47 protein-coding genes (1 of these 47 running past the window's edge) are annotated in these 57,671 nt (G+C 72.8%); 28 read left to right on the top strand and 19 right to left on the bottom strand.

Going from position 1 to position 57,671, the window contains the following annotated elements; translation table 11 throughout:
- The 6 genes from ABZS51_RS24380 to ABZS51_RS24355 all read right to left on the bottom strand — a co-directional run.
- A protein-coding gene (locus ABZS51_RS24380; protein WP_310714059.1) for an ABC transporter ATP-binding protein crosses the window boundary here: on the bottom strand, window positions 1-925 show its 5' portion. 116 nt of this gene lie to the left of the window's left edge; only the first 925 of its 1,041 coding nucleotides appear in the window; it begins with the start codon at window positions 923-925; its stop codon lies off the left edge, out of view.
- A gap of 2 nt (window positions 926-927) precedes the next feature.
- Window positions 928-1,866, bottom strand: a complete 939-nt coding sequence (locus ABZS51_RS24375; RefSeq protein WP_355445105.1) for an ABC transporter permease — start codon at window positions 1,864-1,866, stop codon at window positions 928-930.
- Window positions 1,863-2,870 (bottom strand): ABC transporter permease, encoded by a 1,008-nt coding sequence (locus ABZS51_RS24370; protein WP_355445102.1) that lies wholly within the window; start codon window positions 2,868-2,870, stop codon window positions 1,863-1,865. Before ABZS51_RS24370 ends, ABZS51_RS24375 begins: the two co-directional genes overlap by 4 nt.
- 7 nt (window positions 2,871-2,877) lie before the next feature.
- Entirely contained in the window at window positions 2,878-4,704 is a 1,827-nt protein-coding gene (locus tag ABZS51_RS24365; protein WP_355445099.1) for an ABC transporter substrate-binding protein, read from the bottom strand.
- Between the two features lie 186 nt (window positions 4,705-4,890).
- A complete protein-coding gene (locus tag ABZS51_RS24360) occupies window positions 4,891-5,694 on the bottom strand; it encodes an aminotransferase class IV (RefSeq protein WP_355445096.1) in 804 nt (267 codons plus the stop codon).
- A 42-nt stretch (window positions 5,695-5,736) separates the two neighbouring features.
- Window positions 5,737-6,960, bottom strand: a complete 1,224-nt coding sequence (locus ABZS51_RS24355; RefSeq protein ID WP_355445093.1) for a M20 family metallopeptidase — start codon at window positions 6,958-6,960, stop codon at window positions 5,737-5,739.
- 110 nt (window positions 6,961-7,070) lie between these two features.
- On the opposite strand from ABZS51_RS24355, the gene ABZS51_RS24350 reads away from it, so the two are divergent.
- Window positions 7,071-7,811, top strand: coding sequence for an HAD-IIA family hydrolase (locus tag ABZS51_RS24350; RefSeq protein ID WP_355445117.1), 741 nt, complete (start codon window positions 7,071-7,073; stop codon window positions 7,809-7,811).
- Between the two features lie 50 nt (window positions 7,812-7,861).
- A complete protein-coding gene (locus tag ABZS51_RS24345; RefSeq protein WP_355445089.1) occupies window positions 7,862-8,491 on the top strand; it encodes a hypothetical protein in 630 nt (209 codons plus the stop codon).
- Here ABZS51_RS24345 and ABZS51_RS24340 read toward each other — a convergent pair.
- Complete coding sequence (locus tag ABZS51_RS24340; protein WP_355445086.1) at window positions 8,448-8,921, bottom strand: NUDIX hydrolase; 474 nt, start codon at window positions 8,919-8,921, stop codon at window positions 8,448-8,450. The genes ABZS51_RS24345 and ABZS51_RS24340 overlap by 44 nt on opposite strands.
- Window positions 8,922-8,995: 74 nt before the next feature.
- On the opposite strand from ABZS51_RS24340, the gene ABZS51_RS24335 reads away from it, so the two are divergent.
- From ABZS51_RS24335 to ABZS51_RS24300, 8 genes are all read left to right on the top strand, one after another.
- Entirely contained in the window at window positions 8,996-9,925 is a 930-nt protein-coding gene (locus ABZS51_RS24335) for an acyl-ACP desaturase (protein ID WP_355445083.1), read from the top strand.
- Window positions 9,926-10,053: 128 nt separating this feature from the next.
- Window positions 10,054-12,054, top strand: a complete 2,001-nt coding sequence (locus ABZS51_RS24330; RefSeq protein WP_355445080.1) for an AarF/UbiB family protein — start codon at window positions 10,054-10,056, stop codon at window positions 12,052-12,054.
- An 84-nt stretch (window positions 12,055-12,138) separates the two neighbouring features.
- Window positions 12,139-12,870, top strand: a complete 732-nt coding sequence (locus ABZS51_RS24325; protein WP_355445077.1) for an NAD(P)H-dependent oxidoreductase — start codon at window positions 12,139-12,141, stop codon at window positions 12,868-12,870.
- Between the two features lie 170 nt (window positions 12,871-13,040).
- Window positions 13,041-13,448, top strand: coding sequence for an alternative ribosome rescue aminoacyl-tRNA hydrolase ArfB (arfB, locus tag ABZS51_RS24320; RefSeq protein WP_310714082.1), 408 nt, complete (start codon window positions 13,041-13,043; stop codon window positions 13,446-13,448).
- 59 nt (window positions 13,449-13,507) lie between these two features.
- On the top strand, window positions 13,508-13,891 hold the full coding sequence (locus ABZS51_RS24315) for an ArsC/Spx/MgsR family protein (protein WP_355445074.1): 384 nt from the start codon (window positions 13,508-13,510) through the stop codon (window positions 13,889-13,891).
- A 96-nt stretch (window positions 13,892-13,987) separates the two neighbouring features.
- Window positions 13,988-14,806 carry a hypothetical protein gene (locus tag ABZS51_RS24310; protein ID WP_355445071.1) on the top strand — a complete coding sequence of 273 codons (819 nt, stop codon included), beginning with the start codon at window positions 13,988-13,990 and terminating at the stop codon, window positions 14,804-14,806.
- Window positions 14,803-15,396, top strand: a complete 594-nt coding sequence (locus ABZS51_RS24305; protein ID WP_355445068.1) for an HAD family phosphatase — start codon at window positions 14,803-14,805, stop codon at window positions 15,394-15,396. Before ABZS51_RS24310 ends, ABZS51_RS24305 begins: the two co-directional genes overlap by 4 nt.
- Before the next feature lie 115 nt (window positions 15,397-15,511).
- Window positions 15,512-17,068 (top strand): alkaline phosphatase D family protein, encoded by a 1,557-nt coding sequence (locus ABZS51_RS24300; protein ID WP_355445065.1) that lies wholly within the window; start codon window positions 15,512-15,514, stop codon window positions 17,066-17,068.
- A 30-nt stretch (window positions 17,069-17,098) separates the two neighbouring features.
- Here the strand turns inward: ABZS51_RS24300 and ABZS51_RS24295 are convergent, their stop codons facing one another.
- Window positions 17,099-18,823 carry an efflux RND transporter periplasmic adaptor subunit gene (locus ABZS51_RS24295; protein WP_355445062.1) on the bottom strand — a complete coding sequence of 575 codons (1,725 nt, stop codon included), beginning with the start codon at window positions 18,821-18,823 and terminating at the stop codon, window positions 17,099-17,101.
- A gap of 203 nt (window positions 18,824-19,026) precedes the next feature.
- Here ABZS51_RS24295 and ABZS51_RS24290 point away from each other — a divergent pair, with 203 nt between their 5' ends.
- The 6 genes from ABZS51_RS24290 to ABZS51_RS24265 are packed head-to-tail and all read left to right on the top strand — an operon-like array spanning window position 19,027 to window position 24,938.
- A complete protein-coding gene (locus ABZS51_RS24290; protein ID WP_310714095.1) occupies window positions 19,027-20,157 on the top strand; it encodes an efflux RND transporter periplasmic adaptor subunit in 1,131 nt (376 codons plus the stop codon).
- On the top strand, window positions 20,154-20,885 hold the full coding sequence (locus tag ABZS51_RS24285) for an ABC transporter ATP-binding protein (RefSeq protein ID WP_310714097.1): 732 nt from the start codon (window positions 20,154-20,156) through the stop codon (window positions 20,883-20,885). The genes ABZS51_RS24290 and ABZS51_RS24285 overlap by 4 nt, the downstream gene beginning before the upstream one ends.
- A complete protein-coding gene (locus ABZS51_RS24280) occupies window positions 20,882-22,138 on the top strand; it encodes an ABC transporter permease (protein WP_355445059.1) in 1,257 nt (418 codons plus the stop codon). The genes ABZS51_RS24285 and ABZS51_RS24280 overlap by 4 nt, the downstream gene beginning before the upstream one ends.
- Window positions 22,139-22,175: 37 nt before the next feature.
- A complete protein-coding gene (locus tag ABZS51_RS24275) occupies window positions 22,176-22,730 on the top strand; it encodes a hypothetical protein (protein WP_355445056.1) in 555 nt (184 codons plus the stop codon).
- Complete coding sequence (locus tag ABZS51_RS24270) at window positions 22,727-23,419, top strand: response regulator transcription factor (RefSeq protein WP_310714105.1); 693 nt, start codon at window positions 22,727-22,729, stop codon at window positions 23,417-23,419. The genes ABZS51_RS24275 and ABZS51_RS24270 overlap by 4 nt, the downstream gene beginning before the upstream one ends.
- A 16-nt stretch (window positions 23,420-23,435) precedes the next feature.
- Complete coding sequence (locus tag ABZS51_RS24265) at window positions 23,436-24,938, top strand: HAMP domain-containing sensor histidine kinase (RefSeq protein WP_355445053.1); 1,503 nt, start codon at window positions 23,436-23,438, stop codon at window positions 24,936-24,938.
- Here ABZS51_RS24265 and ABZS51_RS24260 read toward each other — a convergent pair.
- Window positions 24,923-26,374, bottom strand: a complete 1,452-nt coding sequence (locus tag ABZS51_RS24260) for an FG-GAP-like repeat-containing protein (RefSeq protein WP_355445050.1) — start codon at window positions 26,372-26,374, stop codon at window positions 24,923-24,925. The genes ABZS51_RS24265 and ABZS51_RS24260 overlap by 16 nt on opposite strands.
- 153 nt (window positions 26,375-26,527) lie before the next feature.
- On the opposite strand from ABZS51_RS24260, the gene ABZS51_RS24255 reads away from it, so the two are divergent.
- Window positions 26,528-27,772, top strand: a complete 1,245-nt coding sequence (locus ABZS51_RS24255) for a cytochrome P450 (protein WP_355445047.1) — start codon at window positions 26,528-26,530, stop codon at window positions 27,770-27,772.
- A gap of 14 nt (window positions 27,773-27,786) precedes the next feature.
- Here the strand turns inward: ABZS51_RS24255 and ABZS51_RS24250 are convergent, their stop codons facing one another.
- From ABZS51_RS24250 to ABZS51_RS24230, 5 genes are all read right to left on the bottom strand, one after another.
- Entirely contained in the window at window positions 27,787-29,184 is a 1,398-nt protein-coding gene (locus ABZS51_RS24250) for an MFS transporter (protein WP_355445044.1), read from the bottom strand.
- A gap of 57 nt (window positions 29,185-29,241) precedes the next feature.
- Window positions 29,242-29,847, bottom strand: a complete 606-nt coding sequence (locus tag ABZS51_RS24245) for a TetR/AcrR family transcriptional regulator (protein WP_355445041.1) — start codon at window positions 29,845-29,847, stop codon at window positions 29,242-29,244.
- 67 nt (window positions 29,848-29,914) lie between these two features.
- Complete coding sequence (locus tag ABZS51_RS24240; RefSeq protein WP_355445038.1) at window positions 29,915-30,568, bottom strand: biliverdin-producing heme oxygenase; 654 nt, start codon at window positions 30,566-30,568, stop codon at window positions 29,915-29,917.
- Window positions 30,569-31,323: 755 nt separating this feature from the next.
- The gene (locus tag ABZS51_RS24235) at window positions 31,324-32,436 is read right to left on the bottom strand and encodes a hypothetical protein (RefSeq protein ID WP_355445035.1); all 1,113 of its coding nucleotides are present in this window, start codon (window positions 32,434-32,436) and stop codon (window positions 31,324-31,326) included.
- Window positions 32,420-32,995 carry a TetR/AcrR family transcriptional regulator gene (locus ABZS51_RS24230; RefSeq protein WP_355445032.1) on the bottom strand — a complete coding sequence of 192 codons (576 nt, stop codon included), beginning with the start codon at window positions 32,993-32,995 and terminating at the stop codon, window positions 32,420-32,422. Before ABZS51_RS24230 ends, ABZS51_RS24235 begins: the two co-directional genes overlap by 17 nt.
- 161 nt (window positions 32,996-33,156) lie before the next feature.
- Between ABZS51_RS24230 and lon the strand changes: the two genes are divergently transcribed.
- Both lon and ABZS51_RS24220 read left to right on the top strand, forming a co-directional pair.
- Window positions 33,157-35,529, top strand: a complete 2,373-nt coding sequence (gene lon / locus ABZS51_RS24225) for an endopeptidase La (protein WP_310714126.1) — start codon at window positions 33,157-33,159, stop codon at window positions 35,527-35,529.
- A gap of 172 nt (window positions 35,530-35,701) precedes the next feature.
- Window positions 35,702-36,541: an alpha/beta hydrolase gene (locus ABZS51_RS24220; protein ID WP_355445028.1), complete on the top strand. Its 840-nt coding sequence runs from the start codon at window positions 35,702-35,704 to the stop codon at window positions 36,539-36,541.
- Between the two features lie 132 nt (window positions 36,542-36,673).
- On the opposite strand, the gene ABZS51_RS24215 is transcribed toward ABZS51_RS24220, so the two are convergent.
- Window positions 36,674-37,138, bottom strand: coding sequence for a MarR family transcriptional regulator (locus ABZS51_RS24215; protein WP_355445025.1), 465 nt, complete (start codon window positions 37,136-37,138; stop codon window positions 36,674-36,676).
- A 73-nt stretch (window positions 37,139-37,211) separates the two neighbouring features.
- Here ABZS51_RS24215 and ABZS51_RS24210 point away from each other — a divergent pair, with 73 nt between their 5' ends.
- The 7 genes from ABZS51_RS24210 (at window position 37,212) to ABZS51_RS24180 (ending at window position 46,080) form a co-directional block, all read left to right on the top strand.
- On the top strand, window positions 37,212-38,729 hold the full coding sequence (locus tag ABZS51_RS24210) for an FUSC family protein (RefSeq protein WP_355445022.1): 1,518 nt from the start codon (window positions 37,212-37,214) through the stop codon (window positions 38,727-38,729).
- A complete protein-coding gene (locus tag ABZS51_RS24205; RefSeq protein WP_355445019.1) occupies window positions 38,713-39,975 on the top strand; it encodes an alpha-amylase family protein in 1,263 nt (420 codons plus the stop codon). The genes ABZS51_RS24210 and ABZS51_RS24205 overlap by 17 nt, the downstream gene beginning before the upstream one ends.
- A 568-nt stretch (window positions 39,976-40,543) precedes the next feature.
- Window positions 40,544-41,494 carry an ATP-binding cassette domain-containing protein gene (locus ABZS51_RS24200; protein WP_355445016.1) on the top strand — a complete coding sequence of 317 codons (951 nt, stop codon included), beginning with the start codon at window positions 40,544-40,546 and terminating at the stop codon, window positions 41,492-41,494.
- Window positions 41,491-42,147 (top strand): methionine ABC transporter permease, encoded by a 657-nt coding sequence (locus ABZS51_RS24195; RefSeq protein WP_310714139.1) that lies wholly within the window; start codon window positions 41,491-41,493, stop codon window positions 42,145-42,147. The genes ABZS51_RS24200 and ABZS51_RS24195 overlap by 4 nt, the downstream gene beginning before the upstream one ends.
- 36 nt (window positions 42,148-42,183) lie before the next feature.
- Complete coding sequence (locus ABZS51_RS24190; protein ID WP_355445012.1) at window positions 42,184-43,011, top strand: MetQ/NlpA family ABC transporter substrate-binding protein; 828 nt, start codon at window positions 42,184-42,186, stop codon at window positions 43,009-43,011.
- Between the two features lie 116 nt (window positions 43,012-43,127).
- Window positions 43,128-44,678, top strand: a complete 1,551-nt coding sequence (locus ABZS51_RS24185; RefSeq protein ID WP_355445009.1) for an AMP-binding protein — start codon at window positions 43,128-43,130, stop codon at window positions 44,676-44,678.
- 157 nt (window positions 44,679-44,835) lie between these two features.
- On the top strand, window positions 44,836-46,080 hold the full coding sequence (locus ABZS51_RS24180) for a trypsin-like peptidase domain-containing protein (RefSeq protein WP_355445006.1): 1,245 nt from the start codon (window positions 44,836-44,838) through the stop codon (window positions 46,078-46,080).
- Between the two features lie 118 nt (window positions 46,081-46,198).
- On the opposite strand, the gene ABZS51_RS24175 is transcribed toward ABZS51_RS24180, so the two are convergent.
- From ABZS51_RS24175 to ABZS51_RS24160, 4 genes are read right to left on the bottom strand one after another with little or no spacing between them, the layout of a single operon-like run.
- Entirely contained in the window at window positions 46,199-46,939 is a 741-nt protein-coding gene (locus ABZS51_RS24175) for an ABC transporter permease (protein ID WP_355445003.1), read from the bottom strand.
- Window positions 46,932-47,813, bottom strand: a complete 882-nt coding sequence (locus ABZS51_RS24170; protein WP_355445000.1) for an ABC transporter ATP-binding protein — start codon at window positions 47,811-47,813, stop codon at window positions 46,932-46,934. Before ABZS51_RS24170 ends, ABZS51_RS24175 begins: the two co-directional genes overlap by 8 nt.
- Window positions 47,810-48,136, bottom strand: a complete 327-nt coding sequence (locus ABZS51_RS24165; RefSeq protein WP_355444997.1) for a transcriptional regulator — start codon at window positions 48,134-48,136, stop codon at window positions 47,810-47,812. The genes ABZS51_RS24170 and ABZS51_RS24165 overlap by 4 nt, the downstream gene beginning before the upstream one ends.
- On the bottom strand, window positions 48,133-48,756 hold the full coding sequence (locus tag ABZS51_RS24160; RefSeq protein WP_310714152.1) for a hypothetical protein: 624 nt from the start codon (window positions 48,754-48,756) through the stop codon (window positions 48,133-48,135). The genes ABZS51_RS24165 and ABZS51_RS24160 overlap by 4 nt, the downstream gene beginning before the upstream one ends.
- 207 nt (window positions 48,757-48,963) lie before the next feature.
- Between ABZS51_RS24160 and ABZS51_RS24155 the strand changes: the two genes are divergently transcribed.
- Entirely contained in the window at window positions 48,964-53,667 is a 4,704-nt protein-coding gene (locus ABZS51_RS24155) for an amino acid adenylation domain-containing protein (RefSeq protein WP_355444994.1), read from the top strand.
- On the top strand, window positions 53,664-57,671 hold a 4,008-nt coding region (locus ABZS51_RS24150; protein WP_355444991.1), incomplete at its 3' end, for a condensation domain-containing protein. The genes ABZS51_RS24155 and ABZS51_RS24150, both read left to right, overlap by 4 nt.

The raw sequence follows: 57,671 nt of genomic DNA, 5'->3' as shown, positions 1-57,671 counted from the left end.
ACACGCAGCCCTGCTTCGGCACGGTCGCCAGCGTCGGCGGCCGGCCGGGCAGCGCCCGCGCCTCGTCGATGTCGCCGACGAGCCGCGGGATGGCCTGGATGAGGCCCCGGGTGTACGGGTGGCTGGGCGCGCCCAGCACCTCGCGGGTCGGTCCCTGCTCGACGAGTCGCCCGCCGTACATGACCGCCAGCCGGTCGGCCACCTCCGCCACCACGCCGATGTCGTGCGTGATGACCAGCGTGGTCAGGCCGCGCTCGGCGTGGACCTCCCGGACGATCTTCAGGATGTTCGCCTGGGTGATCATGTCGAGGGCGGTGGTCGGCTCGTCGAGGACGACCAGGTGCGCGTTGAGCACCAGCGCCAGCATGATGCCGACCCGCTGGCGCATGCCGCCGGACAGCTCGTGCTGGTGCGAGTCGAGGACCCGGGCCCCGTCGAGGCCCATCCGGCCGAGCAGCTCCTTCGCCTCGCGGACCAGGCCGCGCAGGTCGTCCACGCCGTGGGAGCGGCCCAGGTCGAGGAGCTGCTTGCCGACCGTCTTGAGCGGGTTCAGGGAGTTCTGGGCCGCCTGGAAGACGTACCCGATGTGCGCGCCGCGCGCCTTGCGCAGCCGCTCGCCCGCGAGGCCGACGACGTCGCCGAGCCCGTCGATCTCGACGCTGCCCGCCGAGATCCGCCCCGGCGGCTGCACCGCGTTGAGCAGCGACAGCGCCAGCGTGGACTTGCCGGAGCCGGACTCGCCGACGATGCCGGTGATCGAGCCTGGCTCCAGGGTGAGGCTGACGTCGCGGACGGCCGGCAGCTCGCCGGCGGGGGTCTTGTAGACGACGGTCAGGCCGTCGATGCGCACCCCTGGGGCGGGCGTCGCCGGCGCCGTGACCGGCTCGGGCGCCGCCTGCGGGGCTGCCGTCTCTGGCTGGGCCACCGTTACTCCTCACGCAGCCGGGGGTTGAAGATCTCGTCCATGGCGTCGACCACGAGCACGATGCCGAGCGTCAGCAGCAGGATCGCGAGCAGCGGCGCCAGCAGGTAGCCGAGCGCGTAGGGGGTGATCATCGCGCCGGCCTGGAAGACGGCCAGGTTGAGCATCACGCCCCAGTTGTTCGACTCGTACGGCAGCACGCCCAGGAAGAACAGGCCGACCTGCGCGTAGACGGCGCCGGTGACCGCGATGAGCATGTTCATCGCGATGTACGGCGCCATGCTCGGCAGCAGCTCCTTGCCGATGATGTGGCGCGTGGACAGGCCGAGGCCGCGCGCCGCCTCGATGAAGCCGCGCTCGCGCAGCGACAGCGTCTGCGCCCGCACCGCGCGGGCCACGCCGCCCCAGCCGAGCAGGCCGAGCACCAGGCCCATCTGCAGCGGGTTGCCGAACTTCCAGACCGTCGCGAGGACGAGCAGCAGGGGCAGGCCGGGGATCGTCAGCTTCATGTCGGTGACCCGCATGAGCACGGTGTCCCAGCGGCCCCGCTTGAAGCCGGAGAACAGGCCGAGCCCGGTGCCGAAGACCACGGTGATGAGCGCGGTGACGGCGGCGCTGAGCAGCACGTACCGGGAGCCGGTGATGACCAGCGCCAGCACGTCGCGGCCCTGCGGGTCGGTGCCGAACCAGTGCTCCCAGCTCGGCGGCTGGGTGATCGCGTTGGCGTTGTCCGGCAGCTGGTCCGGGTAGAACATCGGCCCGAAGATCGCCATGAAGGCGAAGCCCACGAGGATGACCGCGCCGGCCAGCCGGCTGGGCTTGCGCCTCATCACCCGCCACACGCCGCGCCAGAAGTTGCGCCGCATGGTCGAGGCCGTGGACGGGGCCCCGGGCCCCGCGCCGGTCCCGCCGGACGACGCCTCGGGGATGAGCGTGGCGCTCATGACGCCTCCTCTCCGCTGCGCACCCGCGGGTCGATCGTGGTGTAGAACAGGTCGGCCACGATGTTCGCCACGATCACCGCCGTCGTGATGAGCAGGAAGGCCCCGCTCATCAGGGCGTAGTCGCGGTCGTTGACGCCGTTGATGAGCATCAGGCCGAGGCCCGGATAGTTGAAGATCTTCTCGATGAAGACGGCGCCGCCGAGCAGCAGCCCGAGCGACAGCGCCAGGATCGTGAACAGCGGCAGGATCGCGTTGCGCGCGATGTAGCGGAAGACGATCGAGCGCTTCATCCCGCGCAGCTCCGCGGCCAGGATGAAGTCGTCGCCCAGGACGGTCACCACACTCGACTTCATCGCCAGGACCCAGCCGCCGTACGCCGACAGGGCGTAGGTGACGACCGGCAGCACGGCGTGCTCGGCGAGCGAGCCGATGTAGCCGGCGTTGAACCCGGGCTCGAAGAGGATGTCCACCGGCCCTTCGGCGGGCAGGATCGGGATGAGCGTCGCGAAGATCACCACGAGCAGCATCGCCAGCACGTACTGCGGGATGCCGTGCAGCAGCGAGCCGGAGATCGCCAGGGCGTCGCCCAGCTTGCTCTTGCGCTTGATCGCCGCGAACACCCCGAGCATGACGCCGACGAGGAAGCTGAGCAGCGTGCCGGCCAGCACCGGCAGCACCGTCCACTTGGCCGCCTCGCCCAGCACGTCGAGGACGGGGGTGCCCGGCCTGCTGACGGAGACGCCGAGGTCCAGGTGGACCAGCCCGGCCATGTAGTCGGTGTACTGCTGCCACAGGGTGCCCGTCGGCTGGAAGCCGTAGAGCACCTTGACGGCCTGCGCGGCCGCCTCCGGGGACATGCCGCCCTCGATCAGCTTCTCGTAGCGGGCGGCCATGGGGTCGCCCGGGATGTTGTTCACGATGAAGAAGCTGACCGTGGCGACCACAAGGATCATGACGAGCCCGCGGGCCAGGTGGCCCGCGAGTCGCCGTGCGATGACCGTCATAAGTGCCTTACTGCTTCGCCTTGACCATGCCGAGCTGGATCCACACGCCGGCGGGGAGCACCCCGGTGCCGAGGCGGAGGATCTCGTCGTCGTGCGGCCAGCCGGTGAAGCGGCTGTTGTTGACGAACTGGTTGTTGACGTAGTCCCAGAGCTGGATGACCGGCAGGTCCTGGTTGGCGGCGGTGGCCAGCTGGGCCATGATCGGCTTGGCCTGGTCCTCGGTCGCCGTGTTCAGCTTGCCGGTCAGCTCACCCGGGTTGATCTTGGCGCCGTCGACTTCGATCTCCTCGGGGCCGCCCATCCAGTTGCCGCCCTTGCCGGGCGCGGCGTGCGTGACCTTGCCGGCGACGTTGGTCCAGCCGTTGGAGGCGCCGTAGAGGCGCTGGAAGATGTCGTACGGCGCGGGGCCGAGCGCCATCAGCCAGAAGCCGACGTCGTACTTGCCGGCCGCCAGCTCCTCAAGGTAGAGCGGGTAGTCGGTGGTGGTCACGACCTCGGCGTCGATGCCGTTCTTGACGAGCTGGCTCTTGATGTTCTCCTGGGCCGACAGCCAGTCGGAGAAGCCGGACGGCGCGTGCATGGAGACCTTCCACGGCGTGCCGTCGGCGAGGGTCCACTTGCCGTCCTTCTTGGACAGGCCGGCCTGCTTGAACTCGGCCTCCGCCTTGGCCGCGTCCACCTTGTACGGGTCGAGCTTGGGGAGCGTGTCCGGGATCCAGGCCGCGGCGGCCTTCTGGTGGATGCCGCTGGTGGTCACGGCCGGGGTGCCGCCCTCCGGCGAGGCGACCTTGGTGACCTGGTCGCGGTCGATGAGGTAGGCCAGGCCGCGGCGCACGTGCACGTTGTCGTACGGCTTCTTGGACTGGTTGAAGGCCATGCTCACGGCCACCGGCGAGTAGCCCTTGATGACCTCGTTGCCTGGCGCCTGCTTGATCCGGTTCATCACGTCCGTGGGGGCCGCGACGAAGCCGGACTGGTCGAGCTTGCCGGCGGTGAGGTAGTTCCAGATCTGCTCGTTGCCGGTGTAGTTGAGGAACTTCACCTGGGCCGGGGCCACGTTGGCGACGTTGTAGAAGTTCTTGTTCTTGACCAGCAGCGCCTCGCCGGGGTTGACCCGCTCCAGCACGAACGGGCCGGCCGAGACGTCCTTGGGCGGGGCGAAGGTGAGGACCTTCTGGCCGAACGCGGTGATGTCGGCGCGCGCCTTCTCGGCGTCGGCGCCGTCACCGCGGGCGGTCTTCAGCGTGTCCCAGAACGTCGCGGGCAGGACGTCCTTCCAGACGTGGGACGGCAGGATCGTGGTGTCCAGCACGCCGCGCACGAACTTGGGGCTCGGGTTGGCCATCTCCTGCGTGATCTTCAGGGTCTTGTCGTCCACCACGGTCACGTCCGCGGCGGCTCCCGCGGCGCCCGGGGTGACCGAGAAGGCGGTGCTGCCCTGGGTGTAGGCGATCCCGATGGACATCTTGACGTCCTCGGCGGTGACCGGCTGGCCGTCCGACCACTTCGCGTTCGGCTGCAGCTTCAGCGTGATGGCGGAGTTGTCGGGGGCGACCTCCCAGCTGGCCGCGATGCCGGGGAGCGCCTGGTTCGGGTCCGTCAGGTGGTTCTTGACCCAGCCCAGCTTCATGGAGTTGAACCCGGGGAACGAGTTCCCCTTCGGGTTGTACGGGTTGGCCGGCGCCGACGCGTCCAGACCGGGCCTGTTCACGTCGATCGTGGTGAAGAGCCCGCCACCTCCGCCCGAACCGGACTTGTTGGTGGAACCACCGCTGCTGCACGCTGTCACGGTGGCAAGGCCCAGCAACGCCACTACCGCTGCTAGTCGCTTCATGTTCCGCTCCGGGGGATGTCTCGCCTGTTCAGGATCTGCAGGATTGACCCGGACCCTACGGTCGGGGGAAAGACGCGTCAATAATCTCCAGGGGTTGTGAGGTTAATGTAACTTTCCTTCATCGGTGTCCGCAATGGCGCTCGGCGCCATCCCGCCCGGGGCCCGCCCGGAGCCCGGACCCGCCGGTCAGAGCACGTCCCAGGGCACTCCCTCGTAGGCCGCCGCCACCCGTGCCATGGCCGTCTCGTCCGTCTTCAACGGCAGGTCGCCCACCCGGCACACCGGCACGACGCCCCACGAGTTGGTCATGAAGACCGCCGGATGGGCCGGCAGATCCGCCACCGTGAGCGGGCGCCGCTCGGCGGGCAGCTCGCCCTCCAGCAGCGCCATCGTGATGCCGCGCAGCATCGGCGCCTCCGGCCAGACGATCCGCTCCCCGTCGGAGCAGCCCAGGTTGGCGATCGTCCCTTCGGAGATCAGGCCGTCCGGCCCGACGAGCAGCGCGTCGTCGAAGCCCTCGGCCCTGGCCCGCAGGCCCAGGTGGGCCTGCGGGAAGCCGCCGAGGTGCTTGATGTGCGGCAGGTAGCGCCGGTAGGGCACCGGGAGGAGGGCCTGCGGCCCGGCCGGCCACGCGTGCGCAGGGGCCGCCGTGGCGATCACCCGCAGGCCGTCGCGCTCGGCGACGATCACCCGCACGCTCGCGTCGGGCTCGCCCCGCAGGGCCAGGCGGGCGGTGGCCAGGACGAGCTCCTCGTCGAGGGCCGTGCCGAACAGCTCCCGGGTGGCCTCGCGGAGGCGGTCCAGGTGCAGAGCCAGGCCGCGCACCCGCCCCCCGCGCACCTGCATGGCGGTGAAGTGGCCGTAGCGGGCCGCCACGGCCGCCCCGAGGTCGGCGGCGCCGGCGGCCCGCCCGTCGATGGCGACATGATCGATCATGGCGCCCAGCGTACGGACCGCGGCCGAGCCGTCCAAGGTACGGACACCGGTCATGACGTCCAGCGTACGGACCCGCGCGGAGTGCTCCGGCGCAGGTCAGGAGGCCAGGGTCGCCGCCGCCGTCAGCCGGTCGCAGGCCAGCGTCGCCAGCAGCGCCGCGCCGTCCGGCACCACCGCGTCGTCGAACCGCGCCTCGGGCGAGTGGTTGTACGGCGCCGCCGCCGGGTCGAGGTCCGCCGGGCACGCGCCCAGGAACAGGAACGCGCCCGGCACCCGCTCCAGCACGTACGAGAAGTCCTCCGAGCCCATCACCGGCTGCGGCGTGACGAAGAACCGGCCGGGCCCGAACAGCTCACCGGCCGTCCGCTCGGCGAAGCCGGCCTCGTCCGCGTCGTTCACCGTCACCGGGTACCCCATGCCGAACGACGTCTCCACGCCCAGCGCGTGCGCCGCCGCGACGCCCTCCACCACCTCGACCAGCCGCCGCTTCACCACGGCCCGCGCGTCCGCGCTGAACGTCCGGACCGTCGCCTCGAACCACGCCTCGTCCGGGATCACGTTGTCGGCCGTCCCGCCGTGGAACTGCCCGACCGTGACCACCACCGGGTCGAACACGTCGAACGTGCGCGTGACCATCGTCTGCAGCTCCGTCACCATCGCGCAGCCCGCCTGCACCGGGTCCAGCGCCCGGTGCGGGCTGGAGCCATGGCCGCCGCGCCCCTTCACCTTCACCCGGAAGACGTCGGCCGCCGCCATGATGGGCCCCGGCCGCGAGGTGAACAGCCCCGGCGGCAGCATCGAGGAGATCACGTGCAGTCCGTACGCCGCGACCGGCCGGGGGCCGGCCGCCTCCAGCACGCCCTCGTCGATCATGACCTTGGCGCCCTCGAACCCCTCCTCGCCGGGCTGGAACATGAACACGACGTCGCCCGGCAGCTCCTCGCGCCGCTCGCTCAGCAGCCGCGCCGCCCCCGCCAGCATCGCGGTGTGCAGGTCGTGGCCGCACGCGTGCATCCGGCCCTCGATCTCCGAGCGGTACGGCAGGTCGTTCCGCTCCGTGACGGGCAGGCCGTCCATGTCGCCGCGCAGCAGCACGACCGGGGCCTCCCCGCCGGCCGGCCGCCGCCCGCCGCGCAGCACGGCGGTGACGGAGCTGAGCGCGGTGCCCGTCGTGATCTCCAGGGGCAGCCCGTCGAGCGCCGCCAGGACCTTCTCCTGGGTGCGCGGCAGCATGAGGCCCAACTCGGGGGTGGCGTGCAGGGAGCGGCGCAGCGCGACCAGCTCGTCCCGCAGGTCACGGGCGGATTCAGTGAACGGCATGTGCGACATAGGCACTATTCGCTCACATGCCGGTCGCGAAGTCGACAAGACTCCCTCGGTACGATGACCGGGTGACCGAGCGTAAACGGATTGATTACTGGCTCTCCGACATGGACGGCGTCCTCGTGCACGAGGGCCGCCCGGTGCCCGGTGCCGACACCTTCATCAAGCGGCTCAGCGAGTCGGGCAAGCCGTTCAGGGTGCTGACCAACAACTCGATCTACACCCCCCGCGACCTGTCCGTACGGCTGGCGGCGGCCGGGCTGGAGGTGCCGGAGGGGTCGATCTGGACCTCCGCGATGGCGACCGCCGAGTTCCTCGACGACCAACGGCCCGGCGGCTCGGCGTACGTGATCGGCGAGGCCGGGCTGACCACGGCCCTGCACGAGGTCGGCTACGTGCTCACCGACCTCGACCCGGACTACGTCGTGCTCGGCGAGACGCGCACCTACAGCTTCACCCAGATCACCCGCGCGATCCGGCTCATCGAGAACGGCGCCCGCTTCATCGCCACCAACCCCGACCCGATCGGCCCCTCCACCGAGGGCTCCCTGCCGGCCTGCGGCGCGGTCGCCGCGATGATCACCAAGGCGACGGGCGTGGACCCGTACTTCGTCGGCAAGCCCAACCCCCGGATGATGCGCAGCGCGCTCAACGCCATCGAGGGCCACAGCGAGACGACCGCGATGATCGGCGACCGCATGGACACCGACGTCGTGTGCGGCATGGAGGCCGGCCTCTACACGATCCTCGTCCTCACCGGCGTCACCCAGCCCCAGCAGATCGACCGCTTCCCCTACCGGCCCTCGCTCGTCGTCGGCTCGGTGGCCGAGCTCGTCGATCTCGTGTGAGCCGCCGTACCTGACAGCTTCTGACAGGTACGGCTGGCATGGTGGAGACCATGACCCGTGTCTATCTGGAGCTCGGCCCCAAGAAGGTCTTCGCCTGCTCGCTGGAGTGGCCCGGCTGGTGCCGGGTCGCCAAGGGCGAGGAGGCGGCGCTCGACCTGCTCGTGGAGTACGCCCCCCGCTACCGGGCGATCGCGGAGCGGGCCGGCCTGGCGTTCGAGCCGGGGGAGCCGGCCGTGGCCGCCCGGGTGCCCGGCGACATGACCACGGACTTCGGCGCGCCGTCCGCGACGCCGGACCTGGACCTGGAGCCCCTCGGGGCGGAGGAGGCCGCCCGGCAGGTGGCGCTGCTGCGGGCCGCCTGGGAGCTGTTCGACGAGACCGTGGCGGCCTCGCCGGAGGAGCTGCGCAAGGGTCCGCGCGGCGGCGGGCGCGACACGTCGAAGATCTACGACCACGTCGTGGAGGCGGAGCGCTCCTACGCCCGCAAGCTCGGCGTGCGGCACAAGCGGTACGCCTCGCGCGAGGACCGCGACGCGATGCGCGAGGAGCTCGCCGGGGTGCTCGCCCGGCCCTGGCAGCCGCCGGGCGACACCGGGTGGACGCCCCGCTACGCCCTGCGGCGCGTGGCCTGGCACGTCATCGACCACCTGTGGGAGATCGAGGACCGTCGCGGCGGATGAGCCGGGGCAGGGCCGCGATGTGCTCCGACAGGTAGCCCGCGACCGGCTCCGGCACCACGTGCCGCGAGGTGATCTCCGAGGGGAGCAGCGGCACCCGCTCCACCTCGTAGCGCCCGCGCGCCGGGTCGTCCACCTCGGGGCCGTGCCGCAGTGCCCAGTCCATGCCGGCCAGGCGGCAGCCGTACACGTGCTGCACCTTCACCCCGCCCCGCCACGGATAGCTCACCGTGGTCAGCGGCGTGACGCCCGACACCGTCGCGCCCAGCTCCTCCAGCAGCTCCCGGCGCAGGGTGTGCTCCAGCGTGGCGTCGTCGGGCTCCACATGGCCGCCGGGGACCGACCAGTAGACCTCGCGTCCCGGAACCGTGCGCCGGAACAGCATCAGCCGCTCGTCGCCGTCGAGCAGCAGGCCACGCACGCTGGGAAGCATGACGGCACCTTACGGGACGGGGACCACCTTCGGGTAACCTAACCTACGGTCCCGTAACAAAGGAGAACGTTCTTATGGCGATGACGCAGACGGAGCTTCTGCACGAGCTCGAACCCGTGGTCGCGGGAGAGCTCGACCGCCATCACACGATGGCCAAGGAGTGGTTCCCGCACGAGTACGTCCCGTGGAGCGAAGGCCGTGACTTCGACGGCGTCTACGGGGGCGAGGCGTGGCAGGACAGCGACTCCAAGATGCCCGAGGCGGCGCGCGTATCGCTCATCGTCAACCTGCTGACCGAGGACAACCTGCCCAGCTACCACCGCGAGATCGCCACCACCTTCGGCCGCGACGGCGCGTGGGGCACGTGGGTCCACCGCTGGACCGCCGAGGAGGACCGCCACGGCACCGCGATCCGCGACTACCTGACCGTCACCCGCGCGGTCGACCCGGTCGCGCTGGAGCGCGCCCGCATGACCCACATGGAGACCGGCTTCGCCAGCGAGTACGGGACCATGCTCCAGCAGCTCGCGTACGTCTCCTTCCAGGAGCTCGCGACCCGCATCGCGCACCGCAACACCGGCCGGGCGTCGGGCGACGAGGGCTGCGAGCGGCTGCTCGCCCGCATCGCCGCCGACGAGAACCTGCACATGCTCTTCTACCGCAACCTGCTCAAGGCGGCCTTCGAGCTCGAGCCCAACCAGACCATGCGGGCCGTGACGGACGTGGTGACCACCTTCCAGATGCCGGGATCGAGCATCGAGGGCTTCACCCGCAAGGCGATGATCATCGCTCACGAGGGCATCTACGACCTGCGCCTCCACCTCGACGACGTGCTCATGCCGGTGCTGCGCCAGTGGTCGGTCTTCGACAAGACCGGGCTCGACGCCGAGGGCGAGCAGGCGCGCGAGGAGCTGTCGGCGTTCCTGGCCAAGACGGAGGCCACGGCCGCGCGCTTCGTGGAGCGCCGCGAGGAGCGCCGCGCCCGCGCCGCCGCCGCTCGCTGACCGACCACAGCCCGGGCCTCCGGGAGCGCCCCGCGCCCCGCCAGGCCCGGCCCCCCGCCGCGCGGCTCTGTGCCGGGAGAGGCGGGAATGGTCCGTCTCGGGTGGTATGTCTGGGATGATCGGGGGCCATGGACTTCCCCGTGGCGCTGACCGTCTCCCTCGCCGCACTGGTGCTGATCATTCTGCTGGCCGGCGCCGCCCGGCGGCTCCTGGGGGTCAGGTTCGGGGCCGTCCGCACGTTCCTGGCCGCGCTGCTCGCCTTCACCATCGCCGCGCCGCTGCTCTCGCCGATCATGGGCTCGTTCCCCGCGGGACGGCAGGCCGATCCCGGCATCGGAGCCGTGTGGGTGGTCCTGCTCGTGACCATGTGCGTGGTGCTCATCCCCATGGTGATCCTCGTGCTGGCCGAGGCGCTGGTGCCGCCGGGCTCCATCCCGGGGCCGTTGGAGCTGGCCCGGTCGCTGCGCGGGCGGATCTCCAGGGCCAGGCGCTACTCCCAGATCACCCGGATCGCCGTCCGGCACGGCCTCGGCCCGTACCTGCGCGGGCGCGGCGACCGGGTCGAGGACCGGCCCGGCAGGCAGCGGCTCGCGGCGTCGCTGCGCCGGGCGCTCGACGACGGCGGCGTCACGTTCGTCAAGCTCGGCCAGGTGCTGTCCACGCGCCGCGACCTGCTGCCGCCGGAGTTCGTGGAGGAGCTGGGCCTGCTGCAGGACCAGGTCGCGCCCGCCCCGTGGGAGCAGGTCGAGCCGGTCCTGACCGCCGAGCTGGGCGGCCCGGCCGAGACCGTGTTCGCCGAGTTCGACCGTACGCCGCTGGCCGCCGCGTCCATCGCGCAGGTGCACGCCGCCCGGCTGCGCTCCGGTGAGAGCGTCGTGGTGAAGGTGCGCCGGCCGGACATCGACCAGATCGTGGCCAGGGACCTCGACATCGTGCGCCGCCTCGCCGCCACCCTGGAGAGCCGCACGCGCTGGGGCCGCTCGCTCGGAGTGCGCGACCTGGCCGAGGGGTTCGCGGCGGCGCTGCGCGAGGAGCTCGACTTCCGCGTCGAGGCGGCCAACATGGCCGCCGTCACCGCGTCCCGGCCGTCCGCCCCCACGGGGCCGTCCGGCGGGCTCGCGGACTCCGGCCGGATCGCGGTCACGTACCCGGCCCCCGTCACGGCGCTGTGCGGCGAGCGCGTCCTCGTCATGGAGCGGCTGACGGGCCGCCCGCTCGCCGCCGCCGGCGCGGAGAGCGGCCCTGAGCTCGCCCGCGCCCTGCTCGACTGCCTGCTCCGGCAGGTGCTGGTCGAGGGGGTCTTCCACGCCGACCCGCACCCCGGCAACCTCATGCTGCTCGACGACGGCACGCTCGGCCTGCTCGACTTCGGCTCGGTGGGCCGCCTGGACACCTCCATGCGCTCCGCCCTCCAGCGGTTCCTGCTCGCCATGAACCGGCAGGACCCCCTGGCCGTGACCGACGCGCTGCTGGAGGTGATGCCGAGGCCCGAGGACATCGACGAGCCCGCCCTGGAGCGCGCCCTCGGGCAGTTCATGGCCAGGCACCTGGTGCCGGGCGCGGCGAGCGTCCAGATGTTCACCGACCTGTTCAGGATCGTCTCCGGGCACGGCCTGTCCGTCCCGCCGGAGGTCGCCGCCGTGTTCCGCGCGCTGGCCACGCTGGAGGGAACGCTGCAGCGGCTGGCTCCGGGGTTCGACCTCGTCGGTGAGGCGCGCTCGTTCGCCGGGCGCCACCTCGCCGAGCGGCTCGACGGCGGGGCGCTGAAGGAGACCGTCGTCCAGGAGGCGGCCGCGCTGCTGCCCATGCTGCGGCGCCTGCCCCGGAGGATGGAGCGCATCGCCAGCGCCGCCGAGCACGGCCGCCTCGGCGTCAACGTCCGCCTCCTCGCCGACGACCGCGACCGCCGCTTCCTGACCGGGCTGCTCCACCAGGTGCTGCTGACGGTCCTCGGGGCCACGGCGGGGCTGATGGCGGTGTTGCTCCTCGGCGTCCAGGGCGGTCCGCGGGTGACCCCGGAGATCAGCCTCTTCCAGCTCATCGGATACAACCTGCTCGTCATCAGCGGGATCCTGGTGCTGCGGGTGCTGGCCGTCGTCTTCCGCCGCCCCCGCGACCAGCGCCCGTAGCCACTCAGGCCGGTAAAATCCACCCTCCCGGTCAACACTCTGGCCTCGGAGGTAACAGAACTTCATTCTGTTGATCTCTAGTGAGTGAACGTCCTCGCAGGTCAGAGGCGCGCCGGAGTCCCGTGCCGGCTTGGGCCGCAACTTGACCTTGACCTGGTGTTGGACATCCCCGACATCGGGCAGGTTCCCGGCCATGGCCACCTCATTGAGATCCTTCGGGAGCGAAGGGTGAGAATCATCGGGATCGCCGCGAGCCTCCACGCAGGATCCTTCATCAATAGATTGCTGACAGCGGTGGGCGGGGAGCTGCCGCCGGGCGTGCAGTTCACGCCCTGGACGGGACTCGCCGCGGTGCCGCCGTTCACCGGGGGACCGATGCCCGACACGCCCGCTGGCCTGCGCCGCCTGGTGGACGACGCCGACGCGCTGCTGCTGATCGCGCCCGAGCACAGCCTGCTGCCGGTCGAGCTGGGGGACGCGCTGCGGTGGATGTCCGCCTCCGGCGCCCTGACCGGCAAGCACGTCGCGGTGATGAGCGCCAGCGCCCGCGCCTGCGGCGCCATGTGGGCGCAGGCCGAGCTGTACCGGCAGCTCAGCGAGGCGGGGGCCATGGTCACGGGGGCCGAGCTGGTCATCTCGCCGCTGTGCCCGCACTTCGACGAGCGGGGCCGCCTGACCGTGGGCCGGCTGCGCGAGCAGGTGCGGGACGTGGTGAGCCGCCTGTGCACGGCCCCGGTCGGCGAGCCCGTGCCCGTCATGGAGCCCGTACCCGTCAGGCAGCCGGCGCTGCGGCGCGAGGCCGCCCTCACCGCCTGACCGGGCCCGCGTCGCTCGTCACGCCTCCGGCCCGACCGCACACCGGTCGGGCCGGAGCCGTGTACGGGACACGTACCGGAGAAAAGCCGTTGGCCGCGGCATATGTCCGCTCGGTACGGTGGAGGGGTCACCGGAACCCCGGTCACGACGAACGACAGGAGCAGACCACCATGCCCGGCCCGCTGGTCGTCAACGACGCGGTCGTCATCCCCGACGCCGAGCTCGTGTGGCGCTTCTCCCGCTCCTCCGGCCCGGGCGGCCAGGGCGTCAACACCACGGACAGCCGGGTGGAGCTGACGTTCGACGTGGCGGCCAGCACCGCGCTCCCGCCGGCGCTCAAGGCCCGCGCCCTCGACCGGCTGGGCTCGCCGGTCATCACGATCGCCGCCTCCGAGTACCGCTCGCAGCTGCGCAACCGTGAGGCCGCCTGCCAACGGCTGGCGCAGCGCCTGAGGGAGGCGATCGCGCCCCCGCCCAAGCGCCGCCGCCCCACCAAGCCCGGCCGCGGGGCGGTCGAGCGGCGCATCACCGCCAAGAAGCAGCGCGCCGACCTCAAACGCCTCCGCCGCGACCCCTGACCGGCCCGACACGCGGGGCGCGCTCGCCCCGCGAGGTCCCGATGCGGTAGGACCACGGCATGGAGATCTGGATCAACCCCGCCTGCAGCAAGTGCGCGAGCGCGCTGTCCCTCCTGGACGCCGCCGACGCCTCCTACACCGTCCGGCACTACCTGGAACAGCCGCCGACCGCCCAGGAGATCGACGAGGTTCTGCGGCGCCTCGGCCTGCAGCCCTGGGACATCACCCGCCTCAACGAGGCCGCCGCGGCCGAGCTGGGCCTCACCGACTGGCCGCGCGACGACGGCCACCGCCATCGCTGGATCACGGCGCTGGCCGACCATCCCGTCCTGATCCAGCGGCCGATCATCACCGCGGACGACGGGACGGCGGTGGTGGGCCGCTCACCGGACGCCGTCCGCTCCGTCCTGGAGCGCGAGCCGGCCCGCCCGGACGACGAGTAACCGCTGGAGGCGACCTCCCATCGATCTTCTGATGGTGGGATGCAAGCGACATGTGCGACCATCGCCGGGAATCCGCGGGTCTAGTGGGGAGGCGCTGTGGCGGGGATCGTCGGCGTGCACGGGATCGGGAAATACACCTACTACCTCGATGCCGGCAACTCGGTGAGCGGGGCGGCCGAGGCGATGCGCCTCAAGTGGAACCGCTACTTGCACGCGGCGCTCGGCGGGGAGGCCAGGCCGTACGTCACCGAGGTCGCCTACTTCTCGCACCTCCTGCACGACCGCGCCCCCGAGCGGGGCCCGCAGGCGTTCGCCGCCATGGGGACCGACGCCCACCACGTGCTCGCCGAGTGGGCCCGGCAGTGCGGCTGGGGCGAGCACGTCACCGGCGCGCTCCGCACGTTCACGGGCTGGCTGCTGACGCGGCTCGACGCCCGCTCGGCCGCGTTCGCCCAGCTCTTCGCGCCCGAGGTCGCCGCGTACCTGACGGACCCCGTCAGGCGGGAGCGGTCGCGGCAGGCCGTCGCCGCGACGATCCGGCGCAACCGGCCGCGCGTCGTCATCGCCCACTCCCTGGGCAGTGTCGTCGCCTACGAGGCGCTCTGGTCCGACCCCGGTGTCGAGGTGGACCTGCTGCTGACCCTCGGCAGCCCCCTCGGCATGCGCAACGTCGTCTTCGAGCGCCTCCTGCCCGCGCCCGTCAACGGCCGCGGCGGGCGGCCGCCCGGCGTCCGGCGGTGGGTGAACGTCGCCGACAAGGACGACATCGCCGCCATCCCCCCGGACCTGTGCGACAGCTTCGCCGGCGTCGACGTCGAGGAGCTGGTGAACCTGGACTGGATCGACTTTCACACGGCCGAGAAGTACCTGGGCTGCCCGGCGATCGACCCGCATCTGCGACCCTTTCTGTCATGAGATGGATCGTCTTCGACTACGGCAACGTCCTGTCGCTGCCCCAGCCCGAGTCCGAGGTCGACGAGATGGTCCGCGCGGCGGGCGCCGACCCCGCGGCGTTCCGGGCCGGGTACTGGAAGCACCGCCTCGACTTCGACCGGGCCGCCCTGACGACGGAGGAGTACTGGTCGGCGGTCCTGGGCCGGTCCGTGGACGCGGGGGAGGCGGCGCGCCTGAACGCCATGGACGTGGCGAGCTGGTCGCACCCGGACGAGGGCGTGGTAGCGCTCCTCGGCGAGCTGCTCGCCGGCGGCAGCGGCGTGGGCCTGCTGTCGAACGCCCCCGCCTCCCAGGCGGACGGCCTGGAGGCGCTGCCCTGGGTCGCCGCCATCCCGCACCGCGTCTTCAGCGGCCGGATCGGCCTGGTCAAACCCGATCGCGCGATCTACGACCACCTCGCCCGCGAGCTGGGCGCCGACCCCGCCGACGTGGTCTTCGTGGACGACCGCCAGGTCAACGTGGCCGGGGCCCGGGAGGCGGGAATGACCGGCGTCCCGTTCACGACGGCCGGCGCGCTGCGCGCCGGCCTGACCTCTCTGAACGCCCTCTGATCGCCCGCTGATCAGCCCTGATCCACGCGCCGGCCCACGGCCTCGACCGACGCTGTTCACTCGTACGTGGCGCCGCTGTCATGACCGGGTCAGCGGCGCCGGACATACCTGAGGCGTGAACCGCAGATCCTTCCTCACCGCGGCGGCGGCCGGCCTGCTCACCCAGGCCGGCGCCCTCACCATCCCCACCTCACCGGCGGGGGCCTCCGCCTCCCTCGCGGCGGCCGGCTCCCTCGCCCTCAAGGGCGACCCGTTCACGCTGGGCGTCGCCTCGGGCGACCCCTCCACCGACGGGTTCGTGCTCTGGACCCGCCTCGCCCTGGACCCCCTCGGCGGCGATGGACGCGGCGGCATGCCGTCCCGCGACGTGGACGTCGACTGGCAGATCGCCGCCGACGAGCGCTTCGGGTCCGTCGTCCGCTCCGGCACCACCACGGCCCGCGCGGGCGCCGCGCACAGCGTCCACGTCGAGGTGGACGGCCTGGAGCCCGGCCGCGAGTACTTCTACCGCTTCCGCTCCCAGGGCCGCCTGTCGCCCGCCGGCCGGACCCGGACCGCGCCCGCGGGAGAGCGGCCCCTCGCGTTCGCCGTCGCCGCGTGCGCCCACTACGAGCACGGCTACTACACCGCCTACCGGCGCCTCGCCGAGGAGGAGCCGGAGCTCGTCGTCTTCCTCGGCGACTACATGTACGAGTACGGCCCGAGCGGCTACACCGCGCTCGCCGGCCGGGTCCGCACCCACACGCCCGGCAAGTGCGCCACGCTCGCCGACTACCGGCTCCGCCACGCCCAGTACAAGAGCGACCCCGACCTCCAGCTCGCCCACGCCACGGCCCCGTGGCTGGTGGCCTTCGACGACCACGAGATCGAGAACAACTGGGCCGGCCCCGTCTCCAGCACCGGCGCGCCCGGGTTCGCCGGCCGCCGCGCCCACGCCTTCCGCGCCTACTACGAGAACATGCCGCTGCGCCGCGCCAGCCTGCAGGGCGCCGTGCTGCGGGTCAACCGGCGCGTCTCCTGGGGGCCGATGGCGCGCTTCCACCTGCTCGACACCCGCCAGTTCCGCGACGACCAGGCGTGCCTGGACGGCGTGCGGGCCGGCTGCGACGACCGGCTCGACTCCGGGCGGACGCTGCTCGGCCCGGACCAGTGGAGCTGGCTGGAGAGCGGCCTGCGCGGCTCCACCGCCCGGTGGAACCTGCTCGGGCAGCAGATCATCATGACGCAGCGCGACTACAAGGTCGGGCCGGGCCGCGAGGTGAACCTCGACTCCTGGGACGGCTACGCCCCCGAGCGCACCCGGCTGCTCGGCTCGCTCGCGGCCACGTCCAACCCGGTCGTCCTGACCGGCGACGCCCACATGCACCACCTGGCCGACCTCAAGACCGACTTCGACGACCCCGACGCGCCGGTGATCGCCAAGGAGCTCATCGCCTCCTCGATCGCCAGCGACGGCGACGGCTACCGCGACAAGGCGTGGATCGCCGAGGCGCTGTCGGAGAACCCGCACATCTCGTTCATCGACCAGCGGCGCGGGTACCTGATGGCCAGGCTCACCCGCGACGAGCTGTCGGTGGACTACCGGACTCTCGACTACATCTCCCGCAGGGGAGCCCGGGCCAGGACGGCGCACCGGGTCACGATCCCGTCCACCGCCCAGGCCCGCGCCTGACCGTCTCCTGTGCGGACGCTGAAGGTTGGCTCAGCGTCCCGGCCAGGCCCCGTCGGGGAACCCGCTCCCCGAGCCGCCCTCCAGCACCACCTGGTCGCTCTCGCTGAGGCCCGAGGTGACCTGCACGTACTGGTCGCTGCGCACGCCCGTGCGCACCACGCGGGTGGCGTCCCGGCCGCCCGAGCGCACGGTGACCACCGAGGCGCCGTCCGCGCGGCCGCGCACCGCCGCGACGGGCACGTAGACGGCGTCCGCCGCGCTGCCGGTCGTCACCACGACCGACGCCGTCTGACCCAGCATGATCCCCGACGGCGGCTCGTCGAAGGCCAGTGCGACGGAGTAGCGGACGAGGCTGCCGTCCGTGGTGGCGGTCGGGGCGATGCCGGTCACCCGGCCCGCGTACCGCTGCCCGGGGCGCGTGGCCAGTGTGATCTGCGCCTTCTGGCCGATCTTGAGCCGGTTGACGTCGGATTCGGTGACCATGGCCTGGACCTGCTGCTCGTCCAGGTCGCCGAGGCTCACGAACGTGCCGCCGCCGGCGGCGTCACCGGCCCGGCCCGCGACCGACAGGACCGTCCCCGCGGCGGGGGCCACGATGCGGGTCCCCCGTACGGCGTCGGCGGCCTGCTCCAGCGCCGCCTGGGCGCGGTCGACGTTCGCCTGCGCCTGCTCCTCGCTGAGCCCGCCCTTCGCGCCGCCGCCCGGCGCGCACGCCCCCTGGGAGGGACGCGCGGCGCTGGAGGCGCGGGTGCTGGGACCGCCCGAGGGCCGGCCGGAGGGACCGCCCGACGGCTTGCCCGTGGGCTTGCCGGTCGCCTTCCCGGTCGGCCTGCCGCTGGTCCCGGGGCTGGCCTTGCCGGTCGGGCCGGCGCTCGGGCCGCCGGTGGGACGTCCCGTGGGGGACGCGGTGGGGGACGCGGTGGGGGGCGCAGTGGGAGTCGGAGCCGGGCCGCCCGTCGGCCCGGCGGTGGGCTCCGTGGTCGAGGGGCGGGTCGGCGGCGCGGCGGTGACGGTCGTGGTCGCCGTCGCCGTCGCCGTCGCGGTGACCGTGACGGTGGCCGTCACGGTGACGGTCGCCGTGGGCTGCGGCTCAGGTCGGGTCGGGTCCGGCGAGGGGCGGCCGGGAGGGTGCGACGCCGAGGAGGGCGTGGGCGTGGGGGAGGCGGCCGTCCCGTGGAGAGGGGCGGGCGTCCCGGACCGCCGGAACACGACTGCCTGGGCGGCGAGACCGTGCGCGGCGACCCCCTGGACGGCGACCCCCTGGACGGCGACCCCCTGGACGGCGACCCCCTGGGCGGCGACCCCCTGGGCGGCGACCCCCTGGACGGCGGCTGCCGGGGCCGCCGAGGACGACGGGGCGCAGGACGAGGTGGCCGTCGTGGACGACGACACGTCCTCCAGCGCCTCCTCGGCCGCCGCCAGGTCCGCCTTGGCCACCTCGTACGACTCCCGCGCGGCGCGGCCGTCGATCCGGGCCAGCACCTGCCCCTTGCGTACCTTGGCCCCGACCTTGACGTACACGCGCGTCACGGTCCCCGAGCCGCCGAAGGCCAGGTCACGGCGCGACCCGTCGACGGTGTTGCCGGCGGCCGTCACCGAGGCGGTCACCGCGCCGCGCCTGGCCGCCGCCAGCTGGATCCGGGCGGTGGCCGGGGCGTCGTCGCGCAGCGCTACGGCCAGGCCGGAGCCGCCCGCCAGGACGGCCAGGGCCAGCGCGCCCAACGCGAGCGCCTTCGGCCGCGAAGTCGGTCTCATGACGGCCCATCCTGGCGCGGCAGGTTCACGCCCTCCTGCGAGCCGGCTCAGAGTTCGCTGTGTGCCTTCGGGGCGGCGGCCGTTGTCAGCGAACCTTCAGCAAGCTCCCGGCTCCGGCGCAGGCTGGTGTGCCAGGGTCACCGCCTGTGAAGGTGTCCCCCAGGCGCAGAGCGCCGACGACCACTACCAGCCGCAGGACGCTGGTGACCAACGGAGCGCTGGTGGTGCTCCTCCTGGGCGGTGCCGCGTTCGCCTACGCCCAGCTCGGCACGGACGAGGCGGCCGGCGAGACGGCCCTGCGGACCGCGACGGCCGGCCGGGGCAGCGTGACCGCCTCGGTGACCGCGTCGGGCTCCGTGGAGAGCGCCAAGAGCAGGGCGCTGACGTTCGGCACGAGCGGCACGGTCGAGCGCGTCAACGTCAAGGCCGGCGACAAGGTGAGCAAGGGCGACATCCTCGCCGAGGTGGACGACGCCGCCGCGCGGGAGACCCTGTCGGCCGCCGAGGCCACGCTGGCCTCCGCCACCGAGGACGGAACCTCGACCGCGCAGCTCTACGCCGCCTACGTCAAGGCGCGCAACGCCTACCGCGAGGCGAGCCGCACGGTCGCGGGCACCGTGATCCGGGCGCCGTTCGCCGGCACGGTCACCGCCGTGAACGGCAGCGTCGGCGGCTCCTCCTCCGGCTCCGGCTCGTCCTCGGGCTCAGGGCAGACCCAGTCCGGCCAGCCGGGCGCGAACAGCTCGTCCGCCTCGTCCGCCTCGTCCGGCTCGTCCGGTACGTCGGGCTTCATCGAGGTGGCCGACACCCGCAAGCTCCAGCTCGTCGGCTCGTTCACCGAGTCGGACGCCGGCAAGCTGAAGGTCGGCCAGAGCGCCACCGTCACCTTCGACGCGCTGCCCGGCGTCACCGCCACCGGCAAGGTGAGCCAGATCCAGCCGGTCGCCGCCACCAGCAACAACGTCGTCCAGTACCCGGTGACGATCACGTTCGGCAGCGTGCCCGCGCAGGTCCGGCTCGGCCAGACCGCCACCGTCGAGGTCGTCGTGGGCACCGCCGAGAACGCCGTCACCGTCCCCACCGCCGCCATCTCCACCAGCGGCGGCCAGAGCACGGTCACGCTGCTGAGGAACGGCGGCCAGGTCAGGACCCCGGTCCAGGTGGGGGTGCGCGGCACCGCCACCTCGGAGATCACCTCCGGCGTGTCCGAGGGCGACGTGCTCGTCCTGCCCTCCGTCAGCACCGGCACCGGGACGGGCACGGGCAACGGCCAGCAGCGCGGCTTCGGCGGCGGCTTCCCCGGCGGCGGCGGCGTGCCCGGAGGCGGGCGGTGACCGCTCCCGTCCTGCGCGTGCGGGACCTGGTCAAGGAGTACGGCGAGGGCGACGCCCGGGTCCGCGCGCTGCGCGGCGTCGACCTCGACGTCGACAAGGGCGACTACGTCGCCATCATGGGCGCCTCCGGCTCCGGCAAGTCCACCCTCATGAACATCCTCGGCTGCCTCGACGTCCCCACCTCCGGCAGCTACCGGATCGACGGCGCCGACGTGGGACTGCTCGACGAGCACCAGCTCGCCCTGCTGCGCAACCGCAGGGTCGGCTTCGTCTTCCAGTCGTTCAACCTGATCCCGCGGATGAGCGCGCTGGCGAACGTGGAGCTGCCACTCGTGTACGGCGGCGTCGGCCAGGCCGAGCGCCGCGCCCGCGCGCTCGCCGCGCTGGAGCAGGTGGGCCTGTCCGACCGGATCCACCACGAGCCCAACCAGCTCTCCGGCGGCCAGCAGCAGCGCGTCGCCGTCGCCCGCGCCCTCGTCACCGCGCCGGCCCTGCTGCTGGCGGACGAGCCCACCGGCAACCTCGACACCGCCTCCACCCGCGACGTGCTCGACATCCTCGACCGGCTCAGCCAGTCGGGCCGCACGATCGTGGTCATCACCCACGAGGACGACGTCGCCGCGCACGCCAAGCGGGTCATCCGGCTCGTGGACGGCGAGGTCGTGGAGGACCGCAGGCAGGCGCCGGTCGACGGCCCGCCGCCGAGGCTCGCGGAGGCCGCCCGGTGAACCGGCTGGAGATCGTCCGCTTCGCGCTGCGCGGCCTGCTGGCCAACAAGATGCGCAGCGCCCTGACCACGCTGGGCATCCTCATCGGCGTCGCCGCGGTCATCCTGCTCGTGGCCGTCGGCGAGGGCTCGTCCCAGAGCATCCAGCAGAACATCCAGCGGCTCGGCGCCAACACCCTCACCATCTCGCCGTCCTTCACCGGCGGAGGCTCGGGCGGCGGCCGGGGCGCCCCGGGCGGCGGAGGCCAGAACACCGGCCCCCGCACGCAGGCCAGGCAGCTCACCCTGGCCGACGCCGAGGCCCTGACCGACAAGGCGGCCGCCCCGTCGGTCGCGACCGTCTCGCCCGTCGTGACCGCCGGCTCGGCCACCGCCACCTACGAGGCCGCCAGCCACACCGTCTCGCAGCTCGTCGGCACCTACCCGAGCTACTTCGAGGCCATGAACAAGCAGGTGGAGCGGGGCACGTACTTCTTCAACGACGACGTGCTCGCCGCCCGCAAGGTCATGGTGCTGGGCACGACCGTGGCCGAGGAGCTGTTCGGCGACCTCGACCCGGTCGGCCGGCAGGTGAGCGTGTCCGGCGTGCCGTTCACGGTCGTCGGCGTGCTCAAGGAGAGCGGCTCCAGCGGCATGCAGGACGCCGACGACGTGGCCATCGCGCCGCTGCCCGCCGTCCAGCAGAGCCTGACCGGGTTCGGGTCGCTCGGCTCGATCGTCGTCCGGGCCACCGGGGCGTCCGCCACCGAGACGGCGCAGGCCGAGGTCACGGCGCTGCTCAACCAGCGGCACGGCATCACCGGCACGGCCGCCGCCGACTACCGCATCCTCAACCAGGCCACCCTCCAGGAGACCGTCAGCGCGGCGACCGGCACCTTCACGGTGCTGCTCGGCGCGGTCGCGGCGATCTCCCTGCTGGTCGGCGGCATCGGCATCACCAACATCATGCTCGTCACCGTCACCGAGCGGACCAGGGAGATCGGCATCCGCAAGGCCATCGGCGCGCCCCGCGGCGCGATCCTCGGCCAGTTCCTGATGGAGGCCACGCTGCTGAGCCTCGTCGGCGGGCTGTCCGGGGTGCTCGTGGCCTTCGCCGGTACCCGGTTCACCATCGCCGGCATCGAGCCGGTGCTCGTCCCGTCGTCCGTCGTGCTGGCCCTCGGCGTGTCGGTCGGCATCGGGCTGTTCTTCGGCAGCTATCCCGCCAACCGGGCCGCCAAGCTGAGGCCGATCCAGGCCCTGCGCCACGAGTGACGCGTCCCCCATCCCCGTATCCCCCTAGGAGACTGACATGGCCGAGCGCGACAGCTCGCTCGACTCCTCGCCGTTCCGCGACGACCTGCGCGAGGAGCTGGCCGTCCAGCCGCGCCGGGCGCCGTCCAAGCTCACGCTCGCGCTCGGGGCCGGCGTGGTGCTGGTGGCCGGCGTCCTGGTCGGCATCCAGGCGCACAAGACGCTGGGCGGCGACGCCGTGCCGGCCGCCGCCGGCCGGCAGGCGGGCGCCGGGCCCCAGGGGTACGGCCAGCGCGGCAACGGCATGCCCCAGGGGTACGGCACGCAGCCCGGTTACGGCGGTCAGCCCGGCGGTCAGCCCGGCATGGGCCGCATGGGAGGCGGCGGGACGGTGGGCACCGTCGAGAAGGTGGCGGACGGCAAGGTATACCTGAAGGCCATGGACGGCTCCACCGTCACCGTCACGACCACCGGCTCGACCGCGGTGCAGATCTCCAAGCCCGCCAAGGTGTCCGACCTGGCCACCGGCACCACCGTCGTGGTGCGCGGGGAGAAGGCCGCCGACGGCTCGGTGTCGGCCGTGTCGATCACCCAGGGAGGCGGCGGCCGATGAGCGTCCCCGAGGCCAGGCTGCTGGTCGTCGACGACGAGCCCAACATCAGGGAGCTGTTCTCGGCGAGCCTGCGCATGGCCGGCTTCGAGGTGTTCACCGCCGCCGACGGCAAGAGCGCGCTGCGGGTGGCCGAGGAGCGCGCGCCCGACCTCGTCATGCTCGACGTGATGCTGCCCGACCTCGACGGCCTGACCGTCGCCACCCGGCTGCGCTCGCGCGGCCGGCGCGTCCCGGTGCTGTTCGTCACCGCCAAGGACACCCCCGAGGACCGGCTGGCGGGGCTGGGGCTCGGCGAGGACTACGTCACCAAGCCGTTCAGCCTGGAGGAGGTCATCGCCCGCATCCGCGCCGTGCTGCGCCGCACCCGGCGCGGCGCGCCCCTGCCCAACCGGCTGCGCTCCGGCGACCTGGAGCTCGACGTGGAGACGCACGAGGTGTGGCGCAACGGGCTGCCGGTGCGGCTGTCGCCCACCGAGTTCCGGCTGCTGCGTTACTTCATGCTCAACACCGGCCGGGTGCTGTCCAAGACCCAGATCCTCGACCACGTCTGGAACGGCGACTGGCGCACCGACGTCGGCCTCGTCGAGTCGTACGTCTCCTACCTGCGGCGCAAGCTCGACACGGGCGAGCGCCGGCACCTGCACACCCTGCGCGGCGTCGGCTACATCCTGCGCCCGCCGAAGGACTGACCCGGAGGGAATGAGCGTGGGGCGCGGGAGTGAGGCCGTCCACGGCGTGCGGCGCCGCCTGGCGCGCACCCCGCTGTGGCTGCGCCTGGTGTCCGCGACGCTGCTGATGGTCACGCTGGCCATCGCGCTGACCGGGCTGTTCGCCGTCCGGCTGCTGCGCGGCTACCTCGTGGAGCGGGTCGACCAGCAGCTCCACTCCGCCAGCCGCCCGGCGCGCATGCCGCCGCCCCCCGACCCCACCGCCGGTCCGCGGTCGCCGGAGCGCTTCTACGGCCTGTTCCACGGCGTGCTCGTCGACGCGGGCGGCACCGTGATCCGCAGGTTCTCCGAGTCCACCGACGACTACACCCCGAACCTGCCCCGCCTGACCAGCGCCGAGGTCGCCCGCCGCGCCGGCCGTCCCTTCACCGTCGAGTCGCTGCCCGCCGACGGGCCGCTGTGGCGGGTGATCGCCGTGCCCGCCCGCGACGGCGACAGCCGCGTCGTCGCGATCAACCTCGGCGACGTGGACGGCACCGTCTCGCAGCTGATGCTCATCGTCGTCGTGGGCGGCGGCGGCACGCTGGTCGTGCTGGGGATCGCCTGCTACTGGGTCGTACGGCGGAGCCTGCGCCCCCTCGGCGAGATCGCCCGCACCGCCCGCGACATCGCCGGCGGCGACCTGTCGCGCCGGGTGCCGCTGTGGGCCGCCACCACCGAGGTCGGCAAGCTCGGCCGGGCGCTCAACGGCATGCTCGGCCGGATCGAGGTGGCGGTGCGGGAGCGGGAGGCGGCGGCCGAGGAGGCCCGCCGCTCGGCCACGGCCGCCCGGCGGTCGGAGGAGGTCATGCGCAGGTTCATGGCCGACGCCTCCCACGAGCTGCGCACCCCCCTCACCTCCATCAGGGGCTTCGCCGAGCTGTACCGGCTGGGTGAGGAGCGGAGCCTGGACGAGGCGGTGCGGCTGCTCGGCCGCATCGAGGGGCAGGCCGCCCGCATGGGGCTGCTCGTGGAGGACATGCTGCTGCTGGCCCGGCTCGACCAGCGGCGCGCCCTCGACCGGCGCCCCGTGGACCTGCTGAGCCTGGCCGCGACCGCCGTCATCGACGCGCAGACGCTCGCCCCCGACCGGGTCATCGAGCTCGTCCGGCTCGACGGGGGAGAGGGGCCCGTGCCGGTGGTCGGCGACGAGCCGCGCCTGGGCCAGGTGCTGGGCAACCTCATCGGCAACGCGCTCACCCACACGCCGCCCGGCACGCCGTTCCGCGTCGGGGTCGGCGTGTCCGGCGACCGGGTGGAGCTGGAGGTGGCCGACGAGGGGCCGGGGTTCCCGCAGGAGATCGCGGAGCTGGTGTTCGAGCGGTTCTACCGGGCCGACCCGGCGCGCGGCGCCGGCGGGGCCGGGCTGGGCCTGTCGATCGCGGCCACGCTCGTGGAGGCGCACGGGGGCGCGATCACCGCCTCGTCGCAGCAGGGGAAGGGCGCGGTCTTCCGCGTCGTCCTGCCCGCCGCCGAGCCGGGCTCCTACCCCAGCGCGTAGCCGTACAGGCCGGTGCCCTCGCCCAGCTCCCGCGCCCGGCCGGGCCGCACCCCCGGGTACGGGCCCGGCTTGCGCGCGCCCGGCACGAGCCACACCGCGCCCTTGTCCGGCTCGGCCACCACCAGCCCGTCAGCCGGTCCTCCGGGCGCCTTCCCCGCCGCCGTGACGGACAGGGCCGAGACGTGCTCGCCGCGCGCGGCCGGCAGCACGGCCGGGACCGCGCCGCGCCCCTTGACCAGCACGTCCCCGTGGCGGGTCAGGCCGCCCGCCGGGTCGGAGGCCAGCACCTGCACCGCGTTCTCGCCCGGCACCCCCACCGCCAGCTCGTCGTCGCCGTCGCCGTTGAAGTCCCCGGCCGCCAGCGCCGCCCCGAACCGGTCGTAGTAGCGCGGCTCGCCTCGCAGCAGCCGCTGCGTCCACATCTCGCTCCGGGCACCCCGCAGCCCGGAGCGGCCCCCGTAGAGCACGTGCACGGCCCCGTCGCCGTAGTCCATCGCCCGCTGGTTGGCGCTCAGCCCCTCGCCGGGCACCCCGACGGCCAGGTCGTCGTCTCCGTCGCCGTCGAAGTCGCCGGAGGTCAGCGCCGCGCCGAACGCGTCCCACTTCTCCGCCGAGCCCTTGATCCCCGGGCTGCTCTGCGTCAGGCCCAGGGCCCGGCCGCGCGCGACGTCGAGCACGGTCACCGAGCCCTGGCCGTCCCGGGTGACGCTGTCGGCGGGCGCGCCCACGGCCAGCTCGTCGCGGCCGTCGCCGTCGAAGTCGCCCGTCGCGAGCGCCCCGCCCCACTGGTCGGTGACGTTCGCGGCCTGCCGCACCCAGCGGGTGCGCTGCGTGATCTCGTACGGGCCGCGCCCCTTCATCCAGTAGACGACCACCGCGCCGCCCCGCCCCCGGGTGGGCGCGCCCACCGCCAGCTCGTCGCGGCCGTCGCCGTCCAGGTCGCCCGCCGCCAGCGTGGCGCCGAACCGGTCGCTGGACGGCTTGCGCAGCACCAGCCGCTCGCCCGCGCGCAGCCCCTCCGGTGAGCCGTGGAAGACCTGGACCGCGCCGTTGCCGTCACCGCCCGGCACCCGCTCGCCCGTGAACTCCTCCGACACCCCCACCGCCAGGTCGGCGCACCGGTCGCCGTCGAAGTCCCCGGTGGCCAGCGCCGAGCCGAACGAGTCACCCGGCTCCGCGTCGTCCTGGACGAGCCGCACCTTCCGCCCGTCGCCGTACAGGACGGTCACGGAGCCGGCGCGCCGGTCGTCGTACGGCGCCGCCACGGCGAGGTCGGGACGGCCGTCGCCGTCGAAGTCGGAGGCCCCGCCGCCGCACGACCGCGCGGCGGCGGCCGTACCGGCAGCGACCCTGCCGGAGGCGACCGTACCCGCCCCGGCGTGAGCCGGGCCGGAGGCGAGAGGGAGGAGCAGACATGCGGCGAGCAGCGCTTTCATGTCTCCAGTGATGACTCCCCGGAAGGAACCGGGCCTGAACGGCACGGGAACGCGCCAAGAGGTCCGGATGCACATCGACCCCCGCGAACAGGAAGCCCGGCCGGCACGACGATCCCATCACGGGCCGGCCCGGGACCGTGCCAGGATAGGCGCGTGGCTATCGACGTGGCGGACATCGATCTCGCGGACCTGGGCTTCTGGCGCAAGCCCCCCAAGGAGCGCAACGAGGCGTTCGCCCGGCTCCGGCAGCTGGAGCACCCGGTGTTCTTCGAGGAGAAGCGGGTGCCGCTCCTGCGCTCCGGCAAGGGCTTCTACGCCCTGGTCCGCCACGCCGACGTGGTGGAGGCCAGCCGCAACGCCAAGGTGTTCTCCAGCGAGCCGGCCGTCACCAACCCCGAGCCGCCCGGCTGGGTGAAGCAGGTGTTCGGCGAGTCGATGGTCAACATGGACGACCCCCGCCACGCCCGCCTGCGGCGCATCGTCACCCGCTCCTTCAGTCCGCGCATGCTGGCCGGTCTGCAGGGCGACATCGAGGCGGCCTGCGCGCGGATCGTCGACGACGTGGTCGAGGACGGGCCCGGTGACTTCGTCCACCAGGTCGCCGCCCGGCTGCCCATCCACGTCATCTGCGACATGCTCGACATTCCGCAGGAGCTGCGCGAGAAGGTCCACGAGCACGTCGACGTCTCCACGGCCTACACCGGCGTGCGCCCCAGCCTGGCCCGCAGCATCCAGCTCGCCGGCCAGAACATGCTGGCCCTGCTCGCCCTGCAGCGCATGGTGATCAAGCTCGGTCACGAGCGCGCCGCCGACCCCCAGGGCGACCTGATCTCGCTGCTGGTCACCGCCAACCCCGACGGCGAGAAGCTCACCGACAAGGAGCTGGGCTCGTTCTTCGCGCTGCTGCTGGTCGCCGGCAACGAGACCGCGCGCAACACGATGGCCCACGGCATCAAGCTGCTCACCGACAACCCCGCCCAGCGCGAGCTGCTGACGAGTGACTTCGACGGCCACATCAACGGCGCCATCGAGGAGATGGTCCGCTACGTCTCCCCGATCATGCAGTTCCGCCGCACGGTCACACAGGACTACTCGCTGCGCGGGCTGGAGCTGAAGCAGGGCGACAAGGTCGTGCTCTTCTACGGCTCCGCCAACCGCGACGAGAGCGTCTTCCCCGACCCCGACGCGTTCGACATCACCCGCGACACCAAGCCGCACGTCGGCTTCGGCGGGCCGGGGCCGCACTTCTGCCTCGGCGCCAACCTGGCCCGCCAGGAGATGCGCACGATGTTCCGCGAGCTGCTCACGCGGCTGCCGGGCATCCGCGCGGTCGGCGAGCCGGAGCTGCTGCTGTCCAACTTCGACAACAGCGTCCGCAGCCAGCCGTTCACGTTCTAGGGCCGCGGGGCGCCTCAGCGGTCGGCCCGCTCCGGGTCGAGCACGTTCGTCCTGATCGTGAGGAACGTGATGGCCGCGGAGACGAACATCATCACCGCGCTGACCATCATCGCGGTCCGGAAGCCCGCGTCGAACACCGCCGGCTGCTCGAACGCGTCGCCGACCAGGCCCACGAGCGGCGGCACCGCGGCCACCGCGAGCAGGCTGCCCGTGCGCGCCACCGCGTTGTTGACGCCGCTGGCCGTGCCCGCGTACCGCTCCTCGGCGGTGGCCAGCACGGTGGCCGTCAGCGGGGCCACCGCCGCCGACAGGCCGAGACCGAAGACGGCCACCGCCGGAAGGACCTGGAGCAGGTACGAGGAGCCGGTGGAGATCGTGCTCATCCACAGGAACCCGGCGCCCGCCACGACGATGCCCACCGTCATCGGCAGGCGCGGCCCGAACCTCTTGGCCACCTCCCCGGCCGGCGCCGACAGCAGCAGCATCAGCACGGTCGTCGGCAGCAGCGACAGGCCCGCCGCGATGGGCGAGAACCCGGACACCACCTGGAGCTGCACCACCAGCAGGAAGAACACCACGCCCATCGCCGCGTACATGATCAGCGTCACCACGTTGACCGCGGTGAACACCCGGTCGCGGAAGATCCCGACCGGCACCAGCGCGTCCGGTGAGCGCCGCCGCTCGACCAGCACGAACGCCACACCCAGCGCCACGCCGGCGATCAGCGGCGCGGGGGCGCTCAGGTCGATCAGCCCGTACGTGATGCCGGCCAGCGTCAGCGCCGCCAGCACCGCGCCCAGCACGTCGAAGCGGCCGGAGGCCTGCTCGTCCCTGCTCTCGGGCACGTGCCGCGCGGCGACCAGCACCACCAGCGCCGCGAACGGCAGGTTGATGAGGAACGCCCACCGCCAGCCCGCCCACTCCACCAGCCAGCCGCCGAGCAGCGGGCCCACGGCGGCGGCCACGCCGCCCAGCCCGGACCAGGCGCCCACCGCGCGCGGCCGGTCGGCCTTCACGAACGACGCCTGGATGATGGCCAGCGAGCCGGGCGTGAGCAGCGCCCCGCCCACGCCCTGCAGCGCCCGCGCGGCCACCAGGAACCCCACGTCGGGGGCCAGCCCGCACATCGCGGACGCGATCGCGAACCACACGGTGCCGATGACGAACACCTTGCGCCGGCCGAACCGGTCGCCCAGCGACCCGCCCAGCAGGATGAGGCCGGCCAGCGTGAGCGTGTAGGCGTTGACCGTCCACTGCAGGCCCGCCATGTCGGCGTCCAGCTCCTTGCCGAGGAAGGGCAGGGCGACGTTGACGATCGTGCTGTCGAGTAAGGTCAGGCCGGAGCCCAGGACCGTGGCGGCGAGGATCCACCGTCCCCGGGCGGACGCGAGCCGGATGTGGCCGTTCTCCATGGGCCCCATCCTGTCACCGCCCCGAGGTAGAGCTTGATCTCCCCCCGGCCCCCGCGGTCAGCTCCCGGCGCGGGCCCCCAGGGCGCGCAGCACGAAGTCCGACACCCGCTCCCCGGCCCGGTCCACGGTGTCGGCGCCGCTCACCAGGGGCACCCGCTCCGCGCCGATCACCGCCAGCACCATCCGCGCGGTCGCCGCCACGTCCGGCACCTCGAAGTCGCCCGACGCGGCGCCGCTCTCCAGGATCTCCGCCAGGATCCGCTGCATGGGGGCGACGTGCTCGGCCAGCCGCTGGTAGGCGTCGGGGCCGAGGGCGGCGCCGAGGTCGGCGGGGCCGGGATGCGGGTGGGCGACCAGGCCGGTGAGCTGGAGCCGCACGTAGGCGCGCAGCCGCTCGGCGGGGGTCGCCCCGTAGGGCAGCTCCCGCTCGTAGCTCTCGATGAAGTAGCTGGTGACCTGCTCGGTGAAGGCGAGCAGGAGCGCCGCCTTGTCGGGGTAGTAGTTGTAGAGCGCGGTCCTGGTGATGCCGGCCTCGTGCGCGACGTCGGTCATCGAGAGCGCGTCGATGCCCTGCTCGCGCGACAGGCGGGAGACCGCCTGGAGGATGCGCTCGCGCGTGCGGGCGCGGTGCTCGCCGATGGTCGCGGCGGAGATCCGGGGCATAGGGTCATGGTAGGCCGCGCGGCCGCGCAGGCCGAGGCGGAGCCCGGACCTGTGACGGCGCGGTGACCTAGGCCGCCGCGCGCACCGTGTGCAGCAGCTCGGCCAGCACCTCGGTGTTGAGCTGGTAGGCCAGCTTCACCTCGCGGACGACGCGCTGCCGCTCCTGCTCGTCGAGGCCCTCCCCGAACGCGTCCAGCCGGGAGCGGTACTCCTGCTTGAACCTCGGCAGGCTGCCCACCTCGTCGAACACGTAGAAGTCGACCCCGCCGCCCTTCGCGTACCCGTAGATGCGCTGGAGCTCCATCCGGATGAACTGCCCGCCCGACAGGTCGCCCATGTAGCGGGTGTAGTGGTGGGCGACGTACCCGCCGGGCCAGCCGGCCACCTGCTCGATCCGGGCCATCAGGGTCCGGGTGGACTTCGACGGGGTGATCCGGTCGCGCCATCCTTCGCCGTAGATCGTGGCGAGGTCGCGTTCCAGCGCCCGCTCGCGGTACAACTCAGGGAACACGAACCGTCCCGCCACCGGGTGGTCCGTCAGCTCGCGGGACACGCCGTCGAGCGCCGCGTACGCGAAGTGGTGCTGCGCGACCATCTCGCCGTACTCGGCGGCGCTGAGCCGGCCGCCCATGAGCTCCGTGAGGTAGCTCTCGCCCTCGGCCGCCTGATGGTCACCCCACGTGGCGTTCCTCAACGCTTCGGAGAACGACGTCACACCCACACCTCATCACGTACCGCAGTTTCATGACACAGTGTCACAAACCTGTGACCCTCCCGTCAAGCGGATGATGACACCGTGTCGCCAAAAATACCGGTCGCCCGCGCTCTCTTTTCTGCTGGGCAAGAATTCCGTTCCCCGGCACAACAGTATTTTCTATAAATGCGGATAAATGCCCCCTGCTGGGCTGCTCGCATGCGCGCCCCGACCGAGGAAGTGCCCTCTGACCAGTACGATTCCTGAAGCAAAATTGATCCGAGCTTGATTCACGAGTACCCGCACGGGGCGGTCTCGATGTTATGTACGCTTCCGTCGAGAGGCCCCGCGCGCTCTCGGAAGTGAACATGAATGTGCATCGTATTCACGTACGATGAATGGCCGTCATGCGGAGAGCGGCAACGCCCCGGCGTCAGTGGGCGAGGGGGACGGCGGCATCCTGTTGCACCAGGAGTCGTCCCCCTCGGCCCGTCGGCGCCCCGTCACACGCAACGAAGGCGACTCGACATGACTCAACACCAGTTCCCCATGTTCGTCACCCCCCATGAGGCGGGCGCCTCTCCGGCGGCGAACGGCTACTCAGCGTATCTGCTCGGCCACCGGAGCGCCGGCCGGACGTCCGCGCAGCACGCACCCGGCGAACCTCCCGCCGAAACCGCACCCGACGGCCCCGCGGAGGAGGGCGCCCCTCCGCCCGGCTGACCCGCGGTCGCACCGCAGGGGGACGCCGCCGAGGTCGCGCGCGCTCGGACAAGCCGAGGTCATGCGCGCTCCGACAGGAAGGCGCGCACGGCTTGCTCGTAGCGCGCCCGGTCGGTGTTCCAGGCCTCGGTGTGCTCTCCGTACGGGAACTCCTCCAGCCGGACGTCCCAGCCGAGCCGTGCGCCGGCGGCGGCCAGGTCACGTGACTCGCGCACCGGGTGCGCGGTGTCGCCCGTGGTGTGGAGGAGCAACAGCGGCGGCCGCACCACGGGCGGGTGCCGGATGAGGCTGATCCGGTCGAGATCCACGCCGGTGCGCCAGGCGATGACGCCGGCGGCGAGTGTCCCGAAGATCGCCGGCATGCCGTGGTTCTTCGCCCCCTGTTCACTGGTCATGGCGGCGTCGATCATGGGAGCGTCCAGGACCACCCGGTCCACCGTGCCCGCCAGCGCCGAGTTGGTCAGGAACTGGCCGATGATCGCACCCCCCATGGACGTCCCGTACAGGACGAAACGCCGCGCTCCCATGCCCCGCGCCGCGCGCATGGCCGCCTCCAGGTCACGCCACTCGCTGACCCCCTGGTGCAGCAGTCCGTCGGGGGAGCGGGGCGCGCCCTCGTCGTTGCGGTAGGTGATGACCAGGAACGGCAGGCCCAGCTCGCGCACGACCGGCAGCACCTTCAGCTCGGCCTTGCGCCTGCCGTTCTGCCCGTGCACCGCGACGGCCCAGGTGGTGCCGCGGCCGGGCACGTACCAGGCCGGGGCGGGGCCGAGGTCGGTGGGAACGGCGATCTCGGAGAAGTCCGCTCCCCAGGCGACCTCGGGGTTGCCGGGCGGGACGTTGCCGAACCAGCCGGGGGTGCCCGCTGAGGGGACCCGGCCGCGCAGCACTGTGCGCGTCACCCGGCCGTCCCGCCGCGTGCTGATCGGTCCGAGCATGGTGTACGCCCCGGTCCACTCCAGCCAGTAGATGCCCGGTTTGCGGGTCTCGGGCGTCTCGGTGAGGGTGACCGCGTCCGGCCGGGAGGCCAGCACCATCGTGTTGGCCTCGCCGTAGTGGACGACGCCGACCGCCTGCTCGCTGCCGTACCAGGCGCCGTAGCCCACCGCGGCCACCGCGGCGACCACGAGAGTCAGGACCACGACGAGCCCGCGCCTACGCCTTGACGCCATCGAGGACCCTCCTGACCGTTCTGCGGCACAGCGCGCGGAACTCCTCCTCCGGCAACCCGACGCGCCCGCCCAGGTGGAGCTGGACCAGGCCCTGGACCCCGGACGTGAGCGCCAGCGTCACCTCGAGCGGGTCGTCGTCGCGCAGTCGCCCGGCGCGCATGGCCTCTTCCACCAGCGCCACCAGGTGGGTGAAGGCGGGTGAGCGGCCGCCGGTGAAGTCGTCGGGAAAGCGCCTGGCGTGCTCCCTCCGCGCGGTCATCAGGTACGTGTACAGATGCGGGGTGCCGAGGGCGAAGTCCAGGAAGTCCTCCAGCAGCCCGAAGAGCCGGCTCTCCCAGTCGCCGCCCGCCCCCCGCAGGCCCCAGCCCGTCTCCAGGCTCCGGAAGGCGCGGTCCACCACGACGTCCAGCAGCGCCTGGCGGTTCGGATAGTGCTTGTAGATCGCCATGGCGGTGACGCCCGCCGCGTCGGCGACCCGTCGCATGGTCACGGCCTCGGGGCCTTCACGCACCAGGATGTCGTGCGCCACCTCGGCCAGGCGCTCTGATGTCGTCTTCACGGTATACACCGTAGACCAGATGGTCTACTGCGTATACCTCTGCGGGCGTCAAAGGTCTGGCTTACATGATTACGATCGCTCTGAGCGAACATCGGCAAGGAAGGGAACACTGGAGGGCTCCGATGAATTGAGTCTGTATAACTCAACCCTTGGGAGTTCGCATGAGTGAGAGCTTGACCCTCCCGGTCCTGCCGCTGGACGACGAGGTGGTCCTGCCGGGCATGGTGGTCCCGCTGGACCTGTCCGACTCCGAGGTGCGTGCGGCGATCGACGCGGCCGAGTCGTCGAGCCGCGCATCCGGACGCAACAAGCCGCGAGTCCTCCTCGTTCCCCGCATCGACGGCCGTTACGGCGCCGTCGGCGTGCAGGCCGTGGTGGAGCAGGTCGGCAGGCTGCCCGGAGGCGAGCCCGCCGCCGTGGTGCGCGGCGTGGACCGGGTGCGCGTCGGCACCGGCACCACCGGGCCCGGCGCCGCGTTGTGGGTGGAGGCCATCACGGTCGACGCCGTCCCCGTCAGTGAGCGCGCCGAGGAGCTGGCCAAGGAGTACAAGGCCCTGGCCACCACCATCCTGCAGAAGCGCGGCGCGTGGCAGGTCGTCGACCAGGTGAACCAGATCGACGACCCGTCGGTGCTGGCCGACAGCTCCGGCTACACCCCCTGGCTGACCACGGCCCAGAAGGTCGAGCTGCTCGAAGCGGCCGACCCGGCCGACCGGCTGGCCAGGCTGGTCGAGTGGTCCCGCGAGCACCTCGCCGAGCTCGACGTCGCCGAGACGATCCGCAAGGACGTCCAGGAGGGCATGGAGAAGCAGCAGCGGGAGTTCCTGCTGCGCCAGCAGCTCGCCGCCGTCCGCAAGGAGCTCAAGGAGCTCAACGGCGACACCTCCGAGAGCGAGGAGGAGGACTACCGGGCCCGCGTCGAGGCGGCCGACCTGCCGGAGAAGGTGCGCGAGGCCGCGCTGAAGGAGGTCGACAAGCTGGAGCGGACCTCCGACCAGTCCCCGGAGACCGGCTGGATCCGCACCTGGCTCGACACCGTCCTCGACATCCCGTGGAACGACCGGACCGAGGACAACTACGACATCACCGGCGCGCGGGCCGTGCTCGACTCCGACCACACCGGCCTCGCCGACGTCAAGGACCGCATCATCGAGCACCTGGCCGTGCGCAAGCGCCGCCAGGACAAGGGCCTCGGTGTCGTCGGCGGCCGGCGCAGCGGAGCCGTCCTCGCCCTGGCCGGCCCTCCCGGAGTGGGCAAGACCTCGCTCGGCGAGTCCGTGGCCCGCGCGATGGGCCGCAAGTTCGTCCGCGTCGCCCTCGGCGGCGTGCGCGACGAGGCGGAGATCCGGGGCCACCGGCGCACGTACGTCGGCGCGCTGCCCGGCCGCATCGTCCGCGCCATCCGCGAGGCCGGCTCCATGAACCCGGTCGTCCTGCTCGACGAGGTGGACAAGGTCGGCGCCGACTACCGCGGCGACCCGACGGCCGCCCTGCTGGAGGTGCTGGACCCGGCGCAGAACCACACGTTCCGCGACCACTACCTCGAGGTCGAGCTGGACCTGAGCGACGTGCTCTTCCTCGCCACGGCCAACGTCCTGGAGGCCATCCCCGGGCCGCTGCTCGACCGCATGGAGGTCGTCACCCTCGACGGCTACACCGAGGACGAGAAGGTCGCCATCGCCCGCGACCACCTGCTGCCCCGGCAGCTGGAGCTGGCCGGGCTGACGGCCGAGGAGGTCACGGTCGAGGACGCGGCGCTGCGCAGGCTGGCGGCGGAGTACACCCGTGAGGCCGGCGTCCGCTCCCTGGAGCGGTCGGTCGCCCGCATCCTGCGCAAGGTGGCCGCCAACGGCGAGCTGCCGGTCACGGTCGGCGCCGACGACCTGGTCGGCTACATCGGGCGGCCGCGGTTCGTGCCCGAGTCGTCGCTGCCCGAGTCCAAGCAGCGCACCTCGGTGCCGGGCGTGGCGACGGGCCTGGCCGTCACGGGCGCCGGCGGCGACGTCCTGTACGTCGAGGCGTCGCTGGCCGACCCCGAGACCGGCGAGACCGGCCTCACGCTGACCGGCCAGCTCGGCGACGTGATGAAGGAGTCGGCCAGGATCGCTTTGTCCTACCTCCGCTCGCACGGCGCGGAGCTGGAGCTGCCGGTGACCGCGCTGAAGGACCGCTCGGTCCACGTCCACTTCCCGGCGGGCGCGGTGCCGAAGGACGGTCCCTCGGCGGGCGTCACGCTCACCACGGCGCTGGCCTCGCTGCTGTCGGGCCGCCAGGTCCGTGGCGACGTGGCCATGACCGGCGAGATCTCGCTCACCGGGCGGGTCCTGCCGATCGGCGGCGTCAAGCAGAAGCTGCTCGCGGCGCACCGGGCGGGCATCACCACGGTGCTCATCCCGGCCCGCAACGAGCCCGACCTGGACGACGTGCCCCAGGAGGTGCGCGACGAGCTGACCATCCACACGGTCAGTGACGTGCGCGAGGTGCTGGACATCGCCCTCAACCCGGCCAAGGTCGTCTCCACGGCCGCGGCCTGACCCGCCGTCCATGAGACGCGTCCGCCGCCACCTGGACGGCGGCGGACGCGGAGCCCGCCCGCCGCTCCCTCACGGGACGGCGGGCGGCCGCGCGCCTCGGCGCGGCACCGTCGCGCCGCGCCCGCGGAATAAGCGGTTGCACCGGCCGGGGCCACGCTGGCACGATCCGGCGATGCCCGCCTTCACCGCGTACGACGGAACCCCTCTCGCCTACCACGCGCTCGGAGAGGGCGACCCGCTGGTCTGCCTGCCGGGCGGTCCGATGCAGGACTCCGTATACCTCGGCGACCTCGGCGGCCTGACGGCGCACCGCCGGCTGATCATGGTGGACCCCCGGGGGACCGGCCGGTCCGCGACCCCCGAGGACGCCGCCTCCTACCGCTGCGACCGGCTCGTGGACGACGTCGAGGCCCTGCGCGAGCACCTCGGCCTCGACCGGATCGACCTGCTCGCCCACTGCGCCGGCGCGAACCTCGCGACGCTGTACGCGGCACGGCACCCCGAGCGCGTCGGCAGGCTCGCCCTGATCACCCCGAGCACCCGGGCCGTCGGTCTCGACGCCACCGGCGAGGCCCGGATGGCGACCGCGCGGCTACGGAAGGACGAGCCGTGGTTCGGGCCGGCCTTCGCGGCCCTGGAGGCGATCGTGGCCGGCCGGATGACCGGCGACAACTGGAAGGCCATCGACCCCTTCTACTACGGCCGGTGGGACGCGGCGGCCCAGGCCCACAACGCGGCCCAGGACGGGCGCCGGAACGACGAGGCAGCCGCCGCCTTCGGCGCCGAGGGCGTCTTCGACCCGGACGCCACCCGGGCGGCACTCGCCTCGTACGGCGCGCCGGTGCTGGTCCTCGCCGGAGAGGTGGACCTGAACTCGATCCCGGGCGTCGTGGCCGAGTTCGCCGGGCTCTGGCCGAAGGCCGAGTTCACCGTCCAGCCGGGGGCCGGCCACTTCCCGTGGCTCGACGACCCCGGCCGCTTCGTGACGACGACCGCGGCCTTCCTGGCCTGACCGCGCCGCTTCCACGCCGTTTCCGCGCCGTTTCCGCGGTGTTGCCGCGCCGTTGTCGCGGTGAGGCCGTGGAACAGCGGCCTTCTGCGCTGATGGTCGCTTTGGTGGTGGTGGCCGCTTTTGCGGTGAGGGTCAGGGGCCGTGGCGTGACGACGCTCCGCCGGGGCGGTCGTCGAGGAGCCGTTCGATCAGGTCGGCCGCCACTCCCAGGACGCGGCACTCCTCCGGTGTGAGCGCGCGGGACATGGCCTCGGCCAGGCGCGCGTCGGACCCCTTCACCTGATCGGCGAGCACTTCCGCGCCCTTGTCGGTCAGCACGAGGAGATGGCGCCTGCGGTCGTCCTCGTCGCGGGAGCGGCGGATGAGGCCGCCCTCCTCCAGGGACGCGAGCGCCCGCGTGATCGACTGCGGTTGCAGAAGCTCGGCCGCCGCCAGCTCGCCCGCCGTCATCGCGCCGCGCCGGCGCAGGTGCCCCAGCAGCGACAGCCCCAGCCTGCCCGGCGCCTCGGCGGTGCGCTCGTCGCGCAGCCGCCTGGCGAGCCCGACGGCGGCCCGCCGCAGCGAGGCGGCCGTCGCCCGCAACTCTCCCTGTTCCACAATTACTACGCTATCACTTACTGAATGTTCCCGTATCTGCCGGGAACTGCCCTCATATTGATACGCTCTGCGTATGATCTGGCTTCGGATGGCCGCCGCCGCGCTGGGCGTGGGCGGGCCGGTCGCCCTGGGAGTCGCCACAGGCCACCCCGCCCTGGGCGCTCTCGCCGCCGTCGGCGCCCTGGCCGCGACCGGCGTCTCCGCGTCCGGGGCCGCAACGCCCGAGGTTCCGGCGCCCGGCTCGTCCGCGTTCGGCGGCCGCCCTGCCGCTTCGGCGGCCGACGCCCTCGCGGGCGGTGCTGCGGGCGGTGCTGCGGGCGGTCGCGGTTCGGGGGCCGGGGCTCGGCGGGCTGGAAGGCGTTCGGGGCGGGCGCGGGGGAGGGTGGTGGGCAGGGGAGCCGGGATCGTGGTCGCCGTGGCCGCTGCCGGGTTCGCCGGTGCCGCTGTGGCCGGGCACGGGTGGGCCGGGGCGTCGGCGCTGGTCGTTCTGGCGGCCGCGGCGGCGCTGGTCGGCGGCGTCAGCCGGGCCATGGCGGAGACCACCACCCGTTTCATCACCTTCATGGTCATCACCACCGGACTGGCGCGGCAGGGTCACCCGCTCGCCGTCGCCGCCGTCGTCACCGTCGGGATCGTGTGGGGCGTGCTGCTCGCCCTGCCCCTGGGCCGAGCGGCGGGCGCAGCCCAGGCGGATGGCACCCGGGAGGGGCGCGTCCAGGCGGAAGGCACCCGGGAGCGCGTCCAGGCGGAAGGCACCCGGGAGCGCGTCCAGGCGGAAGGCACTCGGGAGGGGCGCGTCCAGGCGGAAGGCACCCGGGAGCGCGTCCAGGCGGAAGGCGTCCGGGAGGGGCGCGCCGGGAAGGGCGGGGCACGGCGGGTGGCGTGGCGCGGCATGTGGAGTGCCACGAGCCGGCAGTACGCGGGCCGGCTGGCCGTCTGCCTGGGGGCCGCCCAGGTCATCGCACTCCTCTGGCCCCACCCGACCGCGTCCTGGATCTCCGTCACCGTGGTGATCGTCGTCCGGCGGCGGCTGACCGGCGCGGCGCGGCGGGCCGTCGAGCGGGCCGCGGGGACCGCCGTCGGCGCCCTCGCCGTGGCGGTCATGCCCGCCTGGGCGTCGGCCGCGTGGCCGTTGGCGCTGCTCGTGGCCGCGCTGGCGGCCCTGAGGCCGCCGCTGAAGGACCGCCGCCCGGCCGCGTACGCCGCCGTGATGACGCCCCTGGTCCTGCTGCTCAGCGGTGGCGCGTCCGCGGGCATGGCCGGTCACCGGATCGCCGACACGGCCGTCGGCTGCGCGCTCGCCCTCGGTTTCGGCTACCTACCCTGGGCAGTACGCCACCGGAAGGACGCGGCGCGGAGCGGGAAGGACGCGGCGCGGAGCCGCGAGAACGCCGTACACAGCCAGAAGAACGCCGTACACAGCCGGAAGAACGCCGTACACAGCCGGAAGAACGCCGTACACAGCCGGAAGAACGCCGTACACAGCCGGAAGAACGCCGTACACAGCCAGAAGAACGCCGTACACAGCCGGAACGACAGGGCCCAGAGCCGGTCCGACGATGTGAGGAGTGCCCGTGCCGTCGTGGAGTGACCACGCGATCCTGTGGCAGGTCTACCCCCTCGGCTTCACCGGGGCCCCCGCCGTCGCCCCGCCGCCCGGCGAGCCGGTCCGGCACCGGCTGCGGCAGCTCGAACCGTGGCTGGACTACGCCGTCGAGCTCGGCTGCTCCGGCCTCCTCCTGGGCCCGATCTTCGCCTCCGAGACCCACGGCTACGACACCGTGGACCACTTCCGCGTCGACCCGCGCCTCGGCGACGACGCCGACTTCGACTCCCTCGTCGCCGAGGCGCGCGGACGCGGGCTGCGGATCGTGCTCGACGGCGTGTTCAACCATGTCGGCAGGTCCTTCGCCGCCGGCCCCGGCTGGTTCAGGAAGGGACGGGACGGCTACGACACCTTCGAGGGGCACGAGCGCCTGGTCGCCCTCGACCACGGCCTGCCGGCCGTCCGCGACCACGTCGCCGCGGTGCTCGACCACTGGCTGACGCGCGGCGCGGCCGGCTGGCGGCTCGACGCCGCCTACGCCGTGCCTCCGTCCTTCTGGCGCCAGGTGCTGCCGGGCGTCAGGGAGAGGCATCCGGACGCGTGGTTCGCCGGTGAGGTCATCCACGGCGACTACACCGGGTACGTCAAGGAGTCCGGCCTGGACTCCGTCACCCAGTACGAGCTGTGGAAGGCCGTCTGGAGCTCGCTCAACGACCGCAACCTGTTCGAGCTGGCCTGGGCCCTGGACCGGCACAACGACCTGCTCGGCGCGTTCACACCGCTCACCTTCGTCGGCAACCACGATGTCACCAGGATCGCCACCCGGCTCGACGACCGGCGCCATCTCGGCCACGCCCTGGCGATCCTGCTCACCACCGGCGGCGTGCCCAGCCTGTACTCCGGCGACGAGCAGGCGTTCGAGGGGCTGAAGGAGGAGCGCGAGGGCGGCGACGACGCGATCCGGCCCGCCTTCCCGGCCGCGCCCGGAGACCTGGCCCCGTACGGCCGGCCGGTGTACCGCCTGCACCAGAACCTCGTCGGCATGCGCCGGCGCCACCCGTGGCTGGTGCGCGCCCGCACGACCGTCGAGCACCTGACCAACACGGCCGCGGCGCTCAGGTCGAGCGCCGGGGGAGAGGCGCTGATCACCCTGCTCAACCTCGACGACCACGCCTACCGCTTCCCGATCGACGTCTCCCGGCTGACGCCGCTGGAGCCGGAGCGCGGCCACCAGGACCCCGCGGTCGTCGGCCCGCACGCGTGGCGGATCCTCGCCGAGAAGCCGGCGTGACATAGATCACCAAATGTGTCGGGAATATAGGGAAGCAAGGAATCTGTTGGCACCTGACGTGGACGAGGCACACGCGAGCAACCCCGGCGCTCCCATCGGCGGACGCTGTTGTCGCATGCGCACCCGGCGAATGCGCGCGGCGACACGCGCACACACGCGGACGATGACGCGGGCCATGGAGCCGGCGCACATGCGGGCCATGACCGGCGCGCACATGCGCGCGACGGCCCCCACCGCCCGCTGAGCGCGAGCCGGCCGCCTGCCGTGACCCGCCCGACGGCGGAACGGCCCGCCGGCGCCAGGAACCGTCCGCCCTCCCCCCGAAGGTCTTCCGATGATCGCACCGAGCTACGTGCTGCGCAGGCTGAGCCACCTGCCGTTCCACCCCGGCGCCCACTGACTCGCGCCGCCGCCCGGCCCCGGTCCTCCCGGTCCTCCCGGTCCTCCCGGTCCTCCCGGTCCTTCCGTCGTCCGGAGCGGACGTCTCCTCCAGGCGTCCGCTCCTGAAGACGGTTCCAGACGTTCGTCCGTTCCAGCGGCGTGGCCGCTGCCAGTGTGGGGTTTTCACGTGATCCAGGTTTCCGGCCTGCGCAAGCTGTACGGCGAGACCGTCGCCCTCGACGGTGTCGACCTGCGCGTGCGCGAAGGCGAGATCTACGGCGTCCTCGGTCAGAGCGGCGCCGGCAAGAGCACGCTGCTGCGCTGCGTCAACCTGCTGGAGCGGCCGACCGCGGGCACCGTCACGGTCGCCGGGCAGGACCTGACCGCCCTGCCGTCCCGCGAGCTCAACCGCGCCCGCCAGCGCATCGGCATGATCCACCAGCACTTCGCGCTGCTCTCCTCCCGCACCGTCGCGGGCAACGTGGCCTTCCCGCTGGAGGTCATGGGCGTTCCCCGGGCCGAGCGCGCCCGCCGCGTCGCCGAGCTGCTCGATCTCGTGGGACTGGGCGGCCGCGGCGGCGACCACCCGCACCAGCTCTCCGGCGGCCAGAAGCAGCGCGTCGGCATCGCCCGCGCCCTGGCCGGCAACCCGTCGGTGCTGCTGTCGGACGAGGCCACCTCGGCGCTCGACCCGGCCACCACCCGCTCCATCCTCGACCTGCTCAAGCGGCTGAACACCGAGCTGGGCCTGACGATCCTGCTCATCACGCACGAGATGAACGTGGTCAAGAGCGTCTGCGACTCCGTCGCCATCATGGCCGGCGGCCGGGTCGAGGAGTCCGGTGCCATCGCGGACCTCATCCGGACGCCCGGCTCCCGCCTCACCCGCGAGATCTTCCCGCTGCCCGAGCCCGCGCCGCCCGGCTCGGTCACGCTCACCTTCACCGGCGACCCCCAGCGGCCCGTCGTGTCGGAGGCGGTGCGCAAGTTCGACGTCGAGATCAGCATCCTGGGCGGCTCGATCGAGGAGCTGGCCGGCGGCGCGGTCGGCCGGCTGCGCGTCTCGATCAGCGGTGACGCCGAACCCGCGCTCGCCTACCTGCGCGACCGCGGACTGCTCGTGGAGGTGGCCTCATGACCTGGGACGAGATGACCCCGCTGCTGTGGGAGGCCGCCGGGCAGACCGCGCAGATGGTCGGCTGGTCGACGCTGCTCACCGTGCTGTTCGGGCTGCCGCTGGGCGTGGCGCTGGTGGTCTTCGACCGTGGCGGGCTGCGTCCGCTCCCCGCGCTGAGGTCCGTGCTGGGCGTGGTGGTGAACGTCGGCCGGTCGCTGCCGTTCATCGTGCTGATGATCGCGATCATCCCGTTCACCCGGCTGGTCGTCGGCACCACGATCGGCACCGCCGCCGTGGTCGTGCCGCTCACCGTGGGCGCGGTGCCGTTCTTCGCGCGGCTGGTCGAGACCGCCCTGCGCGAGGTCGGGTCGGACGTGGTGCAGGCCGCGCAGGCCATGGGCGCGAGCCGTACGACCATCGTGCGGAAGGTGCTGCTGCCCGAGGCGTTCCCCGGCCTGGTGGCGGGGCTGACCGTCACGATCGTCGCGCTCATCGGCTACTCCGCCATGGCCGGGACGATCGGCGGGGGAGGGCTGGGCGACCTGGCCGTCAGGTACGGCTACCAGCGCTTCGAGACCCTGCTCATGATCGTCACGGTCGTGCTCCTGGTCGTGATCGTCCAGGTCGTGCAGAGCCTGGGCGACGCGGTGGCCCGCCGGCTGTCGCACCGCTGACTCACACGTACACCATCACTAAATAAGGGAAAAATCATGAAATTTCGGAACATTGTAGGTGTGGCCGCGCTGTCGGTGTTGCTGGCCGCATGCGGCACGTCGCAGTCCGCGACCACGAACGCGGGCGCCGAGTCCGCCGACACCGTGATCAAGGTGGGCGCGTCCCCGGTGCCGCACGCCGAGATCCTGAACTACGTCAAGGACAACCTGGCGCCCGCCGCCGGCCTGAAGCTGGAAGTGGTCGAGTTCACCGACTACGTGCAGCCGAACGTGCAGCTCAGCGAGGGCCAGCTGACCGCCAACTTCTTCCAGCACAAGCCGTACCTGGACGACTTCAACGCCTCCAAGGGCACGAAGCTGAGCTTCGTCACGCCCGTCCACCTGGAGCCGCTGGGCCTGTACTCCAAGAAGGTCACCGGCCTGGCCGCGCTGCCCTCCGGCGCGACCGTCGCCCTGCCCAACGACGCCACCAACCTCGGCCGGGCGCTCAAGCTGCTCGCCGACAACGGCGTCGTGACCCTCAAGGACGGCGCCGGCACCGCCGCCACCGAGCGTGACGTGACCGGCAACCCGAAGAAGCTGACGTTCAAGCCGCTGGAGGCCGCCCAGCTCCCGCGCTCGCTCGACGACGTGGACGCCGCGGTCATCAACGGCAACTACGCCATCGAGGCCGGGCTCAAGCCCGCCTCCCAGGCGCTGGCCCTGGAGAAGAGCGAGGGCAACCCGTACGTCAACGGCCTGGTCGTGCAGGCCGGGCACGAGAAGGACGCCGGGATCGTCACCCTGGGCAAGCTCCTGCAGGACCCGAAGGTCAAGGACTTCATCAAGCAGAAGTACCAGGGCTCGGTCATCCCCGCGCAGTGACCTCCCCGTGAAGGAGCCGCGGTCTCGGCACGAGGCCGCGGCTCCGCCGTGCCCGGACCGGCACGCGAAGATCAGGACGCTGGCGCGGCGGCGGATGACCGAATAGTGTTCGGTTCATGTACCCGGGAGCGATCGCGGCAGCGAACCCCGACAAACCCGCTGTCGTGATGGCGGGTTCCGGGGAGATCGTCACCTACCGGCGGCTGGACGAGGAGTCCAACCGGCTGGCCCACCTCTTCCGCGCCGCCGGGCTGCGGCCGGGCGACCACGTCGCCTTCATGCTCGGCAACCACCCGCTGTTCCTGGCCATCGCCTGGGCGGCCCACCGCTCCGGCCTCTACTACACGGCGATCAGCTCACGGCTGCTCACCGACGAGCTGGCCTACATCGTCGGCAACTGCGGCGCCCGCGTCTTCATCTCCAGCGCGGACCTGGCCGGCGTCGCCGCGTCCATCACGGACGCCACACCCCGCGTCGAGCGCCGCCTCATGCTGGAGGGCACGGCGCCGGGGTTCGAGTCGTACGAGAGGGCGGTCGCCGGCATGCCGGTCACGCCGATCCCCGACGAGCGCCAGGGCGCCGACATGCTGTACTCCTCCGGCACCACCGGCCGCCCCAAGGGCGTCAAGCCGTCCCTGCCGCGGGCCCCGCTCACCGAGCCCCCCATGCTCTACAAGCTGGTCGCGGGCCTGTTCGGGCCCACCGGCGACAGCGTCTACCTGTCGCCCGCGCCGCTCTACCACGCCGCCCCGCTGCGCTACTGCATGACGTTCCAGCGGCTGGGCGCCACGGTCGTGGTGATGGAGCGCTTCGACCCCGAGGAGTACCTCCGGCTCGTCGAGAGGTACGCGGTCACGCACACGCAGCTCGTGCCCACCATGTTCAGCAAGCTGCTCAAGCTGCCGGAGGAGACGCGCAAGGCGTACGACCTGTCGTCGCTGACGTGCGCCGTCCACGCCGCCGCGCCCTGCCCGGTCGAGGTCAAGGAGCGGATGATGGAGTGGTGGGGCCCGATCGTCCACGAGTACTACGCGGGCACCGAGGGCAACGGCTTCCTGTACGCCTCGCCGCAGGACTGGCTGGCGCATCCGGGGACGGTCGGCCGCTCGCTGCTCGGCCCCGTGCACGTCTGCGACGAGCGGGGCGAGGAGCTGCCCGCGGGGCGGACGGGCGTCATCTACTTCGAGAGCGGCGTGCGCTTCGAGTACCACGGCGACCCCGGCAAGACCCGCTCCGTGCAGGACCCCGGAGGGCGCGGCTGGACCACGCTCGGCGACATCGGCCACCTCGACGCCGACGGCTTCCTCTACCTCACCGACCGGCTCTCCTACATGATCATCTCGGGCGGCGTGAACATCTACCCGCAGGAGGCGGAGAACGTCCTGTCCGTCCACCCCAAGGTCGCCGACGTGGCCGTCTTCGGTGTGCCGGACGAGGAGATGGGCGAGCAGGTCAAGGCCGTGGTCCAGCCGGCGTCCATGGCCGAGGCGGGGCCGGGGCTGGAGGAGGAGCTGATCGCGTACTGCCGCTCGCGGCTGGCCTCCTACAAGTGCCCGCGGTCGGTGGACTTCCGCGAGGAGCTGCCGCGCCACGCCACCGGAAAGCTGTACAAGCGGCTGCTCCGGGACGAGTACTGGCCCGCCGCCGACCCCGGCACGTCCGGGTAAATGAAGATTTTTTTCTGGTTCGCGGGACAGGTGACCGAGCCCCCACCAGCGGTGATAAGGCCCGTGTCAGGGCTCTCAGGAAACTCTGATCACGGTCTTAACCTGCACTTACGCGCGACTTGGCACTCTTGGGTCATCGGGACTTGAGGAGATGACAATGAACGCGAACGAGCCTCGCGAGCAGGGAAACGGCGGCTGGAGCCAGTTCGGTGACACGCCGCCCTCCGCCGGGGGGTTCCCCCGGCGAGACACCATCATCATGGGTCACCCCGCGCCTCCGCCCCCTCCGCCCGCGCCCGCCAGGCCGGGCATCTCCACCCGTCAGAAGGCCATCGCCGGCCTCGCCCTGGCCGCCATGGCCCTCGGCGGCGGTGCGGCGGGGGCCGCCGTCGCCACCGCGATGCAGCCTGACACGGTGGCGGCCACGGCCGCCCCGGCGCCCGCCTCGTTCAAGCAGGCGGCCAGCACCCTGACCGTCTCGGACGTCGCCGCGAAGCTGCAGCCGTCCGTCGTCATGATCCAGGGCAGCACCGGCGAGGGCTCCGGCGTGGTGCTGTCCGCCGACGGCCTCGTGCTCACCAACAACCACGTGGTCGTGGGTGCCGGGCAGGGCGGCCAGATGTCGGTGAAGTTCAGCGACGGCAAGACCGCCAAGGCGTCGGTGGTCGGCACCGACCCGACCAGCGACCTCGCGGTCATCAGGGCCGAGGGCGTGTCCGGCCTGACCCCGGCCCAGCTCGGCGACAGCGACCAGGTCAGGGTCGGCTCGCCGGTCCTGGCCATCGGCAGCCCGCTCGGCCTGCAGGGCTCGGTCACGGCGGGCATCATCAGCGCCCTGGACCGCACGCTCACGGTCGGCGGCGAGCAGGAGCAGCAGGGCCCGCCCGGCTGGGGGCAGCCCGGCGGTCAGTCAGCCGAGACCACCACGATCGGCGGCGCCATCCAGACCGACGCGGCGATCAACCCCGGCAACTCCGGCGGCGCCCTGGTGGACGCCGCGGGCCAGGTCGTGGGCATCAACACCGCCATCGCCACCAACGGCGGCAGTAGCGGCAGCATCGGGGTGGGCTTCGCGATCCCCATCAACACCGCCAAGCAGGTGGCCGACCAGCTCGTCAACGGCGGCAAGGTCAGCCACGCCTACCTCGGCGTGAGCGTCACCGACGCCACCGGTGATGTCACCGGCGCCCTGGTGCGCCAGGTGATCCAGGGCAGCCCCGCGGCCAAGGCCGGGCTCCGGGAGGGCGACCTCATCACGAAGATCGCCGGCAAGCCCGTCGACGGCGGCGACACGGTCGTTGGCCAGGTCAGAGGTTTCAAAGCGGGCCAACAGGTTCAGATCACATATATGAGGGATGGAAAGACGAGTAACGTCACCGTCACTCTCGAAGAGAAGAAATAACAGGACCCCCTCACGGACGGGTGTGCCGTCGAGATCGCTGCGGACTCGGCGGCACACCCCCGTTCAGGTCTGCGACACGACGGCCCCGGAGACCGGGGCCGTCTGCGCGTGCAAGGCGTCAGGAGAACCGGCGGCCCTCGTCGCGCCGGTAGGCCCAGCCGGCGGCCAGCGCCCCCGCCACCGTCCATGCGGCCAGCATGACCAGCGCCGTCACGTTCGGGGCCGAGCCGGTGGTCGCGGCCCACACCAGCTCCACCGCGCCGCGGCTCGGAACGTACGGCGAGAGCGCCTGGACGAACTCCGGCATGATCTGCGGCGGCATGAACAGCCCGCCCAGGATCGCGACCGGGAAGAACACCACCTGCGACACGCCGATCGCCGCCTTCGAGGCCAGCAGGAACCCCAGGAACAGCCCGATCATCATGAACGGCACGGCCCCGGCGAGCAGCGCCGCCAGCCCGAGCGCCAGCCTGGGCGCCGTGACGGTCGCCGCGGTGAGCAGCGCCGCGATGACCACCACCGGCACGGCTGCCGCGATCATGACCGCCATGGTGGTGAGGATCCGCCCGGCGAAGCGGGGGAGCGGCCCGGCGGGCAGGGTGCGCAGGTAGGGGTTCCAGGGCTGCTCGCGGTCCTGCGCGACCGAGATGCTCAGCCCCATCAGCGCCGCCGACATCGCGCCGATCATCATCATCGACCCGGTCGCGCGGGTGGCGCCCACCGGGTCGTCGCCCGCGAACGGCACGACGAACGCCAGCATCGAGGCCGCCGGGAAGAACGCGCTGGCCACCAGGCCGATCGGCACCCGGATCTGCTCCAGGAGCTGGTAGCGGGTGTGGGCGAGGATGAGGCTAGACATGAGCGGTCTCCTTCGAGGTGATGGCCAGGAAGGCCTCCTCCAGCGTGGTGGGCCGGATCTCCAGCCCCGAGAACGGCGTGCCGCTGCGCACGAGCTCCACCACCAGCCGGTCGGGGTCGGTGGTGAGCAGGTGGACGCGGCCGTCCTCGCGCTCGACGCCGAGGACGCCCGGCAGCTCGGGCAGCGCGGCCGCGGTCAGCGACACGCGCCGCACGCCGACCACGTCGCGGATCGCGGTCACGGTGTCGTCGGCCAGCACGCGTCCATGGCCGACGACGATCACCCGCTGCGCCAGCGCCTCGATCTCCTCCAGGTAGTGGCTGGTCAGCACGATCGTGCCGCCCTGCTCGTGGAAGCCCCTGATGCCCTCCCACAGCGCGCGCCGGCCCTCCACGTCGAGGCCGGTCGTCGGCTCGTCGAGGAACACCATCCGCGGCTCGCCGGCGAAGGCCAGCGCCACGGCCAGCCGCCGCTTCTGCCCGCCCGACAGGCCGCCGATCTGCCGCTTGACCAGGTCCTGGAGCCCGAACTGTTCGAGCAGTTCCAGCCTGTCCGCCTTGCGCGGGTAGTGCGCGGACACGAAGTCGACGATCTCGCCGACCCGCAGCGCCTCGGGCAGGCCGGTCTCCTGCGGGGTGACGCCGATGCCCCGCCGTACGACGGGATCCTGGGGGGAGCCGCCGAGCAGCTCCACGGTGCCGGACGTCGGCCGGCGCAGGCCGACGAACAGGTTGATGAGGGTGGACTTGCCGGCCCCGTTCGGGCCGAGCAGGCCGACGAGCTCCCCGGCGCGGATGTCGATCGACACCCGGTCGAGCGCGAGCACGTCGCCGTATCTCCGGGTCACCTCGGCCGTGCGGGCGAGGACCGTCATGTGGAGCCTCCAGCGGTGTCGATCAGGGCGCGGATGGCCCTGGTGTATTCGTCGAAGGCCAGCCGTCCGCGCTTCGTGAGCCCGACATACGTGACGGGGGTGCGGCCTCTGTGGGTCTTGGTGATCCGGACGTATCCGGCGTCCTCCAGCTTGGTGAGGTGGACGGACAGGTTGCCCGCGGTCATGCCGAGCAGGTCCTTCAGCGCCGGGAACGCCATGTCGTCGCGGTCTCCCAGCGTGTTGAGCGCCGCCACCACCCGCAGCCGGGCCTGGGCGTGGATGAGGGGGTCGAGCTCGGGTGGCGGAGGTGGGTCGGCCGTCATCCGCGCCACCGCAGCCAGATCCCCGCCCCGATGAACCCGCCGCCCACCAGGACCGCGTTCAGCAGCGCCTGCCAGCCCGCGCCCAGCATGATCCCCACGACGTTGACCGCGATCGTCCAGGCGCCGAGGAAGAACATCGGCCAGTTCAGCCAGACCGCCGCCGTCATCATGTAGATCACGCCGACGACGAGCAGCGACAGGCCCGCCCAGAGCAGCTGGGCCTCCTCCTCCCGCAGGACCAGGGAGATGCGGATGCCGATGGCGAACACGAGGACCATCCCGGCGAGCCAGGTGAAGCCGATCATCGTCCCGCGCGCCGAGCTGTCGCCGCGCAGCTGCCCGCTCATCCTCGCGATGCCGTAGCCGGCGAACGCGCCCGCCAGCACCTGGGCGCCCTGCAGCACGCCGACCGCCTGCATCTGCGAGATCGGCGCCAGCGGCCGGCCGTCCAGCCCGAAGTGCAGGAACAGCGCGGTGAAACCGATCAGCCAGGCGACCCCCCAGGGGACGTAGAGCAGCAGCGGCTCGCCCTGGAGCCGCCTGACCGTGGCGGCCTGCTGCTCCTCGATGAGCCGCAGCGTCTCCGCGGGACTGGGCGGGGCCTCGGCGTCGTCTGTCATCTCAACCTCTCTCACCGCCAAACTGGTTTGTATCTTAAACCAGCTGGCGCCGCCAACACAACACTCGACGAAATGTCACTGTGTGGGTCGGATGCGCGCTGCAGTATTCCCTGGTCACCCGTGGTTGACAGGAATCTGGCGACCAGGTCATCCTGATCGGCGGCGTGCCCAAAGGACGCAAAACTCAACAATGGCAAGGCGTGACACATGACGTCAGATGCAGCACCCTTAGCATCTGTTCTGCCCCTCTACGAGGACCAGCTGCGCGCGACCCCAGAAAGGGTCGCCGTCTCGGCCGGCGAAGAACACCTCACCTACCGTGAGCTGGATCGCCTCGCGAACGGCATCGCCGATCATCTGCGTCGTCATACGGCGACCGCGCGGCCGCGGCCCTGGGTGGCCGTGCTCGCGGGCCGCTCGATCCGGCTGGTCGCGGGCCAGCTCGCCGCGATGAAGGCGGGCCTCGCCTTCGCGCCGATCGACCCGGCCACCCCCGCGGAGCGGGTCCACGCCATGCTGGCGGGCGCGGCGGCCGTGGTCACGACGCCGGAATGGCGAGCGATGGTCCCCGACGGCGTCCCGGTGATCGACGCGTCCGACGAGGCCGACGCGTCACCGCCGCCCCACGTAGAGGCCGACGACCTCGCCTACGTCGTCCACACCTCCGGCTCGACGGGGACTCCCAAGGGCGTGCTCGTCCCGCACCGCGCGCTGACCAACCTGATCAGGTGGTCGCACGACACCTTCGGCCTGGGCGGCCGGGCCCCGCTGCTCACCAGCCCCAACTTCGACCCGTCGGTCTGGGAGATCTGGACGTACCTGACCGCGGGCACCACGATGGTCATCCCCAGTGAGCGGACCAGGCTCTCGCTGCCCGCGCTGCGCGACTGGATCGTGGAGCAGGAGCTGACCACCTGCTACGCGCCCACCCCCATCGCCGAGGGCCTGCTCGGCCTGTCCTGGCCGGAGGGGACCAGGCTGGCGACGCTGAGCACCGGCGGCGACCGGCTCACCACCTATCCGGCCCCCGGCCTGCCCTTCCGGCTGGTCAATCTCTACGGCCCGGCGGAGTGCGCCGTCAACGCCATCGCCGGCGAGGTGCCGGTCCACGACGGGCAGAGCCGCCCGCCCGCGCTCGGCACGCCCCTGCCCGGCGTCACCGTCCACCTCCTGGACGAGGCGATGAAGCCGGTCGAGGAGGGCGAGATCCACCTCGGCGGCGTGTGCGTCGGCCTGGGCTACCTCGACCGGCCCGACCTCACGGCCGAGCGCTTCGTCCGTGACCAGGACGGCCGGCTCCTCTACCGCACCGGGGACCTGGCCCGCCGCAACCAGGCGGGCCAGATCGAGTTCCTGGGACGGCTCGACGACCAGGTCAAGATCCGCGGCAACCGGGTGGAGCTCGGCGAGATCGAGACCGTGCTCGGCCGTCACCCGCGGGTCCGGGCCGCCACCACCGCCGTCCGCGGCCACGAACTGGTCGCCTACGTCGTGGGTACGGCGACCGAGCAGGAGGGGCGCGCCCACCTCCGCCGGTTCCTGCCCGACTACATGATCCCCACCGCCTGGGTCGTCCTGGACGAGCTCCCGCTGACCGGCAACGGCAAGGTGGACCGTGCCGCGCTGCCGGACCCGGTCCGCGCGCCCCGCTCGGTCACTCCGCCCGGCACCCCCACCGAGGCGCTGCTCGCCGAGATCTGGCAGGACGTCCTCGCCGCCGGACCGATCGGCGCCGACGACGACTTCCTGGCCCTGGGCGGCCAGTCGCTGCTGGCGATGCGCGTCGCCGCCCGCGCCTGCGAGAGGCTGGGCAAGCCGGTCGAGCCCCGGATGCTCTTCGAGCACCCCGTGCTCGCCGCGTTCGCCCGCGCGGTCGACGCCCTGCCGCCGGCGGCCGCGGTGACCCCCGCCGAGGACGGGCTGACGCCCGCACAGCGCCGGCTCTGGTTCATCGACCAGATGGCGCCCGGCTCGCAGTACAACGTGCCCATCCTGTTCGCCCTGGACGGTCCCCTCGACACCGGGCGGCTGGAGAGCGCGATCAACGAGATCGTGCGCCGGCATCCGTCCCTGCGTACCCGCTACGAGGAGCACGACGGCGAGCCGGTCCCCGTGGTCGAGCCGGCGGTGACCGTGGCGATGAAGGTCATGGACGCCACTCCGCGCGGCGCGGACGCGCTGGCCCGGCACGCCGCCCGTGACCCCTTCGACCTGCGGAACGGCCCCGTGCTGCGGGCGCTGCTGCTGCGGCTCGCCGACGACAGGCACCGGCTGCTGGTGACCGTCCACCACATCGCCTTCGACGGCTGGTCGGCCGGGGTCCTCCTGGACGAGCTGGCGCGGCTCTACGCGGGGGAGACCCTGCCCCCGCCGGCCGGCCCGCGCCAGGCCCGGCGAGGTCCCGACGGCCTGCCGTACTGGCGGAAGGCCCTGGACTCGCCGCCCGAGCGGCTGGGACTGCCCGCCGACCGCCCCGGGGCCGCGGCGCCGGTGCGGCGCGGCGCCCGGGTCCGGGCCACGCTGCCGGACGGGCTGCTCGGCGACCTGGAGGCGCTGGGCAGACGCGCCCAGGCCAGCCCGTTCATGGTGCTGTTCGCGGCCTTCCAGGCGCTGCTGCACCGCTACAGCGGCCAGGACGACATCGTGACGGGCGTGCCGTTCTCCGGCAGGGAGGCGCCGGGCGCCGACTCCATGATCGGCTTCTTCGTGGAGACGCTGCCGATCAGGACCGGCCTGGCCGGCGACCCCTCCTTCGAGCGCCTGCTGTCGCAGGTGCGGGCGGCGGTCCTGGCCACGCCCACCGACGTGCCGCTCGAGGAGATCGTGCGCGAGCTCTGCCCCGACGGACGGCCGCCGTTCGACGTGCTGTTCGCGATGCAGGACCCGCCGGACGCCCGGCGGGGCGACGGCGTGACCTTCCGGATGCTGGAGGAGGTGGAGAACGGCGGCGCGAAGGCCGACCTGGTGCTCTATGCCGAAGGGCAGCGGATGAGCCTGGAGTTCGCCACCGACCTGTTCGAGCGCGCCACCGCCGAGCGCCTGCTGGGGCACTACGTACGCGTCCTGGAGCAGGTGGCGGCCGACCCGGCCGCGCCCGTCTCCGCGCTGCTCGCCCGCGAGCACGAGCCCCCCGGCCGCGGTCCCGACCAGTGCCTGCACCGGCTCTTCGAGCAGCAGGCGGACAGGACGCCCGACGCGGTCGCCGTCGAGTTCGACGGCGACGCCCTCACCTACGCCGAGCTCGACCGGCGCGCCAACAGGCTCGCCCACCTGCTGCGGGGCATGGGCGTGGGCCCGGAGGTGCCGGTCGCCCTGCACGTGCGGCGCTCGCTCGACCTGCCCGTGGCGCTGCTGGGCATCCTGAAGGCGGGCGGCGCCTACGTGCCGCTCGACCCGTCCTATCCCGAGGGCCGCCTCACCCAGGTCCTCGGCCGGGTGGACACCCCGGTCCTGGTGACGCACCGGCCGCTGACCGGCGGCCTGCCGCACGAGCGGCCCGTCCACGTCGACACCGACCTCGACGGGCAGCCGGACCACCGGCCGGACAGCGGGGTCACGCCCGACGACCTGGCCTACATCCTGTTCACCTCGGGCTCGACCGGGCAGCCCAAGGGCGTGGCGATGCCGCATCGCCCGGTGGCCAACCTCATGGCCTGGCACAGCGGCTCCCACCGGAGCCTGCAGTTCACCGCCCTCGGCTTCGACGTCTCGGTGCAGGAGATCTTCAGCACCTGGGCGTACGGCGGGACGCTCGTCATGGTCGGCGACGACGTGCGGCGCGACCCGGCCGCCCTGCTCGACCACATCGCGCGCCACCGGGTGGAGCGCATCTTCCTGCCCTTCGTGGCGCTGCAGTCGCTGGCCGGCGCCGGGACCGAGCCGCCCGCCACGCTGCGCGAAGTGATCACCGCGGGCGAGCAGCTCCAGGTCACCCCGCAGCTCGAACGGTTCGTCAAGCCGTGGATGACGCTCCACAACCAGTACGGGCCGACCGAGGGCGCGATCATCGACATCGCCCACACGCTCACCGGCCCTCCGCGGGACTGGCCGCGGCTGCCCCCCATCGGCAGGCCGGTCACCGGCGTCCAGGCGCTGATCCTGAACCGCCTGGGCCACGAGACCCCCGACGGCGTCCCCGGCGAGCTGCACCTCGGCGGCGCCTGCCTGGCCAGGGGCTACCACGGGCAGCCCGAGTTGACCCAGGAGCGTTTCATCACCTGGCGGGACGGGCGCCGGCTCTATCGGACGGGGGATCTGGCCCGCCGGAACGAGGCCGGGGACATCGAGTTCCTGGGCCGCGCGGACGACCAGGTCAAGATCCGCGGCTACCGGGTCGAGCCCGGCGAGATCGCCGCGGTGATGGCCGGGCATCCCGCCGTGCGCGAGGCGTTCGTCATGGCCAGGGAGGGCAGGCTGGTGGGGTACGTCGCCGCCGACGGCACCCCCGAGCTGCGGCCCTACCTGGCCGAGCGGCTGCCCGAGTACATGGTGCCGAGCACGTTCGTCACGCTGGACTCCCTGCCGGTGAACCCGTCGGGCAAGGTGGACCGGCAGGCCCTGCCGGAGCCCGGCACGGGCACGCGGACCGTCACGGCCCCGGCCACTCCGGTGGAGCAGGCCATCGCCGCCATCTGGCAGGAGGTGCTGGGCGGGCAGGTCGGCCGGCACGACAACCTGTTCGACCTGGGCGGACACTCGCTCAACGCGACCCGGATCGCGTCCAGGCTGCGCGAGGCGCTGGAGGTGCAGGTCCCGCTGCGGACGCTTTTCGCCCACCCGACCGTCGCCGAGCTCGGCGCGCGGCTCGCCTCACCGGACGTGGAGGCGGCCGCCGAGCTCTATCTCATGGTCGCGGCGTACTCAGACGAAGAGGCCGAGGCACTGCTGCGGTCCATGGAAGGTAACCAATGAGCCTGTCACCCCAGCAGCGCCAGCTCCTGGACGCGTTACGCAAGAAGAAGCAGCAGGCCGGGCGGTCCAGGCCCGACCGGCTGCCGATGTCCTTCACCCAGGCGCGCGCCTGGTACCTGGACAGGATGGCGCCGGGCGCCGCGCACTACCTGATCCCGCTCGCCTTCCGCATCGAGGGCCCGCTCGACCGCGAAGCGCTGCACCGGGCGCTGAACGCCCTGGTGGCCAGGCACGAGAGCCTGCGCACCACGTTCGCCATGGACGAGGACGGCCCGTACCAGATCGTGGCCGAGTCGCTGACGATCGGCCTGGCGGACACCGCGGACGGCACGCCGATGGACCTGACCACCGGCCCGCTCATCCGCGCGCACCTGGAGCGCGAAGCCGCGGACCGGCACGTCCTGCACCTCACCCTCCACCACATCGTCGCCGACGCCTGGTCGCTGGACGTGCTGCGCCACGAGCTGGGCGCGCTCTACGACGGCCGGGAACTGCCGGCGTTGTCCCGGCAGTACGCCGACTACGCGATCCGGCAGCGGGACGACGACCACAGCCGGGAGCTGGACTACTGGCGCAAGACGCTGGCCGGCGCGCCGCCGGTCACCGAGCTGCCGGCGGATCTGCCCCGGCCGGCCGTCCAGACGTACGCGGGCGCCGAGCTGCCCTTCTCCCTGGACCTCCCGCGCGAGGAGTTCAAGGCGTACTGCCGGAGCCTGGGCGCGACGCCGTACATGGTGCTGTTCGCGGCCTACCTGGTCGTTCTCTCCCGGCGCTCCGGCCGGCAGGACCTCGTGGTGGGCACGCCCATCGCCAACCGCGACAGCGTCGAGTTCGAGGGCCTGATCGGGTTCTTCACCAACACCCTGGCCATCCGCGCCGACCTGTCGGGCGACCCGTCGTTCCCCGAGGTGGTCGAGCGGGTCAGGGACGCGGTGCTCGACGCCCACGACCACCAGGCGATGCCGTTCGAGCGGCTGGTGGAGGAGCTCAACCCGGAGCGCCGGCTGGACCGCAGCCCGGTGTTCCAGACGATGTTCAACATGCTGCCCGAGGCCACGGCGGCGCTGGAGCTGGCCGGGCTGACGGTCACCCCCGTGGAGATCCCCGAGCGCACGGCCAAGTTCGACCTGACCGTGGGCGTCCGCGAGACCCTGGACGGGCTCGTCGAGTACAACACGGACCTGTTCCACCCGGGAACGATCCGCGCCCTCGTGGCCGACCTCCGGCAGGTGCTCTCGGCGGCCATGGCCGGGGACGATGCGCCCGGGGAGCTGCCGCGCCACCAGATCTCCCAGCTCGTCACCCGGGCCTGGCGCGAGGCGCTGGGCGGCGACGCCTTCGGCCCCGACGACAACTTCTTCGACGTGGGCGGCCACTCGCTGCTCGTCCTGCAGGTGCACGAGCGGCTGCGCAAGCGGTTCAGCCTGACCGTCACCGACCTGTTCCGGTACCCCACGGTCGCCTCGCTGACGGCCTTCCTGAGCCCCGGCGCTCCGGCCGCGCCGGAGGTCGTCCGGGCGGCGCCCGCGTCCGCCGGGGGCGCGCTCGCCATCGTCGGCATGGCCTGCCGCTTCCCGGGCGCCGCGGGGCCCGAGGAGTTCTGGGCGGCGATCCGCGACGGCGTGGAGGCCGTACAGGACTTCACCGACGAGGAGCTGCTGGCCGACGGCGAGGACCCCGGCCGGCTGGCCGACCCCGCCTACGTCAGGTCCGGGACGGTGCTGGAGGGCATCGACCTGTTCGACGCCACGCTGTTCGAGTTCACCCCGCGCGAGGCCGAGATCCTCGACCCGCAGCAGCGCCTGTTCCTGGAGACCGCCTGGGAGGCGCTGGAGGACGCCGGCTGCGACCCCGCCCGCCACCCGGGGCAGATCGGCGTCTTCGCCGGATCGGCGATGAGCAGCTACTTCATCGAGAACCTGCTGGCCGCGCCCGACGTGCTCAAGGCGGTGGGCGAGTTCCAGGTCCTGCTCAGCAACGACAAGGACTCCCTGCCCACCCGGACCTCCTACAAGCTCGACCTGCGCGGGCCGAGCGTCAGCGTGAACAGCGCCTGCTCCACCTCGCTGGTCGCGCTCCACCTGGCCAGGCAGAGCCTGATCGCCGGCGACTGCGACATCGCGCTGGCCGGGGCGGTCCGGGTCAACGCCTGGACCCGCCGCGGCTACCTGTACCAGAGCGGCGGCATCGGCTCGCCGGACGGCCACTGCCGCCCCTTCGACGCCGAGGCGCAGGGCACGATCGGCTCCAGCGGCGTGGGCGTCGTCGTGCTCAAGCGGCTGGAGGACGCCGTCGCCGCCGGCGACACCATTCACGCCGTCGTCCGCGGCTCCGCGGTCAACAACGACGGCACCAGGAAGGTCGGCTACACCGCGCCGGCCGTGGACGGCCAGGCCGAGGTCATCACCGCGGCACTGGCCTCGGGCGGCGTCGACCCCGCCACGATCGGCTACATCGAGGCGCACGGCACGGGCACCGCGCTCGGCGACCCCATCGAGGTGGCGGCGCTCTCCCAGGTCTTCACCGGCGACCGGCCGATCGCGCTGGGCTCGGTCAAGTCCAACATCGGCCACGCCGACGCCGCGGCCGGGATGGCCGGGCTGATCAAGACCGTGCTGGCGCTCAAGCATCGCACGCTGCCGCCCACGGCCAACTTCACGACGCCGAACCCGCGCATCGGCTTCCACCCGTTCTACGTGCCCACCGCCGGCGCGCAGTGGCCCGAGGGCCCGGAACCCCGCAGGGCGGGCGTCAGCGCGTTCGGGATGGGCGGCACCAACGCCCACGTCGTGCTGGAGGAAGCGCCACCGCAGCCGGTCGCCTGGCCGCCGGCCGCGCCGCCGGCGGCCGGCCCGCACCTGCTGGTCCTGTCGGCCGCCAGCGACACGGCGCTCGCGGAGCAGGCCACCCGGCTCCGCGCCCACCTGCGCGCGCATCCGGACACGGAGCTCGGCGACGTGGCCGCCACCCTCCGGCACGGCCGCCGCCACCTCCGGCACCGCGGCATCCTGGTCGCCGAAGACCCGCGGTCGGCGCTGGACGCCGAGCTCGTCACGGGCGAGTCGCCCCCGCGCGAGGTCGCCTTCGTCTTCCCCGGCCAGGGCGCGCAACAGCGGGGGATGGGCGCGGGCCTGTACCGGTCCGACAGCGTCTTCCGCGCCGCCGTCGACGCCTGCTCCGGCATCCTGGAGCCGCACCTCGGCCTGGACCTGCGCCAGGCCCTGTACGGCGAGGCCGGCGACCTCGACCAGACCTGGCTCACCCAGCCCGCGCTGTTCGTGACGGAGTACGCGCTCGCGCGCACGCTGATCGAGCGCGGGGTCCGCCCGGCGATGATGGCCGGCCACAGCATCGGCGAGTACGTCGCCGCCTGCCTGGCCGGGGTCTTCACCCTGGAGGACGCCCTGCGCCTGGTCGCCGCCCGCGGCCGCCTGGTGCAGAGCCTGCCGCCGGGTTCGATGCTCGCCGTGCCGCTGCCCGAGTCCGAGCTGGGCGACCTGCTCGGTGAGGACGTCTCCCTGGCGGCGGTCAACACCCCCGAGCGGTGCGTCCTGGCCGGCCCGGAGCCAGCCATCGCCGAGCTGGAGCGTCGGCTGACCCGGCAGGGCGTCGCCTGCCGCCCGCTGCGCACCTCGCACGCCTTCCACTCCTCCATGCTCGATCCGGTGCTCGACGCCTTCGCCGCCGAGGTGGACTCCGTGCGGCTGGGCACTCCGGACCTGCCGTACCTCTCCAACGTCACGGGCGGCTGGGTGTCCGGCGCCGAGACCAAGGACCCCGCCTACTGGGTGCGCCACCTGCGGGAGACCGTGCGGTTCGCCGACTGCGCCGCCGCCCTGGTGGAGGCCGGCGTGGCCGTGGCCGAGGCGGGGCCGGGCCGCACGCTGACCACCCTGGTGCGCCGCCAGGGAGGCCAGGCCGTGGCCGCCCCGCTGGCCGAGCCGGACAGCGGGCTGGACGACCCCGACGCGACCGAGCCGCCGGCCAGTGACTTCCTGCCGGAC

The sequence above is a fragment of the Nonomuraea sp. NPDC005501 genome, assembly GCF_040605905.1.
Lineage (GTDB): Bacteria > Actinomycetota > Actinomycetes > Streptosporangiales > Streptosporangiaceae > Nonomuraea.
Note: the sequence above shows the minus strand (reverse complement) of the source record. Positions and strands in the feature narration are given on the sequence as shown.

What these genes read in the sequence shown, in the direction of transcription:
- ABZS51_RS24375 (WP_355445105.1), bottom strand. Translation starts at nt 1,866, where the DNA reads ATGAGCGCCACGCTCATCCCCGAGGCGTCGTCCGGCGGGACCGGCGCG.
- ABZS51_RS24370 (WP_355445102.1), bottom strand. Translation starts at nt 2,870, where the DNA reads ATGACGGTCATCGCACGGCGACTCGCGGGCCACCTGGCCCGCGGGCTC.
- ABZS51_RS24365 (WP_355445099.1), bottom strand. Translation starts at nt 4,704, where the DNA reads ATGAAGCGACTAGCAGCGGTAGTGGCGTTGCTGGGCCTTGCCACCGTG.
- ABZS51_RS24360 (WP_355445096.1), bottom strand. Translation starts at nt 5,694, where the DNA reads ATGACCGGTGTCCGTACCTTGGACGGCTCGGCCGCGGTCCGTACGCTG.
- ABZS51_RS24355 (WP_355445093.1), bottom strand. Translation starts at nt 6,960, where the DNA reads ATGCCGTTCACTGAATCCGCCCGTGACCTGCGGGACGAGCTGGTCGCG.
- ABZS51_RS24350 (WP_355445117.1), top strand. Translation starts at nt 7,071, where the DNA reads ATGGACGGCGTCCTCGTGCACGAGGGCCGCCCGGTGCCCGGTGCCGAC.
- ABZS51_RS24345 (WP_355445089.1), top strand. Translation starts at nt 7,862, where the DNA reads ATGACCCGTGTCTATCTGGAGCTCGGCCCCAAGAAGGTCTTCGCCTGC.
- ABZS51_RS24340 (WP_355445086.1), bottom strand. Translation starts at nt 8,921, where the DNA reads ATGCTTCCCAGCGTGCGTGGCCTGCTGCTCGACGGCGACGAGCGGCTG.
- ABZS51_RS24335 (WP_355445083.1), top strand. Translation starts at nt 8,996, where the DNA reads ATGGCGATGACGCAGACGGAGCTTCTGCACGAGCTCGAACCCGTGGTC.
- ABZS51_RS24330 (WP_355445080.1), top strand. Translation starts at nt 10,054, where the DNA reads ATGGACTTCCCCGTGGCGCTGACCGTCTCCCTCGCCGCACTGGTGCTG.
- arfB (WP_310714082.1), top strand. Translation starts at nt 13,041, where the DNA reads ATGCCCGGCCCGCTGGTCGTCAACGACGCGGTCGTCATCCCCGACGCC.
- ABZS51_RS24315 (WP_355445074.1), top strand. Translation starts at nt 13,508, where the DNA reads ATGGAGATCTGGATCAACCCCGCCTGCAGCAAGTGCGCGAGCGCGCTG.
- ABZS51_RS24305 (WP_355445068.1), top strand. Translation starts at nt 14,803, where the DNA reads ATGAGATGGATCGTCTTCGACTACGGCAACGTCCTGTCGCTGCCCCAG.
- ABZS51_RS24295 (WP_355445062.1), bottom strand. Translation starts at nt 18,823, where the DNA reads ATGAGACCGACTTCGCGGCCGAAGGCGCTCGCGTTGGGCGCGCTGGCC.
- ABZS51_RS24275 (WP_355445056.1), top strand. Translation starts at nt 22,176, where the DNA reads ATGGCCGAGCGCGACAGCTCGCTCGACTCCTCGCCGTTCCGCGACGAC.
- ABZS51_RS24270 (WP_310714105.1), top strand. Translation starts at nt 22,727, where the DNA reads ATGAGCGTCCCCGAGGCCAGGCTGCTGGTCGTCGACGACGAGCCCAAC.
- ABZS51_RS24260 (WP_355445050.1), bottom strand. Translation starts at nt 26,374, where the DNA reads ATGAAAGCGCTGCTCGCCGCATGTCTGCTCCTCCCTCTCGCCTCCGGC.
- ABZS51_RS24250 (WP_355445044.1), bottom strand. Translation starts at nt 29,184, where the DNA reads ATGGAGAACGGCCACATCCGGCTCGCGTCCGCCCGGGGACGGTGGATC.
- ABZS51_RS24245 (WP_355445041.1), bottom strand. Translation starts at nt 29,847, where the DNA reads ATGCCCCGGATCTCCGCCGCGACCATCGGCGAGCACCGCGCCCGCACG.
- ABZS51_RS24235 (WP_355445035.1), bottom strand. Translation starts at nt 32,436, where the DNA reads ATGGCGTCAAGGCGTAGGCGCGGGCTCGTCGTGGTCCTGACTCTCGTG.
- lon (WP_310714126.1), top strand. Translation starts at nt 33,157, where the DNA reads ATGAGTGAGAGCTTGACCCTCCCGGTCCTGCCGCTGGACGACGAGGTG.
- ABZS51_RS24220 (WP_355445028.1), top strand. Translation starts at nt 35,702, where the DNA reads ATGCCCGCCTTCACCGCGTACGACGGAACCCCTCTCGCCTACCACGCG.
- ABZS51_RS24210 (WP_355445022.1), top strand. Translation starts at nt 37,212, where the DNA reads ATGATCTGGCTTCGGATGGCCGCCGCCGCGCTGGGCGTGGGCGGGCCG.
- ABZS51_RS24195 (WP_310714139.1), top strand. Translation starts at nt 41,491, where the DNA reads ATGACCTGGGACGAGATGACCCCGCTGCTGTGGGAGGCCGCCGGGCAG.
- ABZS51_RS24190 (WP_355445012.1), top strand. Translation starts at nt 42,184, where the DNA reads ATGAAATTTCGGAACATTGTAGGTGTGGCCGCGCTGTCGGTGTTGCTG.
- ABZS51_RS24185 (WP_355445009.1), top strand. Translation starts at nt 43,128, where the DNA reads ATGTACCCGGGAGCGATCGCGGCAGCGAACCCCGACAAACCCGCTGTC.
- ABZS51_RS24180 (WP_355445006.1), top strand. Translation starts at nt 44,836, where the DNA reads ATGAACGCGAACGAGCCTCGCGAGCAGGGAAACGGCGGCTGGAGCCAG.
- ABZS51_RS24175 (WP_355445003.1), bottom strand. Translation starts at nt 46,939, where the DNA reads ATGTCTAGCCTCATCCTCGCCCACACCCGCTACCAGCTCCTGGAGCAG.
- ABZS51_RS24170 (WP_355445000.1), bottom strand. Translation starts at nt 47,813, where the DNA reads ATGACGGTCCTCGCCCGCACGGCCGAGGTGACCCGGAGATACGGCGAC.
- ABZS51_RS24165 (WP_355444997.1), bottom strand. Translation starts at nt 48,136, where the DNA reads ATGACGGCCGACCCACCTCCGCCACCCGAGCTCGACCCCCTCATCCAC.
- ABZS51_RS24160 (WP_310714152.1), bottom strand. Translation starts at nt 48,756, where the DNA reads ATGACAGACGACGCCGAGGCCCCGCCCAGTCCCGCGGAGACGCTGCGG.
- ABZS51_RS24155 (WP_355444994.1), top strand. Translation starts at nt 48,964, where the DNA reads ATGACGTCAGATGCAGCACCCTTAGCATCTGTTCTGCCCCTCTACGAG.